The sequence below is a fragment of the Luteibacter mycovicinus genome, assembly GCF_000745235.1.
GTDB lineage: Bacteria > Pseudomonadota > Gammaproteobacteria > Xanthomonadales > Rhodanobacteraceae > Luteibacter > Luteibacter mycovicinus.
The window spans coordinates 1,992,224-2,049,138 of record NZ_JQNL01000001.1 but is presented as its reverse complement, the minus strand read 5'-3'; the positions used below and the strand labels follow the sequence as shown (position 1 = coordinate 2,049,138).

Below are 56,915 nucleotides of genomic sequence, written 5' to 3'. Positions count from 1 at the left end.
CGGCCAGTGTACGCAGCAGCGTGGACTTGCCCGCGCCGTTGGGGCCCAGCACGCACCACACCTGGCCCGGTACCACGCTCATGTCCAGCGCGCGCACCAGTTCTCTTCCGCGCACGGTCAGACTGAGGGATTCGGTGGTCAGGCGGGTCGTCATCGCCGGTGCACCAGCAGGAACATGAAGGTCGGCACGCCGATCACCGCCATCACCGCGCCGACGGGGAGCTGGATCGGGTCCGCGACCACACGGGCCAGCGTATCCGCGACCGTGACGACGATGCCGCCACCCAGCGCGCACGCCGGAATCAGCACGCGCTGATCGTTGCCGACCAGCCGTCGTAGCGCGTGCGGGACCACCAGTCCGACGAAGCCGACCGTGCCGGCCGTGGTCACGGCGATCGCGGTGGCGACCGAGGCGATGACGAAGATCGCGGCCTTCACGACCGGTGGCCGCACACCGAGCGCGCTGGCCGACTCTTCGCCGCGCATCAGCAGATTCAGCTGGCGGCCCAGCGGCGCGACCAGCAGCACGCATGCGAGCAGGGCGAGCACGGGCAGCGACCAGTTCGCCACGCCGCTCAGATCGCCCATCATCCAGAACAGCATGCCGCGCAGGTTCTTGTCCGGCGCCAGCACCAGCATCATGCTGACGATGGCTCCCAGCCCCGCGGCGAGCATGACGCCGATCAGGATGAGGTCGGTGGAATCGTCGCGATGCGCGGCGCGCTGGCGCGACAGCAGATCGCGGTGAGCGAGGACGAACACCGCGACGCAGGCGAACAACGCACCCCCGGCCGCACCGGCGGCGACGGCCAACGCACCCGCGCCGGCAAGCATGGCGCCCAGGGCGCCCACCGCGGCGCCACCGGACAGCCCGAGGGTATAGGGGTCGGCCAGCGGGTTCCGCACCAGGATCTGCATCAGGCAGCCGGACAGCGCGAGCAGCCCGCCGACGCCGTACGCCGCGACGCTGCGCGGCACGCGCAACTCCCAGACGATCGCGTGCATCGGTGTATCGGCGGCGCTGAAGAGTGCCTGCCACGACGCGGCGATGGTCGAGTCGGTCCCGCCCAGGAGGAGTGAGGCGGCCAGCACCAGCACCGAGGCGAGCAGCATGCCCGACCATAGCCTGACGGCCGAGGCGAAAGTAGCCGTGCGCGGCATCCGCGTTGTTTCGCCTGTGCTTGACACCTGGGCCCGGCTCCCGGAACAGCTCAGCAGAATAAAGGATTCGCGACCCCGGGCGAAGAAACCTTGAGCAGGCGCGCGCATGAACCGTCAAGCTGTTCACACAGCCATCGCTTACCATCGGGGCTTTCGAGTACGAACCGGAGCCCCACCGTGTCCTACCAGGCAGCCGCCAACCGCTACGACAACCTCATGCCCTATCGCCGCTGCGGACGCAGCGGTATCGACTTGCCGGCGATCTCGCTTGGCCTCTGGCAGAACTTCGGCGGAGCCGACGTCTTCGAAACCGGCCGGGCCATCCTGCGTCGCGCCTTCGACCGCGGCGTCACGCACTTCGACCTCGCGAACAACTACGGCCCCCCGTATGGCTCGGCGGAGGAGAACTTCGGCCGCGTGATGGCGAGCGACTTCGCGCCGTACCGCGACGAGCTGATCATCTCGTCCAAAGCCGGGTGGGACATGTGGCCGGGCCCGTACGGCGGCATCGGCGGCAGCCGCAAGTACCTCATCGCCAGCTGCGACCAGTCGCTCAAGCGTATGGGTCTGGACTACGTCGACATCTTCTACTCGCACCGTGTCGACCCCACCACGCCGCTGGAAGAGACCATGGGCGCGCTCGCGCATCTGCATCGTCAGGGCAAGGCGTTGTACATCGGTATTTCCAGCTACTCGCCGGAACTCACGCGCAAGGCCGCGGCCATCCTCGCCGAAGAGCGCGTGCCGCTCTTCATCCATCAGCCGAACTATTCGATGTTCAATCGCTGGATCGAAGACGGCCTGCTCGACACGCTGGAAGACCTGGGCACCGGTTGCATCGCCTTCTCGCCGCTGGCGCAGGGCCTGCTGACATCGAAGTACCTCAAGGGCATCCCTGCGGACGCACGCGTTACGCGCGAAGGTTCACTCGGCAAGGAACAGCTCAGCGAGCAAAACCTCGAGCGCATCCGCGCTCTGAACGCCATCGCCGAAAGCCGTGGCCAGACGCTGGCCCAGATGGCCATTGCCTGGACCCTGCGCGACCCGCGCGTCACTTCCTCGCTGATCGGGGCCCGCACGGTCGAACAGCTCGACAACTCGCTGGACGCCGTGAAGCACCTCGATTTCACCGCCGCCGAACTTACGGAAATCGATCGCTACGCCAGCGACGGCGGCACGGACCTCTGGAAAGAATCGGCCGAGCTCTGATCCACCTCGATCTCTCAAAATCGCGGGGCGACGCTGTCGGTAGGAGCCAGCCCTGCTGGCGAAAAGCCAACAAAGCGGAGAAGCCGACCCCCATCCGTCGCAGCGTATAGCGCCCTTAAATTTTAATAAGGCAAACCCTTATTAAACTTTAAGGGCCTAAGCTTTAATAACTACCTACCCTCCGGACAACTTCGCCTCCGCCCATGCCACGATTTGCGCGCTACCCACAGCCCCCGACTGCCGCGCCACCTCGCGCCCGCCGGTAAACAGAATCATCGTCGGGATACTCCGGATGCCATAGCGCGCACTGAGATCGGGGTTTGCATCGGAGTCCACCTTCGCCAGACGAAACCTCGGCTCCAGCGTTTTCGCCGCCGATTCGAAATGCGGCGCCATCGACAGGCAGGGCCCACACCAGGTAGCCCAGAAGTCGACCAGCAAGGGCAGTTCACTGCGCTGCACGTGCTTGTCGAACGTTGACGTGGTCAGAACCGCGGGCTTGCCGGTAAACAACGCCTGGTGACAATGGCCGCAGTTCGGCGCGGCGCCGAGGCGCTCCCGTGCCACGCGGTTCATCGTTCCACAATGCGGGCAGGCGAGAAGGATAGGTGAGTCGGTCATGGCATCGTCCGTATGGCAGGTGGCCCATGCTCAAGCTTAGCCGGTCATGATCTGCGGTCTTGTATCTGCTAGAGCCACGTCCACGCTGCTAGTCCCAGCAACGGCACGGAGACGAGCAGCGCGACTAATCCCAGGCAACCGCCCTGCGATTCGCTACGGCGGCTCGAAAGCGGCCGCCGCTTGCCGATGCCCGGGGGCTGCGTCTTAAGCCATTTGAGATGGCAGGGGCGGCAAAAGAATCGCGATTTCCCATCTCGCAGCGCGCCGATGGTTCTTGCATTGTGCGGGGTGATCGTGCCGCACCGATGGCAGGTAAAGGTTTGCGCGGCGAATGGCTGTCGACGTGCGCGTTTTCGCGTGATCAGGAAAAGGAGCAGCCATCCGACCACAATCGCGCTGATGACTTCGTTCGTCATTTCATTTTCCTCCGCCGCCCCCAGGCCGGGGGCGACTCCGCCCCGGTCTAATTTACAATCTCGCCCCATGACCCATCAAAAGGATTGCCGATATGGATCATCGATATAGAAAGAAGATCGAGAGGTTCTGGCAGCGTCAGGAGAAGCGTGTCAGGCGGCACATGGACTCTATCGACATCCACGGCTGGTTCGACTACTGGCATGCCCACCCGGCAGGTTTGCGATCGCGGCGCCACCATCCGGAGAATCAGGATCTCGCGGCCTCGACTACGGTGAGTTGGCTCCGTGCGTTCGATACGCTCGCGAAGACCCGTACTCAACCGATACAGGTCTTTGCCACCCTCTGTGACGACCCATCGAACAATGCGGTCTGGTTGCATTCGCCGAGTCCGAACAAGGCCAACTACCCGCACACGTTCGATCGGGTTGAATGGGAAAAAAGCGTGCCCGGCTGGGTTGCCGATGCCCTCGAAGGAACAGGCTTCGCCGTCGGAGCAGCAGGCGATGAAGCCGGCACGCTTTATGTCGTTTGCCGAACCGAGATGATCAATCCGGTGTGACAATCCAGGCCGAGTAAGCGGGAAGTGACGCCCCGTCCAGCGTTTCCAGCCCACGCAGGGAAACCTCACTTGCCGCAAGCGTCCTGACCTTGCCCTGCATCAGCCGCTTCGGCACCAATTGCGCCGAACCACTGAAGTTGAGCATCACCAGCACCGGATGTTCTCCCTCGCGTCGATAGATCAGGACGTTCGGATCGCGGGTATCCAGAAATGTCATCGCGCCATCGCGCAATGCCGGGTTGTCCCGTCGAAGCGCGATCAGCTGACGATGCCAGTTGAGCAACGACTCGGGTTGCTTCCGCTCATCCTCGACGTTGACCGTTGCGTGGTTGGGATTCACCGGCAGCCACGTTCTGGGGTTCGTCGAAAAGCCGGCCTGCGGCCCCGGCGTCCACTGCATTGGCGTGCGCTCACCGTCACGCCCCTTGTCCTTCGGCCAGCCGGTGACGCCGACCGGATCGCGCACGTCTTCGACCCGCGTGGGTGTCGCGGTGGTCATGCCGATGGGAGCGCCGTAGTAGGTGAGGGCGACAGCGCGGGACGTCAGCAGCGCCGCCGCGACGACCTTCGCGCGCTCCACGTCATGCGTGCCATCGCCAAACCGATCGATCGAACGTGGATTGTCGTGGTTATCGACAACGAGCAACGGTTGCCCGTGAACCTGTTGCGACTCCTGAAGGCGCGTGCGGAACCATGTGGCGTCGAAGCTTGCCTGCCAGCCGAAGCCCAGCTGCAGGTTCATCGGCAACTGCAGTTGCGGCACTTCCTTCGTGCCATACCACTCGTCCAGCAGCTTGATGTTGGGCTCGTAGGTTTCGCCGATCAGCACGCGTTGGCCCGGATAGCTGTCGACCAGTGCACGCAGGCGTCTCATCACGCCATGGACCTCGGGCAGTTTGTCGCTGTAGAGGTAGTTGAGGTTCGGCTCGCCCTGCGCATTCGTACCAGGACGTTCGGGATCGTTCCGTAGCTTCGTGTCCTCGAACAGCACGGAGATGGCATCGAGCCGGAAGCCGTCCACGCCGCGATCCAGCCAGAAGCGTATCGCGCCGAACATGGCTTTCTCCACGTCGGGATTGCGCCAGTTGAGATCCGGCTGCTGGATGTAGAAGCGGTGGTAATAGAACTGGTGGCGCGCCGGCACCCACTGCCATGCCGAGCCGCCGAACATCGACTCCCAGTTGTTGGGCGGCGCCTTGCCGTCATGGATGTTCCGCCGCTGCACGGCGGAGAGGTGCGCGGTGTCGGCAGGGATGCCGTCGTTCCACACGTACCAGTCCGATTTCGGGTTATTCCGTGAACTGGCGGATTCGACGAACCACGCGTGGTGATCGGACGTATGGTTCATCACCATGTCGAGGATGACATGGATGTGGCGCTGCTTTGCGGCCTGTTGCAGGCGATCGAAGTCCGCCATCGTGCCGTATTGCGGGTCGATGGCCTGGTAGTCGGAGATGTCGTAGCCGAAATCCGCCTGCGGCGACGGGTACATGGGCGCGATCCAGATCGCATCTACTCCGAGCTTCTGCAGGTCATCCAGATGGGCATTGATTCCGTTGAGGTCGCCGACACCGTCGCCGTTGCTGTCACCGAAGCTGCGGGGGTAGATCTCATAGACGAGAGCGTGTTTCCACCACGGTGCCGTCGTATCCGCCGCCGTCGCATCCAGTGCCGCCCAGAAAAGACAAAGCGAGCCAGCGACACCCGCGAGCCGGCGAAAGATACCCATTGGCCACATCCCCTGACTGGAAGACCGCCGATAGTAACGCAGGGCTCCCGTGGCCAGATGCCGACGAACGCGCAAGCCGGGTGGCGGCTTGCTCAGGGCCGGTCTGGCCTGTCGATCGATACGGGGCGTTGCCATTCGCGTGTAAAATGGGCGTTTTTTCGCCAGCAGAACCCGTGCAAGCACACCAGCGGACCAGCGTCCGTGGACCCACGTTCATCCGCCTGTTGTCGCGTCTCACCGACGTTGATACGGGTCGCCCGAACGCCGCGTTGCCGGACCGGTTGAGCCAGTGGCTCGACTGGACCCATGCGCTTGCCTTGTCGGCGGCGCTGGACGGGAAGGTGGAAGCGATCGCCGCGGAGGTGTCGCACCCCGTCGACGACGAAGCGGCCGAGTGCGCCCGGGTCAGGCAAACGCTGGTCCAGGCCATCACCGGAGCCCGTGAGCTCGTCGCCCGGGGTATCGTCGCGGGCACGACGCCCGACTTCGCGCCGCTTCGGCAGCGCTACACCACGCTCCAGAGGTCCATGCAGTCCCACACCGGGCACCTGCGTGGGCGTTTGCGGGACATTCTGGCGGCCTCATCGGATGAGATGGCCCGCCTCGCGGAAGTCGACGCCGTCATGGAGCTCGCGCTGAGCGGTCGCGAGCAGTCGCTGATGGGCAACGTGCCCGCCCTGCTCGCCCATCACTTCGACCGGCTGCGCCAGGCGGCCCGCCCCGACGATGCCGGGGCATGGCTGGATGCCTTCCGCAAGGACATGCAGGCCGTGCTGCTGGCCGAAGTCGATGTTCGTTTCCAACCGGTCGAGGCGCTGCTCGCCGCGCTCCGTACCCGATAACTGAGAAATCATGTTCAGAAACTTTCTTCATCTCGCCGTGTTCCTCGTGGGCCTCGTGGCCGTCATCTGGATCGGTGCGGGCTATGTGGGCTCCAACCCGCTTGGCGCGGCGGTCGCGCTGCTGATCGCCGCGTGTTACCTCGCCGGCGCTCTCGAGCTGTATCGATACCATCAGGCGACCACCACGCTCCGTCAGGCCGTGGGCGAACTCGAGGTGGCTCCGTCCGGTCTGGCCGGCTGGCTGGATCGCCTGCATCCGAGCCTGCGCAACGCCGTGCGCCTGCGTGTCGAAGGCGAGCGCGTGGCGCTGCCGACACCGGCGCTTACGCCGTATCTTGTCGGTCTGCTGGTGCTGCTCGGCATGCTGGGTACGCTGCTCGGCATGATGGCGACGTTGCGCGGTACGGGGCTGGCGCTGGAAAGCGCGACCGACCTGCAGGCCATCCGCAGCTCGCTCGCCGCGCCCGTGAAAGGCCTGGGCTTCGCGTTCGGTACGTCGATCGCCGGTGTCGCGACGTCGGCGATGCTCGGCCTGCTCTCGGCGCTGGTACGCCGCGAGCGCCTGCACGCCGTACAGGCTCTGGATGCGAAAGCCGCCACGACACTGCGCGTCTTTTCGCGGTCGCATCAGCGCGACGAGTCGTTCCGGCTGCTCCAGCAGCAGACGGAAGCCATGCCGGCGTTGATGGATCGCCTGCAGGCGATGATGACCGCCATGGAAACGCACAACGTGGCCGCGAGCGAGCGTCAGCTAGCCAGCCAGGAAGCCTTCCACGCGGCCACCGCGACGATCTACACGCGCCTCGCCGGCTCCGTCGAGCAGTCGCTGAAGGACAGTGTCACCGAGAGCGCACGCGCCGCGAGCGCGGCCTTTCAGCCGGTCATGGAGTCGACGATGGCCGGCCTTGCCCGCGAGACAGCCGCCTTGCACGACACGGTGACCCGTGCGGTGCAGCAGCAGCTGGAAGGCCTGTCGGCGGGCTTCCAGCTGAGTACGTCGAATGTGGCCGCCCTGTGGAACGACGCTCTGGTCCGGCAGCAGGCGTCCAACGACGCGATGGCGGCGGATCTGCGCGCCTCACTGGACGGGTTCGTCGACGGTTTCGGCGAGCGCTCGTCGGATCTGGTCGATGCCGTCGCGACCCGTCTCGACGCATCGGCATCGGCCACATCGGCCGCATGGAAAGACGCCCTGTCGCGACAGGAGGCGGCCAACGAAGCACTGGTCACACGCCATCAGGACGCGCTCGCCTCCGCGGCGACCATCTTTGACGACCAGGCCGGGTCGCTCGTACGCACCGTCGCTCAGTCGCACGCCGATCTGCAGTCGACCCTCGCCGCGCGTGACGAGGAACGTCTCGCCGCCTGGACCGCGTCCCTCGCCGCCATGACCGACTCGCTGAGTGCGCAGTGGGTAAAGACGGCCGAGCAGGCCGCCGCCCGCGAGCAGGCGATCTGCGACACGCTGGAGCGCACGGCGACGGATGTCTCGGCACGCACCCAGGCGCATGCGGGCGAAACCATCGCGGAGATTTCGCGGCTGGTCGACGCCGCATCGGAAGCGCCGCGCGTCGCCGCCGAGGTCGTCGCCGAACTGCGTCAGAAACTTTCCGACAGTATGGTCCGCGACACCTCCATGCTCGAAGAACGCAGCCGTCTGCTGGCGACGCTCGAGACCCTGCTCGACGCCGTCAATCATGCGTCCACCCAGCAGCGCACCGCCGTCGACGCACTGGTCACCACATCGGCCGATCTGCTCGAACGCGTCAGTACGCGCTTCAGCGACCACGTGGAGGCGGAGACCGGCAAACTCGGCAGCGTCGCGGCACAACTCACCGGCAGCGCCATCGAGGTGGCAAGCCTGGGTGAGGCATTCGGTGCCGCCGTGCAGCTGTTCGGTCAGTCCAACGAAGCATTGATGGAGCGTCTGCAACTCATCGCTGGCGCCCTCGATACGTCGCTTGCGCGCAGTGACGAGCAGCTGGCCTATTACGTGGCGCAGGCGCGGGAAGTGGTCGACCTCAGCGTGCTGTCGCAGAAGCAGATCATCGAAGAGATGCAGCATGTCGCGAGCCAGCGTCTGTCCAGCGGAGCGGGCAGCGCATGAGCGACGACTTCGAGCTCGAAGGCGAAGCCGGTACACCGATCTGGGCCGCGTTCGGCGACCTGATGTCGGTCCTGCTCGGTGCCTTCGTGCTGATCCTCGTCGGTGTGATCGGCATGCAGCTGCAGCTCACCAGCAAGCTGGACGAAGCGGTGAAGCAGAAGCAGGCCGAAGAGCAACGCCGTGTCACCCTCGAGCAGGCGCTGGCCGCGCCGCTCGCGGCCGGACGTGTGACGCTGGTGGACGGGCGCATCGGCATCCGCGGCAGCGTGCTCTTCGCTCTCAATTCCGATCAGCTGCAAGCGGAAGGCCTCGAGGTGCTGAAGAGCCTTGCCGGGCCACTCACCGGCTATCTCAAGACCCGCGACGAGGTGCTGATGGTGAGCGGTTTCACCGACGATCAGCCGGTCCGCGACGGTAACCGGCATTTCGCCGATAACTGGGAGCTTTCCGCCCAGCGCTCGCTGACCGTGACGCGCGCCCTGATCGCGGATGGCGTGCCGCCCTCGTCGGTCTTCGCCGCGGCGTTCGGCTCGGAGCAGCCGGTCAGCGCCAACTCCAGCGACGAGGGCAGGGCGAAAAATCGCCGCGTCGAGATCGCACCGATGCCCAGGCCGTCGGCGCCGGCAGCGGCGACCCCGTGAGCGCTTCGTCGACCCACACGCTACGCCGCCACCTCATCGAGGCGATGGAGCGGCGAGCCGCCGGACAGGAAGGCGAGTTGCGCCAGATCCTCGACCGGCGGCTCGCGCTGTTGCGTGCCGCGGACGTCGGGCGCGTCGAGGGCGACCGGCCCGGTGTCGGCCCGACGGCCGTCCGCGGCACGCTTGGCGAGCTGGTCGACGCGCTGGCCGCCGGCGATCGCGAGCCGTCACCTGAGCGCGCGGCTTACCCCGAGCTGCCTTCCCTCGACGCCTTTCGCCGCATATGGTCCCGGGTCCGCACCGAGAGCCAGTTGCGCCAGTCGATGGCTCCGGTCCCCGAAAACGCCGGGCCGCTCAACTCCTCGGCACTGGTCCATCGCGCCATCGCGCTGATGCGCGAGTCGTCGCCCGGTTACCTCCAGCACTTCCTCGCCTATGTCGACGACCTGTCGTGGATGGAGCGCGTCGGAGACGGTGTGGCGGGCCCCGCGGGCTCGCTCCAGCCGGCCACCATCGGCAAGCGCGCCCGGAAGAAACCTCGCAAATAGTTGAGGCGGATTCATTACTTCGTCGCCACGGCGCTCTATAGTTCGCCGATGACTTCCGACACCAAGCACCCTGCCGGCCTGCGCATCATCGCCGTCTACAAGGCGGTCAAGACGGTCGGCCTGATCCTCATCGCCAGCGCCGCGTTCCATCTGGACCGCGAAGACAGTTTCAGGCAGCTGGTGCAGTGGCTCGAGCATCTTCAGCTCACCGATAGCAATGACCTGCGCTGGAGCCTGGTGCATCTGCTCCAGCAGATGGGGCCGGCCAAGGTCGAGGCCGTCGGCATCGTCGCGCTGATCTATGCCGCCATCTTCGCCACCGAAGGCATCGGCCTGTGGATGCGCAAGCACTGGGCCGAGTGGTTCACGGTGATCGCCACCGGTTCGCTCGTACCGGTGGAGATCTACGAGTGCATCGTTCGCTTCGGCTGGCTGAAGGTCGCGATTCTCGTCGCCAATGTCCTGATCGTGGTCTACCTTGTCCGGCTGGCGCTTCGGCCCCGCGGCGGTGTCGCGATTACGCCGGCGGCGCAGGCAGGGTAATCCCGGTGGCCGTGTGGACGCCTTACCGCGACACGGAAGTCAGCTTCGACGCGCCGGAGTCGCTGGACCGCGCCAATCTCATCGAGGCGCGCGCCGTGGCCGGGCGCGCCATCGGGCACTACCGTGCGACGCTGGTGCGGCCATCCATGCAGTATTTCGACTGCGACCTGCACTTCATCGACCCGCTGCGCATCGACAAGGTCCTGCCGGACAGCATCTCCATCGTGCAGGTCATGGCCGGCCGCTGGCGTCACCGCGTCGATCGCGAGATGTTCGACCAGTACACGCCGGAGGCGCTGTCCTTACTCAGCCTCAGCGAGCCGGCGGAGGTCGTGGACACACTGCCTGGCGGCAGCCACGTGCGACTGGGTGGCCTGCGTATCTCGGGCGCCTTCCTGCGCGACCAGATCGAGGAGGGCGACCGCACGCTGGCGCCGCTGCTGGCGTTGCAGAAACATCATCTTCGCTTCGAACGCGTGCGCGACAGCAAGGCCATCGCGTCACTGTTCGAGCGCCTCTACCACTCGCCCTATACCGGCGCGTTGCAGCGGCTGCACAGGGAGAGCCTCAGTCTCGGCATTCTCGTCGAGCTGGCCGTGCAGCTGGGCGCCTCGCGTCAGGGGGCGACGCGCACGCTGAGGGCCCATCGCGACCTCGCCCATGAAGCCCGGCGCTTACTGGACGACAACCTCGCCCGTCCGCCCGCTGTCGACGAACTCGCCCGTGACCTCGGCGTCGGCGAAACGACGCTCAGACGTATCTTCCGGCGGGAGTTCGGTTGCTCGATGCTGCAGCACGTGAGAGATCGACGTCTCGAAGTCGCGCGGCAGATGTTGCGGCAGGGCAAATGGCAGGTGAGCCAGATCGCCTACCGGGTCGGCTATTCCAACCCGGCCAATTTTGCCAACGCCTTCAAGGCGCGGTTCGGGCATCCGCCGGGATCGGAATAGCATCCCGGCGTATCCCTGCGCGCGTCGCGCATCCCTGCGCCTCCTTGCGCGCGTGCCTGCATCCGCTGCATCCCTGGCGCCTCCCTGCGCGTTCCTGCGCATCCCTGTTCCCCCTTCTCGTCCCTTCGCATCCTGGCGTCCGGCGCGCGTACTTTAAGGAAACGCACACCCTGAGGGTGGTGGAAGGTCGCTGGCCACAAGTATGGGGTGCCCATTCACATGCGACGGCAATGTTTCGCCGATCGTTTCGTACGGCGTCGGGCTTACGTGCGTCTCAGCGACGCACGGGACTGACGCGGCCGAGGGCCACGAGCGGCCGTAACGCCGCTGTCACGCGGCTTACGAGTCATGAGGACAGAGTGCGGCGTGGCTCACAAAAGGACGTCTGGATGGCCTTCTTGCCGAATACGAAGAGACACGCCGGCCGACGCGCGTGATACATCGTGATTGCGGGTCATAAAAACGTCAGTCGTCGACTTTTTGACGGTTGGCTTGCCGGGCTTGCACGCCATCCTCCTCCCCTTCCGTCGCCCAGGGTGTTTCACCCCGGCGTTATCCGAGTCGTCACGATGAAACAACCCTGGATCTTCAAGCGTGTCTCCCTGAACCTGCGTCGCGCCGATGGCAGCCTCGACCTGCGGCCCTGGCACAGTGACGTGAGCGCGGCCCGTGCCACCGAGCCCGACAGCGCCCGTCGTCAGTTCCTGCGGAACAGCGCCACGGCCGCCGGCGGCCTGGGTCTGGCCAGCATGACCGGTACGGTCGGCCTGTCGTGGCTGTTCAGCTCACCCGCCAAGGCAGGCACGCTCGTCACGGGCAGCATGTTTCCCGAAGCCAATGCCATCGCCGCGGCGGAAACCATCATCCGTTCGCGGCGCGAGCTGATCATGTTCCACGGCCAGTCGAACGCGGTCGGCACCGGTGGCCGCCCCGCGCTCACGCTGCAGCAGATCTATGCGAACGTGACGTTCAACGGTGGCGTACGTCCCGGTACCGACGCGACCGCCATGACGGGTCTCGTACCTCTCGTGGAATACGACGGCGGTCACGGCACCGGCGGTGAAGTCGGTACCAATGCCTGCGCGGACGGGCTGGTGGAATACACCGCCGCGCTGACCGGCGTACCGGCCGCGTCGCAGTACAGCCGCTACAGCGCGTTTACCAGCGCGGAAGGTGGCCGTCCGATCGGTTACTTCGCCAGCTTCCTCGACGACAGCAATCTCGGTGGCTACCAGGGCTGGGACAACAGTGCGCTGCGTCTGAAAGCGATGCTCGGGCTGATGCGTGCCGAAGGCCAGAAGGACGGCAGCAATATCGGCTGGCTGGCCACCACGTGGCAGCAGGGCGAGGCCGACTCCACAGGCCTTTCGGAAACCCGTGCCAGCTACAAGACCAAACTCACCGCACTCGAACGCGCGCACTGGCTCAAGCTCTGCCAGGTCAACCTGCCCGAGCAGAGCTGGCGTCCGCTATGGCTGATCGGCCAGGTGACCAGCCACAACAGCTACGGCGCCACCAGCCCCGCATTCTGCAATCCGTTCATCGCGCTCGCGCAGCGCGACGCCTGCCTGGCCAGTCCTTACCTGCGCATGGTCAACCCGCAATACATGTTCGACTACGCGGACGAGGCGGCGGCGGATCAGCCGATGTTGCACCTGACCAACGAGAGCCATCGATGGCAGGGGCGCTACTTCGCCCGTGCGCTCTACCAGCTGATCCAGGATCGTTCGGCGGGCGTCGCGTTGCGCAACCCCGCGCTCGATGTCGCGGCGGCGGTCAAGGTCAACGCGCGTACGATCAACCTGGCCTTCAACGTGCCGGCCGGCGTGCTCACCCTGGATACGAGCTGGGTGGCGGCGACGCGCAACTACGGTCTGGACGTCCGCGATGCGAACAACAAGATCGTTCCGGCCAGCCCCACCGACAACAATCTGATCGCCGCGGTGAAGGTCATCTCCCGCGACACCCTGCAGGTGACGCTCAAAGCGGATCTTCCCGATACCGCCGCCAAGATTTCCCTCGGCTGGGGTGACCCGTCCGAGCCCGCATCGATCGCCGGACGTAAAGGCGGCCCGCGTACCAACATCCGTGACAGCGCCGGCGACACCGATCTGTACATCGCCAGCACGGGCAAGACGCGTCCGATGCATAACTACGCACTGGTCGCCGATGTGGCGCTTAGCTGGGTCAATCGTGTGCAGCCGACCGGTGAGTGGCATTTCAACGGCAATGCGCGCAGCGACGTCGTCGATCAGTCGGGTAGCGGTCGCGCCGCGCTCACGCTGATCGGGCGGCCGAGCTTCACCGCGTCGGGTACGCAGTCGGCGAACGGTACGCAGGGTTTCCAGACCGACATCGACGAGACCGCCAGCATCACGTTCGCGGCGATCTTCTGCAGCCCGTATGCCGTGGGCCCGGGTAGCAACGCGGGGCGTGCGATCAGCACCTTCCAGGGCTTCAGTCCGCGTCAGGCGGGTCTGGCGTTGCAGCACTCGTACGACACCGGTGTCGCCAACTCCGAGCTCACCAGCTTCCGTCTTGCCCTCACGGGCAGCCAGAAGGCCGTGACCAGCGGCCCGAGCGAGTCGCTCGACACGCGCTACAAGCCGCGCTTCGCCATCGTCTCGGTCGACGCGGTGAGTGGCAGCGTGCGCTTCCTCTGCCCGGCGTATGAGGACAACCTGCGTGAGCAGCGCTATCCGGGACTGGCGACACGTCCGCTCAACGGCAAGGTGCTGATCAATGCCTGGAAGGACGGCGGCGATGCGACGGGGCAGGGCGCGGTGCTGACCCGCTATGCCGCGGTGTGGAACCGTGCGCTCAGCTTCGAGGAAATGCTGGCCGAGTACGAATACGCGCGCGGCCTGTTCGGCAGCGTGTAACTCGCCACGCAATCGGCGTAACCTCGGTGCATGCGACGGCGATCCGCCGTGGCAATCACCGGGGAAACGTCATGAGCAAGGGATTGGATTCAAAGAAGAGCGACAAGAAGAAGCCCGCCAAGACCATGAAGGAAAAGAAGGCGGCGAAGGACGAGAAGAAGCGCAACCAGCACTGATTGCGCTTCTGACCCTGCTCAGGCGGCGACGGAGTAATCCATACGCCTGAGATCCTCGAGGAGCGTCGGGCCCGCCGGGTTCCATCCCAGGGCTTGACGCGTCCACGCGCTGGACGCCGAAAGATCCATACTCATGAAGGCGCTCATCCAGCCAAAGTAGGCGGCGGATTCGCTCGCGTCGATCGATTTCACCGGGATGCCGAGGCCTTCGCCCAGCGCCTCGGCGATGGCGCGGGCCGTGATACCCTCTTCGGCCACCGCGTTGTAGCGCGTACCCGGCTTGCATTGTTCGATCGCCAGACGGTACAGGCGTGCCACGTCGAGCACATGAGCCGCGGGCCAGCGGTTTTGTCCGTCGCCCACATAAGCGGAGACTCCTTTGGCGCGAATGATGTCCAGCAGCGGCGTGATCAGGCCCTGCTTAACCGGGTCGTGCACCTGAGGCAACCTCACCACCGACACGGCGACACCTTTGTCGAGCAGTTCGTTACCGGTGATCTCCGTGAGCGTGCGCGGGTTCGGGTGCGCCGCATTGAACACGTCCTCGCGGGCCAGCTCGCCATGGCCCGGGCTGCCTATGCCCGTACCCGATGTAATCAGCAGCGGCCGGTCCGAGCCGATCAGGGCGGAGCCGAGGGCGCGGATCGCCCGCTGATCCTTCTCGCAGTTGGCGACGAAGTTCGCGAAGTTGTGGTCGAACGCCGTGTGAATGACCGCATCCGCCTGCGCCGCGCCAGCGCGGAGGCTCTCCAGATCCTCAAGCTCGCCACGGTGTACGTCGGCGCCCGCCGCCTGCAGCGCCCGCGCGCCGGAGTCCGAACGGGTCATGCCGAGGACGTGGTGTCCGGCGGCGATCAGTTCCGGCACGATTCGTGAGCCGATGAAGCCGGTGGCGCCGGTGAGAAAGATACGCATGAGTGCTGCTCCCAATTCGTTGTAGGAGTACGATGGGCGCGTCGCTCATACTGTTAAAGTAGTGACGTTATCGTGGTATAGGAACCAACAGGATCGCTATGTCCGTCCCTGTCGACAATCCACTCGGTACCTTCCTGCGCGACCGGCGCACCCGGCTGGACCCCGCCACATTCGGTTTCGTCGGCGGCCGGCGGCGCACGAAGGGCCTGCGTCGCGAAGAAGTCGCCCAGCGCGCCAACATCAGTCCCACCTGGTACACGTGGCTGGAGCAGGGCCGGGGCGGTGCGCCATCCGCCGACGTACTCAACCGCATCGCCGTCGGCCTGATGCTGACCGAGCCGGAGCGCGAGCACCTTTTCATGCTCGGGCTCGGCCGGCTGCCTGAAGTGCACTACCGTGCGGCCAATGGTGTATCCCCGCGGCTGCAACGCGTGCTCGATGCGTTCGAGGTCAGCCCCGCGATCGTGCGGACGGCTCTGTGGGATGTCGTGGCGTGGAATGAGGCCGCCGCCGCCGTGCTGACCGACTACGCGCTGCTGCCTCCCGACCAGCGCAACATCCTCCATCTGATGTTCTCGAACCAGCGCGTGCGTGCTCACCAGGACGACTGGGAAAGCGTGGCTCGCTTCGTCGTCGGTGCGTTCCGTGCGGACGTGGCGCGCGCCGGAGCGACCGCGGAGATCGGCCAGTTCGTCGAAGACCTTTCGCGCATCAGTCCGGAGTTCGAGGCGATGTGGCTCGATAACGACGTACGCGCGCATGGCGAAGGTCTCAAGCGCATTCATCACCCGGAACTCGGGCTGCTCGAGCTGGAGTATTCGGCGTTTGCCGTGGATGGCCGGCCGGACCTGTGCATGTTCGTCTACAACGCGGTGTCGAGTGCGGACTCGGCACGGATCCGCGAACGCATCGAAGCACGACGGGCTTCAGCGACGTGAGTTGCCGCGCGGTCGAGCGGACAGGCGTCCGGCATGGGTGAAGCGCGCGAGCCGTCCCGTTCGTTGGCGGTGTTCTTCACGGTATTGATCGCGGCGATCACGGTGGCGGTGCTCAACGCTCCGCGCTCCCAGCGCCCGCCGATAGCCCGCAGCGACGTCATGCCGCCGGCCGGTCCGATCCTGCCCATCGTCGATGTCTGGCTGAGTACGGCGGATCATCGAAAGAAACTTACGGCGGAGCCGAGCGTTGCAATGACGGAGGCTACATCGTCACCTGCCGACATCGTGATCGACAGCGACGTCGCCTATCAGTCCATCGTCGGTTTCGGCGCGGCGATGACGGACTCGTCCGCCTGGCTTCTGCACAACACGCTGGGCGAAGTTCAGCGCGATGCGTTGATGAAGGAGCTTTACGGACCGCCGCCCGGTCTCAACTTCAACATGATGCGTCTGACCATCGGTGCGTCCGATTTCTCGCCGCACTTCTACACGCTCGACGATCTGCCGTTCGGTGCGACCGATCCCGACCTGAAACACTTCAATGTCGCGGAGAACATCCCCGACCTGATCCCGGTGGTGCAGGAGTCCCTCGCCATCAACCCTGGCTTGCGGATCGTCGCGTCGCCATGGAGCGCACCGGTATGGATGAAGACGAGCGAGAACCTGATCGGCGGCGAACTGCTCGAGACATATGAGGGCGCTTATGCCGACTATCTCGTGCGCTACGTCGACGCGTATCGGCGCCACGGCATTCCGATTTACGCGCTGACCTTGCAGAACGAGCCGAGGTTTTCTCCGATCAGCTACCTGGCGATGCCCATGTCGCCCCAGACACGCGCGCGCATCATCGGTCGATACCTCGGGCCGAAGCTCGCCGGGCGCTCGCCACGTACGCGGATCCTCGAGTGGGACCATAACTGGAGTCATCCCGAGGAGCCGCTGGCCGTGCTCGGCGATCCCGACGCGGCGCCCTACGTCGACGGCGTCGCCTGGCACTGCTACGAAGGCAGCCAGCACGAACAGGGTACCGTCCATCGAGCGCATCCCGACAAGGATACGTTCATCACCGAATGCTCCGGAGGCGACTGGCCGCTGAGCATGAATGGCGAGCTGCTGTGGTTTACGCGCAATCTTCTGGTCACGGGCACCCGGCAATGGGCACGTGGCGTCATCTACTGGAATCTCGCCCTCGACGAAAATCACGGGCCGCACTTCGGCGGATGTGCGGCGTGCAAGGGCGTGATCACCGTCGATTCGACGACGGGACGCGTGAGCCGGAATGACGAGTACTACGCGCTGGGGCATTTCAGCCGCTTCGTCCTTCCCGGCGCCGTGCGGATCAAGTCCAACGACACCGATGCGGAGATGGGACTGGCCAATGTGGCCTTCCGCAACGAAGCCGACGGATCGATCGTGCTCGTCTTGGTCAACATACGCACAGAGGCGCGTACCGTGTCGGTGGTAGAGGGTGGCCACCGCTTCGAGTACCGGATGCCTGCGGAGAGCGTGGCCACCTTCGTGTGGAATCCGGATCCGTTCGGGCGTTGGTTGCGCCTTATCCAGCAGTGGTCAGGACCGATACGGAATCCGCCACGCGTGGAATGAGCAGAAGCCTTCCGCCGCGGGAGGGGCGGCTGCTTGCGGTGTCGGTGGTCATTCCGGTGACGGTTTAAGGCCGCGAGAGGAGCTGTGAAGCACGCTTTGCCGGGATCAGGCCTTGATCGCAGCCCGCCGGTAACGCATATTCGCTATTCGCGAATAGCGAATATGAGGCGCCGCCGTGGAACTGAAACCGCAGGATCTTCTCGTGCTGCTCAAAGTCGCGGCTAATCCGCGGCAGCGCTGGACGTATGCCGCGCTGGGTCAAGCACTTTCGATGAGCCCCTCGGAGGTGCATGCCAGCGTGAAGCGCGCCGTGGCGTCGGGGCTAGCGGTGAGCTCCGGCCGTGGCGATTGGTCGCCGGTTCGACCTGCGTTGTTGGATTTTGCCCTGCACGGAGTTAGATACGTCTGGCCTGCGGTCCTCGGGCCGGTCAAGCGAGGGGTCCCGACCAGCTTTGGGGCTGAGCCGTTGTCTGATGCGATCACCGCCGTTCCCGGCGAAGCGCCGGTCTGGGCACACATCGGCGGAAGCGCGAAGGGGCCAATCCTGAGTCCTTTATATCGGTCCGTCCCGTTCGCGGCGCTGAGAGATCCGACGTTGCATCGCCTCCTCGCCCTACAGGACGCGCTGCGATCAGGCCGCGCGCGCGAACGCTCTCTGGCGGCAGACTATCTGGCCAACGAACTGAGAACTGCCGATGCGCCAGGATGATCCGAATCTTCCATACCTACGTTTGGTCGCCGAGGCGCTGGGCGATCTTCGCGAGCAAGTCGTCTTTATTGGAGGTGCGGTTGCTGGCTTGCTGATTACCGATCCGCTGGCCGAAAGCGTTCGCGCGACGAGAGATGTCGATGCGGTAGTGCAAGCAGCGCGTGCGCAGTTTCACCGAGTGGAGGAGCGCGTTGCCGAGCGAGGCTTTCGCCGGGATGTGGACAGCGGCGTCATTTGCCGCTGGATCCATCGCGAGTCCGGGGTCATCTTTGATCTGATGCCTGTGGACGCCGGAGTGCTGGGATTTTCGAACCGGTGGTACCCGTTTACAGTGGCGACAGCAGAAGTTCTCAACCTCGGCGACGAGCTTGCGATCCGTGTGGCCAGTGCCGTTGCGTTCGTCGCGACGAAGTTGGAGGCGTTTGCCGATCGCGGCGCTTGTGATATTGCCGCCAGTCACGACCTCGAAGACGTACTGAATATTGTTGATGGCCGAGAGGAACTGGTTCGGGAGCTGACGACGGCTCCTATTGCTGTCCGCCACGCGGTAGGACGCACCTTTGCCAACCTGCTTGTAAATCCGGATTTTATCAATACGTTACCCGGTCTGCTTGCCGAGCCAGAACGAAGTGAAATCGTTGTTGGACGCCTGAGGATCATGTCGGAATGGTTACATGACGAAGAAAACGATTAACGCTATCAAAGTCGCCGGCGATGGCAACGAAAAGCCGTTGTCAAAGGGCCAGAAAGCCTTCAACACGCTCAGCGAGAAGATCGCCAGGCGCCGTGCGACGCTGGCCGAGTGGGAGGTCTTCGGCACCGACTTCCGGCGCCGGTACACCGATGAAGTCGTGCCGCTGCAGAACAGCTTCGAAGCAATACGCATTCAGATGCTGCATAAGCTCGATCAGTCGCACGACGCAAAGGGGCTGACCAAGGGCGAGCGCCAGACGATCGAGGATCTCATCAGTCACATCGCCGGCGACCTCATGGAGTCAAGCGACGATCCCGCCGTCGAGGAACTCTATCGTCGCTACAGCGGGGCGGACGACGCGAAGAGCGCCGAGGCCCTGGCGGATCTGAAGCAAACGTTGGAGACCGAGTTCGGTGTCGATATCGCCGACGACGTCGACCTGAATTCGCCCGAAGCCGTGCTCCGTCATATCCAGAGACAACTCGACGAGCAGGAAGATGCCGAGCGCAGGCATCGCGAAGCGAAGGAGGAGTTTCACGCAGAGCGAAAGAAGGCAAAGAAGCCGAAAGCCGCCGAGGAGCGCGCGCGTACCGAGGAGGCGGAAGTCCACCAGTCCCTGCGCGAGGTCTACCGTAAGCTGGCCAGCATGCTGCATCCCGACCGCGAACCCGACCCCGTGGAACGCGAACGCAAGGCAGTCCTGATGCAGCGGGTCAACGGAGCTTACGCCAGCCGCAGCTTGCTGGACCTGCTCGCGATCCAGCTCGAACTGGAACACATCGACCAGACGGCGCTGGATAGCATCGGCGAGGAACGCCTCAAACGCTGGAATACGATCCTCAAGGAGCAGCTGCGTGGGCTCGACCAGGAGCTTTCCGAGGTGCAGTTCGAATACCTGGCCCGATGCGGGCTGAGCCCGATGGCGACGGTGTCGCCGGCGAGCGTGAAGCGCCATCTCACCGCGAGCCTCACCGACCTGCGCCATTACATCAAGGCGTTCGAACAGGATCTTCGTTCTTTCGATGACGTGAAACGACTGAAACTCTGGTTGAAGCAGATGAAGTGGGAGCTTTCCGCGCGATAACAGGGTCGTGATGTGGGTCACGCGACGCCTTCTCCCCAGTGAGTTGTCCGGAAGGCCGGTTCACGGCGCCGTCGTTCGCTGTATCCGCCCCGAACATATCTGCACATTCAATGCGCAGCTTTGTCAGTGCTCGAAGCAAACGCCTCTTGGTAGCTTAAAAGGCATCGGCGCGACCCGCCGGTGCAAACCAAGGCCATTCTTCGATGAAGTTCGACATATATCCGACCGTAGCGGGCTTCAGCCAACAGCTGATGACGGTAAACGGCATCAGGATCCATGCCGTCACCGGCGGCAAAGGTCCGCCCGTCCTTCTCCTGCACGGCTGGCCTGAAACCTGGTGGGAGTGGCATCACGTGATGCCGTTACTCGCCGGGCATCTCAGTGTCGTCGCTATCGATTTGCGCGGCGCCGGCTTCTCCGATTGCCCGCTCGATGGCTACGACAAGGCGACGATGGCACGCGACGCACACGAGGTCATGCGTTCCCTCGGCCATGAGCGCTACGCGGTATGCGGGCACGATATAGGCGGCATGGTCGCGCTGGCGCAAGCGGCGTTGTTCCGGGATGCGGTCAGTCATCTCGCGGTGCTCGACGTTCCCCTCCCGGGTTGGAGTGAGTGGGAGGAGACCATTGCAAGGCTCTGGCACTTCTCGTTCCATATGAATCGCGATCTGCCGGAACGGATGATCCATGGCCGGGAATACGACTACGTCGCGGCCTTCATGGCGGAGCGTTTTTACGACCACGGCAGCTTCAATCCGATCGATATCGATATCTTCGCGAAAGCCATGGCGCTTCCAGGGCGCACACGCGGCGGTATGGAGTGGTACCGAACGCTCGCTGGCGATCACGCGGCTGCGCTGGAGTACAAGACGCAGCCGCTCGACATGCCGGTTCTTGCCCTGGGCGGCGACCGGCGGTTCGGACCGCGCATGGTGTCGATGCTGAGAGAGTTCGCGACGAACGTGACGGGCGGCTCGATCGAGAGGTGTGGTCACTATGTCGTCGATGAGCAGCCCGGAGAGGTTGCCGCGGCGCTGCTCGGTTTTCTCGAAGCCACGTGATCCCTGGAAAGTGCGCCAGCGAGTCCTTTCCTCACGATTCCAACTCTCATCTCAAACGGAAACCATCATGTCCGCTCCTGAAATTCGCGGCGTCAATCACGTCGGTATCACCGTTCCGGACATCGAGGCAGCGAAAGCCTTCCTCATGGCGGCCTTCGGCGCCGAGCTTCTGTATCAGTCCTTCGGTCCGCAGGATCCGCCGCGACAAGGCCCCGAGTTCGAGCGGGCAGTGGGCGCCTATCCCGGCACCGTCGTCCGGGCTCAGGCGATGATGAAGATCGGGACCGGCCCCGATATCGAACTGTTCGAGATGCACGGACCGGAGCAGGCACAGCCCATCCGCGCGAGCGACTTCGGTATCACGCATTTCGCGCTGTACACCGACGATATCGACGCCTCCGTGGCGCGCTTCGAGAACGCGGGCGGCAAGCCGCTTACCGCACCGCGCCCCATTCCCTATGCGACCGAGAAAGGCCCCGGCAACAAGGTCTGCTATTGCCGGATGCCCTGGGGTACGACGATGGAATTCATCACCACACCGGATCGCATGCCCTACCACGATCAGACCGATCTTCGCCGGTGGCAGGACGAGGGTTGAGCGATGCGAGAAGGTTGGAGAGACATGATCTTCCCGCGACAAAGCGATTGCCCACAGGAGTCCTTGCCATGAACGACTCATCCCTTCCGCTGGCCGGTAAACGTGCCCTCGTTACCGGTGCCGCACGCGGCATCGGCGCGGCTATCGCGAAGAAACTGGCCGCCGACGGCGCAGACGTCGCGATCACCTACGAGAAGTCGATGGAGAAGGCCGAGGCCATCGTCGCCGACATGCGCGCCCTGGGCCGCCGAGCCCTCGCCATCCAGGCCGACGCGGCAAATCCGGAAGCCTCGATCGCGGCGGTCGAACGCACCGTGGCCGATCTGGGTGGTCTCGATATCCTCGTCAATAACGCTGGCGTCCTCGTCGCGGGTCCTTTTCATGACCAGTCCCTCGAGGACATGGACCTGCTGCTCAACGTCAATGTGCGCGGCGTTTTCGTAACCACCCAGGCGGTGCTAAAACACATCCCGGACGGCGGGCGTATCATCACGATCGGAAGCAATGCGGGTTTGACCGTTCCGTTTGCGGGCATCGCGGTCTACGCGGCAACCAAGTCCGCGATGGAAAGCTTCACCCGCGGTCTCGCCCGCGAGCTCGGCGCTCGTGCCATCACCGTCAATCTGGTTCGTCCGGGTCCCATCGACACCGATATGAACCCTGCCGATGGCTCTCTCGCCGCGTCCATTCTCCCGAGCCTTTCCATTCCCCGCTACGGGAAGACCCAGGAGGTCGCCGAAGCCGTTGCCTTCCTCGCGGGTCCTGGGGCTGCCTACGTCACAGGCTCGGGCATTCTCGTCGACGGCGGCATCGCCGCATGAGCTCTCGCCCCTTTTCGAGGGCGGCAAAAACACAGGTGAAAGACGATGACGAAGATGATGGTGATCTGCACGGGTGATGCCGGGACGCGCTTCGACCGGGACTACTACGCCAACGAGCACCTTCCGTTGGCCAGGGCGTGCTGGGGCGAGCATGGGCTTCAATCGGCGGAAGCATTCTTCCCGTACGCCGAGGGCGGAAACTGGATCTCGATCGGCGTCTACACCTTTTCGTCAGAGCAGGGTGTACACGACGCCCTGGCTAACCCGAAAACCCGGCAAGTGATGGATGACGTGAAGAACTTCACCGATTCGACCGTGGTGCTTCGTAGTCTCTTCAGGGAGTTCTGAGCGCGAAGCGTAAGACAGGGCAACCGGAGTGCGTCATGAGGCCTGATCGGGGGTCGAGAGCATGGCGTCCGCGATCTCGATCAACGCGCGAAGCCTGTCCATCCGCTTGAGATCCTGGTGGTATCCCACCCACACGTCCCGGCTGGGTGGCGCCTCACCGGTATCGACGCGCAGCAAGCCTGCCGTAGCGTCGCCCAGCGGGCGTGGGAGGACCGCCAGACCCGCGCCCCGGAGGCACATCTGCGCCTGCACCGACCGACTGGTGCTGGCGAACGCGAGGCGAGCGCCGGGAAATCGGTCGCGCATCCATGCAACATCAGGAAAGTGCGACTGTGCTTCATTCATGACGATCAGGCCGACGGATGCAGCGTCGTCGGCCATTTGCTTCATCGTCGCGGGCGATCCATAAAGTCCGTAGGGCATGCTCATCAGGCGACGCTGAACCACGTCCGGTTCGGTAAACGGCACGATGCGAAAAGCGATGTCCACATCGCGACGAGCGAGATCCGACAAACGGTATCCCGCGATGACCTCCGGAACCACGGCGGGATGCTGGCCGATCAGTGCCATGAACACCGGCGCGAGCACGTGAGCCGCGAACCAGTCGGCACATCCAATGCGCAGAATGCCCTCCAATCGTTCGTGGTTTCCCAGGAGACGGCGCTCCATCGACAGCGCGGACTGCTCCATCGCCTCAGCGGCACTTACGATGCCATCGCCGGCATCGGTCAGGACAAGTCCGTCGGAGGTCCGCCGGAACAAGGCTTGCCCCGCCTCGTCTTCAAGCACCTTGATCCGCCGCCCGATCGTAGGGTGACTTACCCCGAGACGACGTGCCGCCTCACCGTAGGAGCCGCTTCTGAGCACGGCAAGGAATATGCGGACGTCGCTCCATTCCATGCGCGTGCCTCAGTCGGGAAGAGGGCGAAATATGCAGCAGGCCGGGGCTGTCGGCAAGCGGGACATGTCTGGGATTCTTACTGAACGTGGCACGCCCTCGATGGAGGCATTCGGGACTGCCGACGTGAAAAAGGGAGATGGGACTCGAACTTGCCTAATGCCAAGTGGCGCTCAGAGCCGATGGCAGGTGAGGGTGCGGAGGCGTAAGTTAAACGCTCCGTGCAAGAAGCTTGCGGCGATATTCAGAGTTACATCAAGTGCTATCGCCCTTGTCGAGGCGTTTCGATTGCCTTCTGCGACCAGCAAAACTTGAACGCGGTGAATAGACCGACGCTTTCAGGACGAACCAGGTGAGCTTTTGGTTCCTTTGAAAGCCGCGGTGCTCTGTCAGGGTGGCTCAGGCAAGTCTAGACGCGTTGAACCGATAGCGCTGTGATCTTCATTGCATCCCGAGGCGCGCAGATCGCCGCGTCTGCGACTGACGATCGATAGGCAACCGTTCCCTTCGTTCGCATTCCCGCCTGCACCCGGTGCCGTACTCAGCAGAAGAGTCGCGACTTGTAGGTGTCGTCCACCGCGTTGTGTAGGCGAAACCCTACAGCCACTAGGAAAGTACGAAGCAACCCACTGTACTGCAAACGTTTTGCACCGACGCTGATGGCTTTCACTCGCTCTTGACATAGACGAACACGCTTGTACTCGTCCCGAATTGATTTCTAAAGTCGGACGCTCGATAGGGGGCCACTGGCTGGGGAAAGCGATGCAAGGGACGAATCAGGGGTGGACGCGCCATGCGCGTCCGATGATGCGCGGGCTGTGGATAGTCATGCTGTTGTGCGTGGCGGGCGTGCCTACCGTTGCGCTCGGCCAGACCACCGCCAAGCCTGAGGATGAGTACAAAAAGCTCATCAAGGTCAACGAAGACATCCAGCCGCTGGGTGACACGCCGTTCGGCGAACGCATCGGGTTGCAAGATGGCTCGCTCAGCTTCAGCCAGACCGACGTCTCCCTGACAGGCACCGGACCTGCCTTGACCATCGGCCGCACGTTCGCGCTTCACGGCGTGGAAGATCGCCCCGATCTTCAGGCGCGCGCTTTCGGCGACTGGGATATCGAACTACCCCAGATCTTCACGGTCACGGCGGACCAGAACAACGTCACCGGATGGCAGGTCGCGGCGAGCAATCCCAACGCGATCTGCTCGAGCTTCGGGCCACCGCCCAGCGTTGCCGCCCCCACGGGCGATTCGGAGCGCGCCGACTGGGAGCCAAAGACCTGGTGGCAGGGCTACCAACTGCGCATCCCGGGTCAGGGCAACCAGGATCTGCTGACGCGGTCTGCGGCGAACACGGCCACGCCTGGCGTGGCGGGGCTCGCTTACCCCATCGTGACCCGCGCCAACTGGGCGGTGGGCTGTTTGCCGCAGGCGGCTAACGATGCATCCATCGAAGGCTTCCTGGCCGTGTCACCGGATGGCACCAAATATTGGCTGGACCACATCGCCTATCGATACATGCCGTCGTTGACGCGTCCGCTCGGTTCCGGCCCGGAGACGTTTGCCGGGATCCACATCTTTGCGTCCGCCGAGGACTTCATCACCCGCCGCGAAGGCCGGATGCTTGTGACCCGCATCGAAGACCGCTTCGGTAATTCGGTTTCTTACACCTACAGCGGGGATGATGTCACCGACATCGCTGCGTCGGACGGTCGCCATGTCACCCTCACGTACGAGACCGATCCGGACACCGGGGCCAGCAGCCATCGTGTCAGCACGATCACCGTCCAGGGCGGCGATGCGGGCACGCGGACGTGGACCTACAGTTATGTGAAGTCGACCGCGAATCTGGTCTACACGCTGACCTCGGTGCAGCAACCGGACGGGAGTAGCTGGGGGTATAACCTCGACCCGCTCAATGGCGCATGGATCGATTCTCGTACGTCCGGAGGTACCTGCGGCGCGATTGGCGTGCCGGGCAACATGGACAGCCCGCCGATCACCGCCACGGTGACGCACCCCTCGGGCCTGGCAGCGAGCTACACCGTCGCGCCGCTCAAACGAGGGCGCTCGTATGTGCCGCAAGAGTGCATGTCCGGGCCGAACGTGCCTGCCACGCCCAATTATCCGGGCACCTGGGCGGCTATCCCCAACGCGTCCTACAGCATGGCCATCACGCAGCGGGTGCTGACCGGCACGGGCCTGCCGCCGAATGGGTTGGGGTGGAGCTACAGCTACTCGGCGGCCAACGAGAGTTGGGCACAAGACTGCACGACGGTGGCCTGCGCCACGACCGTGTCTACCGATGTGGCGTATCCCGATGGTCATGTGGAGCGCAGCACCTTCTCCAACCGGTACGACTGGACGGAGAGCCAGCTGCTCAAGGAAGAGGTCTTCGACGGCGACACGACCACCGCTTTGCGTCGCACGACCTCGTACAGCTATGTGAACCCCGATGCGACACTGGACGCGCGGGCAGCAGCCTACGTTCACCCCTGGGGTTATGCGCCCCAGCAGCGCATCAACACGGCTCAGTTGCAAGAGCAACTGCCGATGACGACGCGACAGACGACGGTCGACCCCGCAGCCAACGCGACGCCCGACATTTACCTGTGGAATGTCACCGCTTTTGATGTCTTTGCGCGACCGCAGGATGTGACCCGATCCAACAACTTCGGCTACAGCGTCAGTGAGCGGTCGACCGCCACGGATAACACCGCCTTGTGGGTGCTCGGACTTCCCTCGCAGACAGACAACCTGACGAGCGGCGAGACAGTCAGCAAGACTGTCTATGACCCAGGCACCGCGACACCGGTCGAACGCGACAGCTTTGGCGTGAAGGTCATGGACTACACGTTCGACGCGCAAGGCCAGCTCGCCAGCTTCACCGATGGCAATGGAAAGACCACCACGCTGGGCAGCTACGTCCGCGGCATTCCCACCACCATTGGCTACCCCGACAGCACCAGCCAGACGGTGGCTGTCGATGGATTGGGGCAGATCGCTGCAATCACCGATCAGGCCGGTTCCACGACAAGTTATGGTTACGACGCCATCGGGCGCATTGCACGTGTGGATTACCCGGCGGGCGACAGCACCGCATGGGCGCCTAAGACCTACGCGTATGTGTTTTCCGCCGATGCTCGTGGGCTGGGCGGCAGCCATTGGGTCCGCACGATCACGCAGGGCAACCTGAGTCAGCGGACCGACTTCGACGTTCTCCTGCGTCCCGTCCTGGCGACAAGGTCCGATGCCACCACCGGTGCCCTGGCGGTCTCGTCGAGCACCGAATACGACTGGGCTGGACGCAAGACGTTCGAGTCATATCCCCAGTCGGGCACGCTCGACCTTGGTGCGCTGGTACAGGGCACCCGAACCGCCTACGACGTGTTGGGGCGTCCGGTGACCACCACCCAGTTTTCCGAACTGAACAATCTGGTGTCTACGACGGCCTACCCGGCCGGTGGGGCGCGCACCGTAACCGACCCGAAGGGGCAATGTGACGACCAGTCACTTCCAGGTGTTTGACCAACCGGGCTTCGACAACGTGGTGAAGGTGGAAGCGCCGGAAAGCGTCACTCAAACGATCACTCGCGACATCTACGGCAACGTGCTGGCAGTCGTGCAAGGCGATCTCACCCGGACCATGACCTACGACGGACAGCATCGGGTGTGCCGGTCCTGGGAGCCAGAGACCGGCAGCACGATGACCGCCTACGATGCGGCGGATAACGTGGTGTGGACCGCGGCGGGTCAGCCCTTCAACGGGGATGGTTGTGGCTACGATCAGGTCGCGGACTCGGCAAAGACGGTCAGTGCCTACGACGCGATGAATCGCGTCACCTCGGTCACCTATCCGAACGGTTCGCTGGCGACCACCTTCACCTACGACGCGCTCGGTAAGCTTGCATCGGCCGTCTCGGCCAGCTCCGGAAGCAACGCCAATGCCACCGGTTCGGCATCGTGGGCATACGGTCGCAACAAGCTTGGGCTACTGACGGCCGAGGTGCTCTCGGTGGACGGTTGGTCGTGGACCCTGGGCTATGGCTACGACGGCAACGGAAGCCTGGCGAGCACGCAATATCCCGATGGCACCACCGTTGCGGCCACGCCGAACGCGCTGGGTCAGCCGACGACGGCAGGTGCGTATGCGACGGGCGCGACCTATTTTGCCAACGGAGAGCTGCAAGCGGCGACGCTGGGCAACGGCGCGGTCTATTCCGCCGAACAAAACGATCGCAAGCTCCTGCTGAATTTCAGTTTTGGCTCTGCCGCTCAGCCGGCGGTGAGCGAAGACATGACGTACGACGCCGTGGGGAACATCGTCGGCATCACCGACCAGTCGGGGTCGGATCAACGCACGCGCACCATGACCTACGATGGTCTGAGTCGCTTGATGTCGGTCACCGCCCACAATCTTTGGGGTACGGAAAGCTACACCTACGATACCCTCAACAACATCCGCAGCCTGACCGACAGCAACGGGACGAACACCTACACCTACGACGCGAACAATCGCCTGGCCTCGATCAGCAACAATGGGGCGACGGTGCACAGTTTCACCTACGACGCCCAGGGCAATACGACCAAGAAAGACACGCAGGCGATGACCTTCGACCTGGCCAATCGACTGCTGTCCGTCGACGGAAAGGGCGACTATCTCTACGACGCGTCGGGCCACCGGGTGAAGGCGGTAACGCCTCAAGGCACGACCTACTACGCCTACAACAGCGCAGGGCAGCTGATGTGGCAATACGACAACGCGACCACGGCGGGCACCAGTTTTGTCTATCTGGGCAAGAAGCTGGTGGCCAGCCGCAAAGCTGCCACCTCGGTCATCCTCGGGACCATCGAAGGCGTAAGCACCGGCACCGACGCAGTCATCACGGGATGGGCATGCGCCAGCGGACTGGCCGCGTCGGTGGATGTGCACCTTTACGTCGGCGGTCCGGCCGGTTCCGGCACGGGTATCGGTGCGTTCACCGCCAACCTGGATAGTGAGGAGACGATCCAGGCCGATTGCCACTCGACCGGCACCAAGCATCGCTTCAGCATCCCGCTCACAGAAGAGCAGCGCGGCGAGTACGCGGGCGAGGCCATCTACGTCCACGGCATCTCGCCCGTCGGCGGTGAGAACACGCTGCTCTCAGGGTCGGGTTCCTTCGTGGTGCCGCCGTCGACGCTGGCCCCCGGCGCGCCCGCTACCGTCACGGCGGCCGCGGCTCAGGACCTGTCGAGCATTGCCGTGAGCTGGTCGGCCGCGAGCCATGCGACCAGCTACACGGTCGAGCAGTCGGTCAACAGTGGCGCCTGGGCCACGCTTTACACCGGCGCGTCCACCAGCACGACCGTCAGCGGCCCGGCGGACGGCAGTTATCAATTCCGTGTGGCAGCGTGTAATGCGAACGGTTGCAGCACGCCCACCGCTTCCTCGACGGTGACGGTCGCGCATGTGCCGCCAGCGCCAGCGAACATCACGGCGCCGGGCAGTTCGACAGGCGCCGTGGCGCTGAGCTGGGCCGCCTCCAGCTATGCCACCTCGTATCAGGTCGAGCACAGCCAGGATGGCAACTGGGTCCAGGTCTTCGCCGGTGCCGCGACCAGCGCGACGATCAATGAACCGGCGTCGGGCAACTGGTACTACCGCGTCCGCGCATGCAACGGTAACGGATGCAGCGGGTATGCCACCAGCGGTGTGGTGATCGTCACCGTACCTCCGTCGTCGGCCCCTTCGATCGCCGGCGGTGGAACCACCAATAGCGGTGCCTACACCATCTCGTGGACTGGCGTGGGTGGAGCGACGTCCTACAACCTCATCGAGTCCGTGAACGGAGGCGGCTGGACCGGCGTGCAGAACAATGGCGCCACCAATTGGTCCACCAGCGGCCGGGGGGATGGCACCTATGTCTACCAGGTGCAGGCGTGCAACGGCGGCGGATGCGGCCCCTACAGCGGGCAGGCCGTCGTCACCGTCTCCAATATCCCGCCGGCTCCTCCCGGACCCACGTTCACGAACACCTACCATGGCACCAAGGTGACGGTGCTGGTCAAGTGGGTCGCCCAACCCTATGCCACACGCTACGAGCTGCTTGAGAACAATCAGCTGGTCTACAACGGACCCGACCTGTCGTTCAGCTCGCTGCACGACAAGACCGTCAGCATCACCTACATGGTTCGTGCCTGCAACGCCGTGGGCTGCTCGGCTTACAGCCCCGCGCGGAGTGTGACGCCATGACGATCAGGAGTGCCTCCATGGAAACCGTCTCTCCGACCACTGTCCGTTCATCACGCCGGCGAGGTCCGAACTGGATCACAGCGGCGCTGCTGCTTCTGGCACTTCTGTTCGCCGCCTCGGGATCGGCGCGCGCTGCGGAGACCGTGACCTACTACTACACCAGTCCTCAGGGTACGGTGCTGGCCAAGGCCGATGCGTCGGGAAATATCCTTAGCAGTGCGGATTACCGGCCTTACGGTACGCAGGCGCTGGGTACGCCGGAGCAGGGGCCGGGATATACGGGGCATGTAAACGATGTCGATTCGGGCTTGGTTTACATGCAAGCCCGATACTACGACCCGAGCGTGGGTCGCTTTCTTTCAGCGGACCCGGTCGGCACCACAGCGGGCAACGCACTGCGATTTGGGCGCTTTACCTACGCCATCACCAATCCTGTTCGTATGGTTGATCCGAACGGTCAGCAGGAAGTTGACGCAGATGAGTTGGACATTGAGACTCGGGCGGCCTTGTCCAGGCTTAATCCGCCAATTGGTCCAAACATGGCGGCTCCGGGCTTCACGCCTCCCGCAACCCTTGCGCCTGGTCTGCTGCCGGAAACATTTCCAGAACACCAAGTTGCTCAGGAACTAGGCCTGGAGCAGCGCACAGACGTTGGTGAAAATTTACCTAAGACAGAATCGAAAGCTGAAAAAACCTATCAGATTTATATCAAGACAAACTCTGCCACGCGCGAGATATACACGGGTCGAACGAGCGGGACGCGGTCGCCGACCGAGAATGTCGCTCGGCGTGATGCCAATCACCACATGACGGGAAAGGGGTTCGGTCCGGCCATCCTCATGTATTCTTCGTCGAATCCCAACGCCATTCGTGGCCAAGAGCAAATTATGATCGACAATTACGGCGGTTCCCAGCGATCCGGAGGGACCTCCGGAAACGCAATTAATGGCATAAGTCCCACAAATGATTCGATTGACGAATACATCAAAGCCGCACGAACGGAGTTCGGTGAATGAATGAATCGAAGAAGCGTGGTGGGCGCCCCCGGGTCGGTGATGTAGTGTCGATAGCACTCGATGAAGCCGGGACTACAGCTTATGCTGTCGTCCTTGAGAAATCTCAATTTGCCTTCTTCGACGGTCGAAACGCTTCGGAAATTGATGAGGTCATTCGGCAGGCCCCGATGTTTTATGTTTCGGTCATGAACAGCGCAGTTACAACCGGCCGGTGGCCCTTTGTTACTGCTCGTCCCGAGCGCGTTGCAGCGTTGAAGGCGCCGCCAACCTTCATTCAAGACCCGATCAATCCTGAGAAATTTCAGATTTATGATGCCGGTATTATGCGGCCGGCCACGCGCGCCGAGTGTTCGGCCTTGGAGCGAACAGCGGTGTGGGACGCTGAACATGTTGAAGACCGCATTCGAGATCAATATGCTGGTCGCGAGAACAAATGGCTTCTCTCCCTGCAGATAGATGCTATTTGACCGGTAGATGGGTCGCTTAGGGGTGTGCGATGAGCATCGTGAAAGACTTGGCATCCAACGCCCAAGCGGATATCGATTTGCTGCGGCTTCGTGACCGACAGGGCGACGTGTTTGCTCGCCATCGATCAGTCGATTTCGTCTTCGTCTCGGAAGACGAAGCCCAAGCGTCGGCCGTAGCCGGATTCTTGAGTGACTATCAATATGCCACGACGATGCTGACATCGAGCGGCGGCGACTACCGCGTTGTCGCGACGATTTCTATGTCGGTCGAGCAGCAAGTCATTCTTTCGGTGTCGGGATTCATGACGTGCATTGCCGCGCTCTTCCAGGTGAGTTACGACGGCTGGGGCGCCCCAATCATCGGTTGAAAATTGATGGTCAAGGTAGGAACCGTTCACCGTTGCGTAGGTAGGGCGATTCCAGCGAGCATTTTCGAATATGCGGTAACTCTCTTCGAGATCCCTGGTCAACCAGTGTGAGCGAGTACAAGGCCGGGCTCGATGCTGCTGAAGTCATCGGGTAGTCCAGGTTGGGGATTGCGCTCGTTGAACCGCCTGGGCGGGGCGACACGGCGACACGGCGCCGCGGGCTGGGGTTGCACAGGCCACGAGCAAGGTGGCCAACACGCTGCCTAGGGCGACACCTTGTCGACGATCCCCGCCATAAGGGCACCACGCCGGGCGGTCGTGACTCGGCGAAGTATCGGCAACTCGTTGCCGGTGCAAAGAACCCGACGGCATCACCGGGGCCATGGCTTGTGATGGCGTGACCGACGACAGGCGAGGCGCTCGGCTGAACACTTCGTAGTACACGTCGCTGTCAAATAGTCTGATAGCGTTCCTGACCGTTCAGTGTCGTTGCCACATTCAGCAGTTCCAGTGTGCCCAGGACGCGCGAAAGAGCCACTCTTAATACGCCCACGCCGGGAGCAGCGAGGGGAAGCACGCGCATGTCATGGCCTGGCCGCTTCCTTTTCGAGGCATACGGACCGCAGTTGGCGCGAGCGGTGACGGGGCGATGCCGTTGCGTTCCCGCATGCTTGCGCCATCCTTGGTTTCGTCAGCAACTGCAACCGCCAGTCTTCTTAAGTAGATTTGGCATAAGCGGAGTCGACGCAGAGTAGGACGATTTACGTGGTGCAGTGCGCGTCTACTTGTTCTCCGAACAACGCGCCCTTTGGGGACAACCCCTACGGGTTGTACGTTCTTGCGACACCCGCAGGCCCGCTCACGCGTCTGTCGGCCTGCACCAACGCCTCCGGGCGGACACCGTTTGGACATCGATTCGCGCAATGGTTTGGCCTCACAAATTCCGTGATTCGCCGGATTTGTGCAATTGACGTTTTCGGCCCCGATGCTTGAATGGACATGCGAGGCGGCGTGCTCTTTCCGTCGCAGCGCGCCAGCGCCCTTCAGATTGTTCGACCGTCTGCGCTGAAGAAATATTCCCATCATCATAAGCACAAGGAAGCCGCATGCATCACGCTCGCCCCCATCTTTCCGTCCATTCGCGCTCTCGGCGCCACTCCGCTGTGTCGGGTGCGGCCTACCGCATGCGCTTGCGACTCTTCGACGACCGCGCCAAACGCTGGCGCGATTACCGGCCGCGCCGACATGTCGACAGGGTCATCTTTGCCAACACCATCGCGCCAGCGGGATCCCCAGCGTGGGCGACGGACCCGGCCTTGCTGTGGAACATCGTCGAAGCCGCGGAACAGCGCAAAGACTCGCAAATCGCTCGGGACTACCGCATCCCCGTTCCGCGCGGCGTTCCGGAGGGGGCTGCCGACCTCCTTCCTATTTCACGTCGAGTATCTCCTTCGGGCTCAACTCGCCACACGCTCGCCACACGCCTCGTGGCGAGTTACGCGGTGCCAGTCGTGCTCTTAATGCCGGCGAGCGCATGGCTCAGATCGCCTCTAAGGGCCGCAGGGGTGAAGAGGCGGTGCGCAAAATGGTGGACATCGGCGATAAGGTCGCCGTCAATGTCAATGGGCGGATGCGGATTCCGGATGGCTTCATTTCGGGCCGATCGCTAAGCGAGGTGAAGAATGTTGCAACTCAGGGATTGACCGAGCAGCTGCGTGACTATATTCAGATAGCCGCAAGTCGTGAAGTTCCGTTCAATCTTTATACCAACGAGAGCACTAAGATCACACAGCCTCTCCAGGAACTGATCGATGCGGGGACAGTCAATCACTTCCGGTTGCCAATGAACTGATACTCGGATCACCTATGTTGACTGAAGATGGAAAGAGAAAGAAAGCTGATCTCGAAGCAAAAGTGCAAGAGCGGATGACTCGCGGAAAAAATGAGCAACGCGCTCTCCTATCGGAGCTTTTGGCGGTTGGCGTCAAAGTGGATATGGTCAACCTTCTGCCCATGATTCCAACGAAAGAATATACCGCGGCAATTCCCATTCTGGCTCGGCACTTGCACAATCAATATTCGGAAGCGACTCTTGAATCGATCGCACGCGCGCTGGCAACTCAAGAAGCGAAAGATTATTGGGACGACCTCCGTGCGTTGTATGTGCATGAACGAAACCGAATGGCGCAAGACGGGGGTGACTTCGAAATGGGCCTAGCTGCCGCAGTCGCCGCAAGTTGTCCTCCCAACCGACTGGGAGAACTGATTGAGTTGATCCGAAATCAAGAGCTGCCCCATCGCGTGTTACTTTTGAACCCACTTCGTCGGCGGCGAGGGAAGGACGCAAAGATTGCCGAGCTGTTAGACGAGCTTCGCAGGGATCCAGCTTTGGCGCGCGAGATCAACAGTTGGAAGATCCTGCCAGCGCAGAGCGTCGCGCGGACACACTAGAAAAACCTTACTGCTGGGACGCTCCTGGGACAGTATCGATTGATCAACAACTCCAGGCGTTGGATGCGGGTGCTGGATAACCAGCCGCGCGACCCGCCCGGCGTCCGCTGCTGTCGATCTGCTCAATCATCCGTCGGTTTTCATCCGGCTTTCGCGTATCGATCGACTTTGGTTCCAGGTTCCCGTTTACCGCCTCGGCTTGGTGCTTCCGCTTTCATCGGCACTCGCCGGCCGCAGCGCTCTGTGCTCGGCACTGCAATCGGCGTGGAGTTGACGCTGCAGGTTGCTGTCGATGCTGGCGTGGGTCCAGAGGCCATCACCGCTGCGGTGGCAGAGGTGATGGAACGTCTGGGCTATGGGGTCAGCCGAACGCGCGCCGGGTCGCCCGAAGATCCCGTCTGATCGTTGCCATGCTGACGCCCCATTGGCTCGCCAGTTGTGCGGCCGTAACCCCGGCCGGGTGCCGTGCGGTGACGGCACGGCGCCGCTCAACCACGCGTGCCATGGGGGTGCCTCCCGCTGCCGCATCGTGCGCCACGATGTAGCCGACCCGTTGCCGACTCACCCCAAGTTGCCGGGCTATAGCCGAGCAGCGCAGGCCTTGGCTGTAGAGCGATAGGGCCTTTTCCCGGGTGGTCATTCGAGCCCATGGAGAGGCGGGGTTTTTGGCCCAGCCCAGGGTGCCGCGCGACGATGACATGGCGCAGCCGTTCGATTTTGGCACGCACCGCCTGATCGAGTTCGCCAAGGCCCCCGGAAGCGCTCCAGCGCGGTGGGCTTGGCGTTGAAACGGCCTTCCTCCAGCGCATTGGCCTTGAGCCGGTCCAGGCCCAGCCGTTCGCGGATCTGCTCTAGGTCGCCTTCGGTGGCATACATGCGAAAACGGTCCCGCTGGCGGGTGAAGGCCACCATCGATAGGTGGGTATCTTTCATGTATGCGGACGGCTCTGACGCCCCGCGCGCGGTGACCAACGCGACGGGTCAGTTGGTGTGGTCGTGGCCGTTGCAGTCGAACGCGTTTGACGAGGCATCGCCGATCGGTACGCTGACGCTCAACCTTCGATTCGCGGGGCAGTATGCCGATGCCGAAAGCGGGCTGGTCTACAACGGGCATCGCTATTACGAGCCCTCGACGGGCGCTATGTCCAAAGCGACCCCATGGGTCTGGCCGCGGGCAGTTCGACACGTGTGGTACCAAGGATTCTGGGACCACATCTGGAAATGCGGTCGTTGACCATCAACCGCCGCAATCGTTGGGAAAGGCCACTGAGTTTTATCCACACTGCATGAGCTGCATGCGCCGTCAGGGTGGAGAAGTTAGACAGCAGAAATTAAGGAATCAGGAATGAAGAGCGTTGTGATCAGTGCGGAACATGGCATTATTTTCATCGTAGATCCAAGGAACAAAGATGCGATCGTTCCGGAATATGAAGACGACGAAATAGTCTCGGCAACAGAATCATGCATTTCGGTTGCGGTAAGGCCCTACATGGATGGTGATGTTGAAGTGTCTTTGTCAGAAGTGGCGCCAACCAAAGGTCTCGAATTGGTGGCCAGTCATTCGTTGCTTGTGCCCAATGGCATCATCGCAATAGCTACTGCCGAAATCGATCGAGTGCTTGATCAGGAAGTATCGCCTGGAAGCGTTAGGGTATCGGTTTGGGTGGACTCTAAAAGTAGCGTCACCAGGGTTTCCGTTGTTGTGGACTCATCGTCAGTTGCTTCTCGACTTGTGAACTGAGCATCGTGCGGGGGAAAGAGGTCTCAAAACGGCGCCGTCCCCCTCGATCGAGTGAGTGGCATGGGCGAACGTGCATGGGCACGTCTTCCGATGCTTCGGCACGCGCACGAATCGCGAAACCTCGGGTGCGAACAACGCGCGATGCAGGCAAATTGAGATCGATTTCCACGGCGAGTGCTTCGCGGTTGAAGTCATCAATGACATTGAACGTGCGGAACCGGTGACCGTCCCAGAGCGCGTCAGACATGAAGTCGACCGACCAGCTGCCATTGATCGCTTCGCCAGCGACCAACGGTAGCGGGTGGCGCGTCGGAACACGCCTCTTGCCGCGTCGGCGGTGATTCAACTGCATCTGGCAATACACGCGCCAGACCCTCTTGTGGTTCCACGGCAGACCACGCCGACGGATGATCTGGAACAGCTTGTCGAAGCCGCGCTCGGGGAATCGCTCAGCCAGCTCAGCCAAGAGAGCGATGACGGGCTCATCCCGATCGGGGCGAGCCTTGTAGCGCAGCGTGGATCGCGAGAAGCCCAGTGCCTCACATGCCCGGCGCTCGTTCCATCCATGGTGTTCGACAGACCAGGAGATGAGCGGGCGCTTATGCGCCGGGTCTACAGCTTTTTTGCAATGAGATCCTTAAGCCCGTGGTTCTCTATCGCCAAATCTGCGTACATGCGTTTGAGCTTGTTGTCCTCTGCTTCCAGGTCGCGCAGGCGATGAACGTCCGACGCTTTCATGCCGCCCTACTTCGATTTCCAGGTGTAATAGGTCGCCTCGGAAATGCCCAGCTCCCGGCACATGTCCTTGACCTGCCTGCCGCCTTCGACCTGCTTTAGCGTCGCAACGATCTGGCTCTCGGTGAATTTGCTTTTGCGCTTCGTAGGTCTCCTTGGGGATATTTCGCCCGGAGACCTCGGTTTATGTCTGGCGTAAGTTTACGGTGGGTCGACAGGGGCAGGTTTACGGAAAAAGCGTTCCGAGGATGCATGCTGAAGTCAATGGCGTGAACGCGGCAAGGGAAATGGGACTGACTCCAACGGGTACCGCTGCCAGCCGCCCTATTTGCCCATCATGCGTGCAAACTCTAGATCGTGAGGGCATCGATACGCTGTCACCCCTTAAATAATGAAACCCGCCTTGGAAGTGTGATGGACTACGATATTGCGCAGTTTGAAGAGAAATTGATCGAGCTTAGCGATCTGGAGCGACTTGGCTTCGGGATCTGTCTGCTGGAGCGTGCGTTACCCATGTTCTACGCGTTCCAGGCGGAGACGAATCATGCTGGCATGGGCGAAGTGATGGCTTCATTGGCGGCATGCTGGAAGACCATGGAGGATGGCCGGTGGGGTGAGCCGGCCTTCCTGACCAGTAATGAGTGTGAGAAGGTCATGCCGGATTCGGAGGATTATGATTCGTTCTATACCTCGGCGGCGCTCGATGCTGTGGACATTTGCTGTAGCTTGCTCGACTTCATTCACGCGAAAGACATTAGGTCGATCGTGGCGGCGACGCAGGTCCAGCTTGATACGCTCGACTTGGCAACCCAGAGGTTGTTGGATGAGGATGGCGTGGGTGACGATCATCGTTTAGTTCAGGGGCCCACTTCGCTGCTATCGCTCGAGTTGAATCGCATGCAAGACGATCTTTTCTTCCTTGCGGCGTCGAGCGCGCAGTCGGAGCCTCTTGCCTCTCAGCTTCGGCGGCGCGTCCTTGAGCTGAATTACCGGCAGATTGAGTTGATCCGCCGAGCTGAGTGAAATGCCACAGTCAGGATTCGCAACTCTTAGGCTTGTTGTTATACGTGACCTTAGCGGTTGGAAGGCCGATTTGCCAAACCGGTGACGCCATCGCGCGCAGGTGACCGCAGTCCGGGTCGCTCGGAAGCCTTCGGAGCAGAGGTGAACAACTACGCTCGCCGCCAAAGGATCTAAGGGATCTTCCTGGATGTCATCGAGCCCGGTAGACCGATGCAGAACGGCTTCATCGAGCGTTTCAACGGCAGCCTTCGGCGGGGCGCAACGGATATGCGCGTCTTTCGGAACCTGACGGAAGTGCGAGAGCAGGGACAGCTATGGCTAGCTGACTACAAACGCGAGATCCCACACGACAGTCGTGGCGGGCTGACGTCCGCCGAATTCAGGCAACAAAACGATCCGGCTGCCCCTGGTTATGGTTGGTGCTAATTAACGGGGGGACGACATACTTAAGCCTGACATGTGGCCACGAGCGCAGTCGATTAGAATCTTCACTTATCGAAAAAGATCGCGCGCCTGCTTGAACATGCTGACGATCTCGTCGGCGATGACTCGAATCGACGCGTCCTTGCGGTCGCGGCTTCGGGTCAGAAGATACACGTCCCTGGCAGCCGGTACCGATCCGAGATCGCAGATACGGAGCAGGGGTGTACTGCGGCCGATGTAGTGCGGGATGAGCGCCAGGCCCACGCCCGCCTGTGCAGCGATCGATTGCAGGAACTGGTCTTTCGCGCGGAACGCCACCCGCGCCCGGGGGAAGCGCTGCGACATCCATACGGCCTGAGTGATATACCCGTCCGCTTCGTTGAAGCCAATCAACACCGGCTCGCCGCCGGCTTCGACCGAGCGACATGTCTCTTCGGTCCCATAGAACGCGTAACCCATGGTGGTTAGCGGGCGCGCAACGATGTCACCGTCCTTGGGTTTGTCGACCCGGATGGCGATATCCGCCTCGTGCCGTTCAAGGCTGACTGACCGCAGGGTATGGGCAAGATCGATATCGAGCTGTGGATATCGCAACGCCAAAGGGGCAAGGCGCGAGGCGAGAAAGCCGGCTGACAAGCCTGGTGACGAGCTGATCCGGACCAGCCCGCTCGGCGACCCGTCGGCCACGCCTCGCCTGAGGGTTTGCGCTGCCTGCTCCATGTCGCTGGCCGCCATAAGCGCCTGCGTCCCAGCCGTCGTAAGCACGTAGCCTTCCGGTCGCCGCTCGACGAGCTTTTCGCCCAACGCCTGTTCCAGCGACTGCACCCTGCGCGCAACGGTCGCGTGATTGACCGAAAGCATCCGAGCCGTTGCGGAGAGACTGCCCTGCCGCGCCAGGGCCACGAAGACCCGGACATCCTGCCAATCCAGGTCTGTGCGTTTTTGCTCAGTCATTGATCGAAGATAGCTAATTTTCGAAGGAGCGACAGTGCCTTAAGTTCTGCCCATCCCGCAAGCAGAACGGACCACAGCCATGTCAAACACCAAGAAAGTAGCCATCGTCACCGGCGCGTCGCAGGGTATCGGCGAAGGCATCGTCAGAGGATTTCGAGCACGCGGTTACGCCGTGGTGGCCACGTCCCGCTCCATCAAGCCCTCGACCGATCCGGACCTTCTCACCGTGGCGGGTGACATCGGCGATCCGGAGACCGCAAGGCGCCTCGTTGCCGCTGCGGTGGACACGTTCGGTCGCATCGACACCCTCGTGAACAACGCCGGGATCTTCATCGGTAAGCCGTTCGTCGATTACACCGAAGAAGATTATCGGCTGAAGCTGAAGACCAATCTCGACGGGTTTTTCTTCACTACCCAGCAGGTCGTCCCCGTGATGCTGAAACAGGGCAGCGGCCATCTGGTACAGATCACGGCGTCAACGGCCGAATTCGCCAGCTCCCGGGGGCCCGCCTTCATCGCCATGCTTACCAAAGGCGGAATGAACTCCGCCACGAAGAGCCTCGCTATCGAGTACGCGACGCGCGGCATTCGGGTGAACGCCGTGGCGCCCGGAGTCATCCGTACACCCATGCACGATCCGAAGCTTGTCGATGAGCTGGCCGCATTCCACCCGATGAACAAGCTGGGCGAAGTCGAAGACATCGTCCGCGCGGTGCTTTACCTCGAAGACGCCGCCTTCTCGACAGGCGAAATCCTTCATGTCGACGGCGGCCTGATCGCCGGTCGCTGAGCAAACCATGGGGGCGTTTGGCGTCCCCTTTATTCGGGAGAGTCGTTATGCCGATCGTGAACATTCTCGTGACCCGTGAGGGCACACGTCCTGGCGCAGAAAAAACCACTCAGGAGCAGAAGTCGGCCGTTTACAAAGGCATTGCCGACCTGCTGTTCGGCGTCATGGGCAAGCCCCATGACGACACGATCGTTCTCTTTCAGGAACACGAAATCGAAGATATCGGACAGAGCGGCTTGCCTTTGGCGGATTTCCGCGCAAGGAGGGATCGCGACCGACAGGTCAACTCCTGACAGCAGTCCGTCGCCTTCGTACGCATGGCGATCTCCATACGTCGCCGGTCCAGCATCCGATCCGCCAAGGGACTCTTATCTACCAGACCGAAGTAGCGTGGCGGCCATTGCCTTCGGCGGTACTCGTCCGTGAACCGTTCGCCGGCAAGCGGGGCTTCGAGCGATGCGCCTGGTGCGAAGGTAGCGGACGGCGTCAGTCCGAGGCGATGGCACCGCGAGAGGCGCCTCGACCGGGCGAATCAGCCATGTGCAGCTGAATCAAATGGTGGGCCCACCAGGACTCGAACCTGGAACCAAGGGATTATGAGTCCCCTGCTCTAACCATTGAGCTATAGGCCCGCACGGCTGCGAAGTGTAACGGTTGGCGCAGGGCACCGAAATGCCCATTCGCCTACAGCCCTTGTCAGTTCGACATCAGGACCGCTTCGATCTCGGGGTTTTGCTGGGCGAACGACTGTCCCGCCACGGCGTCGCTCACGTGGGCCGCGATATAGGCGCAGGCCTCGGCCACCGTGGTCTTGTGTAGCGCGCCGGCGAGGTCCTGCATCGACTGGCGAACCTTCTCCTCGAGCCGGCCACGGTTGGCATCGGTCGCGGCTGCCATCTCGGCTGTGGAGAAGCCCGATGCCACCATGATCTTGTCGGCCCGCTCGTACTCGGCGTCGTGCTTGCGCTGGAACGCCTGCACGTAGGCGGAGAGGTCGACGCCCTCCGCACGGCATACGTCGCCCGTGGTGCGCCCGTTGAGCGTGTAGAAGCCAAGGAAGCGACCGGCGGCGAACCGCTTCTGGTCCGCGAGGGGCAGGCTCTTCAGGTCCTTGGCGATGGGGCTCTGGGACGAGGGGGTAGCGGCCGCTGGTGCAGTTTGCGGAGGCGCTGAATAAGCCTCTGCCGAGAGCGTCGCCATCAGGGCGCAAGCGATCATCGAAGCGGGGCGGTAATACGACATATGCAATTTCCTTAAGCCCAGTTGGGTATGTCGCCATTAGACAGCAAAGTCCGACGCTGGATACGGTGGCGAAGTTGCTTCGGCCGATGGGGTTGCGCGCGGGGGTGGTGACTCGGGAGCGGGCGGAGGGGAGGGGTGAAGGGTGAGGGGTTTCCCAATCGCCAGCGGGGCTGGCTCCTACCAGAGCAGGTTCCTGGCAAGACATAAGAAAACGCCCGCGTAAGCGGGCGTTTTCGCATCGACCGGTGACCCGATATCAGTCGATATCGAGGAACGAGCGCAGGGTTTCCGAGCGGCTCGGGTGACGCAGCTTGCGCAGGGCCTTGGCTTCTATCTGGCGGATGCGCTCGCGGGTGACGTCGAACTGCTTGCCGACTTCTTCCAGCGTGTGATCCGTGTTCATATCGATGCCGAAGCGCATGCGCAGGACCTTGGCTTCACGCGGGGTGAGGCCGGCCAGCACGTCGCGCACGGTTTCCATGAGACCCGTTTCCGTGGCCGACTCGATGGGCGAGCTGGCGTTGGTGTCTTCGATGAAGTCGCCCAGATGCGAATCTTCGTCGTCACCGATCGGGGTTTCCATGGAGATCGGTTCCTTCGCGATCTTCAGGACCTTGCGGATCTTGTCTTCCGGCATCTCCATTTCCTTGGCCAGTTCTTCCGGCGTCGGCTCGCGGCCGAACTGCTGGAGCATCTGGCGGGAGATGCGGTTGAGCTTGTTGATCGTTTCGATCATGTGCACCGGAATACGGATGGTGCGGGCCTGATCGGCGATCGAGCGGGTGATGGCCTGACGGATCCACCAGGTGGCGTACGTCGAGAACTTGTAGCCGCGACGGTATTCGAACTTGTCCACGGCCTTCATCAGGCCGATGTTGCCTTCCTGGATGAGGTCGAGGAACTGCAGGCCGCGGTTGGTGTACTTCTTCGCGATGGAGATGACGAGACGCAGGTTGGCCTCGACCATTTCCTTCTTGGCGCGGCGGGCCTTGGCCTCACCGACGGACATCGCGCGATTGATTTCCTTGATGTCGGTCAGCGGCAGGTACAGCGTGCGCTCGATGGCGGCCAGCTTCTCCTGTTCGCCGTCGATGACTTCGCGGTAGTTCTTGATATTCGGCGACCACTTCTGACGCTTGCGCGACAGCTCCGCGGCCCACTCGAGGTTGCCTTCGTTCGACGGGAAGCTCTTGAGGAACTCGGCGCGCGGCATCTTCACCTGCTTGACGAAGATGTCCATGAGGATCCGCTCGTGGTGACGGATGTCGTTGACCACTTCGCGCAGCTTGCGCACGAAGCTGTCGATCAGCGCCGACGGGAGCTTGAGATTGAGGAAGGCTTCCGACATCTGCTCGCGGATCTTCGCGACCTTCTTGTCGGCGATCTCGGCCTTGGGCGCCGTCTTCTGGAACTTGGCGTGCAGCGAACGCAGTTCTTCCATGCGGCGCTTCACTTCCTCGGGATCCGGGCCGGTCGGGCCCGCTTCCTCTTCCTCGGCACCCTCGACGCCGTCTTCCTCGTCGTCGTCGCCTTCGGTGTCGCCGGCGGCTTCAGCGGCCTCGGCGGCTTCGGCCTTGGCCTGGTCGGCGGCTTCCTCGAGGTCGGCGAAGCCGGCCAGGATCTCGCTCAGGCGACGCTTGCCCTCGACGTGCTGATCGTATTCCTCGAGCAGCAGCTGGATGGTCAGCGGAAAGCTGGCCAGCGCGGTCTGGACCTGGCTGAGGCCTTCTTCGATGCGCTTGGCGATGGCGATCTCGCCTTCGCGGGTGAGCAGCTCGACCGTGCCCATCTCGCGCATGTACATGCGGACGGGGTCGGTGGTGCGGCCCACCTCGGCGTCGACGGCGGACAGCAGCGCCACGGCTTCTTCAGCGGCCGATTCGTCGTCGGTGCTGGTGCCGGGGGCGGCGCCATCGGAGATGGTGTCGGTGTCGGGCGCGGAATCATGGACCTCGATGCCGACGCCCTTGAGCACCGCCATGATGTCTTCGATCTGCTCCGGATCGACGATGTCGTCGGGCAGGTGGTCGTTGATTTCCGCGTAGGTCAGGTAGCCCTGCTCCAAGCCCTTGGAGATGAGCTGTTTGATTTCAGACTGCTGCTCGTGAGCTTTGTTAGTCATGCCGACCGCCGCGGGTTACAGGAACCGATCAGTATAGTCATTTGATGATTTTTTGACCAGTTTTCAAGTGGATCGGACTCATCGGGATCACGCAAGAATCGCGCCAGATGGCCGCTGGAGGCCGGGCGATCGCGCCACGATAAGGAGGGAGACGGGGACGAAGCCCCGCGCACTGACGCCTCAGCGCACCTCCAGACGGAAGGTGACCGGGCCATCGTTGATCAGGTGAACCTTCATATGGGCACCGAAGCGTCCGGTTTCCACCCCCGGGTGGGCCACCCGGGCCAGATCGACCAGCCGGTCGAACCAGCGCCGGCCTTCTTCCGGCGGCGCCGCGGTGGTGAAGCTGGGGCGCATGCCCTTCCGGGTATCGGCCGCCAGGGTGAACTGGCTGACGAGCAGCAGTCCGCCGCCGGTGTCCGACAGCGCCAGGTTCATCTTGCCCTCGGCATCGGAGAACACACGGTAGCCAAGCAGCCGCTCGAGCATCCGGGTGCACTGGGCCTCGCCGTCGCCCGGCTCCACCGCGACGAGAACAAGCAGGCCGGCGCCGATGGCGCCCACCGTCTGCCCGTCGACGTCGACGCGCGCGGATTCGACACGCTGAATCAATGCAATCATGTAGGGATTTAACGGCCAGGGGGCGCCAAGCTTAAAGCGTGCGCGCGAGGCTTTACAGCGGCGGAGTCGGCCCGGGCCGCCTTGCCTTACACTTCTCCGGATGCGTCCGGATATCTATCTCCTCTACCTCCTGCTCCGTCTGGTCAGCCTGCTGTCCCTGCGGATCGTTCACCGTGCAGGCGCGTGGATCGGGCGCCGTTCGCTGCGCTCGAAGTCGCGCAGCGCCCGCTACAGCGCGGTCAACCTGCGACTGACCCGGCCGGAGCTGTCGGCAGGGGATCGCGAACGGCTTCTCGTCCAGACCATGGAAGAGTCCGGCAAGTCGGTCACGGAGGTAGCGGCGATCTGGGGCGCCGGCGCCGACCAGTCGCTCGGCCTGGTCCGCGAAGTGGTCGGCGGCGAGCTGTTCGAGGCGGCGCTCGCGTCCGGCAAGGGCACCATCATCGCCGCGCCACACCTCGGCTGCTGGGAGCTGCTCAATTACTGGCTGTGCAGCAAGACGCCCATGGCCATTCTGTATCGCCCGCCACGTATTCAGGCCATCGAGGCCTTGTTGCGCAAGGTGCGGGGCAAGCTGGCGCCGGAGCAGGTGCGGGCCGAGGGCGCCGGTGTGCGCACGCTGTTCAAGCGTCTCGGTGCCGGTGGCACGGTCGGCATCCTGCCCGACCAGAAACCGCGCGAAGGCGAGGGCGAGTTCGCGCCCTTCTTCGGCGTGGATGCGCTGACGATGGTGCTGCTGCCGCGTCTTGCGGCTCGCACCGGCGCGACGGTGCTCTTCAGCTTCGCCGAGCGCCTGGCCGATGGCGAAGGCTTTCGAATCCACATCCTGCCGGCGCCCGGAGGCATCGACAGCACGGACCTGAAAGTCGCCTGTGCGGCACTGAATCGTGGCGTCGAGCAATGCGTGGAACGTGCCTTTCCGCAGTACCAGTGGCACTACAAGCGGTTCACGGCGCACGACCGCCCCGATCCCTACAAGGTCAGCTCTTCCGCGACAGCCGGTTGAGGAAAACGGTCATCTCCTTGCCGGCCTGAATGTCGCCGCGACGCGTGGCCGCGTCGACCCCCTCGCGCCATGCGTCGGCCGCGCCCGTCTCGTCGTCTTTCGCGAGCAGCGCCTTGCCGAGCAGTTTCCACGCCGCGGAGTAGTCCCGGTCGAACGCCAGCGCCTCGCGGAACGACGTGGCGGCCTCGTCGTACATCCCGTCGCCCAGAAGCGCGTTACCGATGGAGAAGCGCAGCAGCGCCCCGTCCCTCGGGCCGCCCACCTGAGCTCGCAGACGCTCGACGAGGGGATCGGTCACCGGACTGCCGTCCGCGTGCGCCAATACTCCTGCGGGTAGAGCAGGGTCGGCTGTTTCGGCTCGGGCGGAGCCCGTCCGGATTGCAGCGCGGCCAGCGTGCCGGCATCCCAGATCATGAGCCATCCGGTGCGCGACGGCTGGATCAGCCGGGCGTAGCGGAAGGCTTCCGCGGGCGGATGCTTGGCGTAGGAGATGATGACGCCGTCGGCGTGATGGCGCGCGAAGTCGTCGAGGCTGTCACCGTCGTGCACGGCGTCGTCTTCGTCGTCTTCCATGGGCGCCGCCATACCGGGCACGACGTTGATGCGTGCGATCGGGTGCATGAGGCGGCCGGCGAAGTGGTACTGGCCGTTATACGAGACGCCCAGATTGCCGATGGGGCGCCCGGCCGCGTCGGCCTGCGCCAGGAACTGGGAGGCGGGCGCCAGGTCGTAGCGGTACCAGAGGCCCAGCGTGAACAGGGCATTGAGCGACACGGTGCCGATCAGGCCGGCGAAGGCCAGCCGGCGCATTTCGCCGCGGCCGCGCAGCAGCAACAGCGCACCGAGCACGATGAAGATCACACCGAAGAAGCGCGCATACGGCGCCATGCCGGTCAGCCACATGTTGTCCGGGAAGCGCGAAGGCACCACGGACGGCATGGCGAACAAGGCGATGGCGAGCAGGAAGGCGCCGACCGAGAGCGGCCAGGTGCCCAGGGCATAGCTCGTGGCCAGCGCCTTGTGGCGCTCGCGCAGGTCGGCCACCGACGCGGCCACCAGCATCGTGACACCGGCCAGTTCGGGCAGCAGGTAGTACAGCTGCTTGCCGGTGACCAGTGAAAAGACCAGCAGCGCCGGCAGCAGCCAGACCAGCAGGAAACGCAGTCCCGTCTCCAGCGGCTGTCGCATCAGCGCGACAAACAGCGGCGCGATCACGAGGATCAGCAGCAGCTTCTCGGCCAGCGGCGGGAAATGCGCGAACGCGGCGGAAATCAGCAGGAGCACCAGGGCGACGACCGCACAGGCGATCGCCCCACCGGTGCCGGCGCGCCATGGTTTGCGGAACAGTGCCGTCGGCAGCGCGACGATCCCGCGCAGCCAGCCGCTGAGCGGGAACACGATGACCGGCAGGAAAACCAGGTAGTACCAGGCGGGACGGGCGTGGTTCTGCAGGTCGGCGTTATGCGTTTCGACCACCCGGCCAGCGGTCTGGGTGAAGAACAGACGCTGGCGGTAAGCCTCGCCACCGGCCTGCCCGGCCGGCAGTGCCCAGGCCAGCAGGATCGCGAAGCCGAGCAGCAGGCCGAGCACGCCGAAGCCGTACCAGCGTGCCTTGTTCTGCCGCGCCCAGTCGTTCCACAGCGGGCCGAAGAGCAGGGGAAACAGCACGTGCAGGGCCATCACCGGCCCCTTGGTCAGCAGGCCCGCGCCGACGAACAGGCCGAACAGCCACCAGCGGGGCTCCGCACGCGTGGCGGTCGGGGTCAGGGTGAGCAGCGCGGCCAGTACCCAGACGACGAGGAGCACCTCGTACATGATCTGCAGGCCGAACAGAAACGCGTAGGCGAAGCCCATCAGCAGCCACGGCGTGGCCTTGGCCACCCACGGGCGCGCCGGAAAGAGGCGCCCGGCCAGAACGGAGGCCAGTACGAGCTGCGTGCCGCCGAAGAGGACCTCGAGGAGGCGCGGCCACACATCGTTGACCCCGAACACGGCCCACCCGGCGTGGATCATCCAGAACAGCAGCGGCACCTTTTCACTGTACGGCTCGCCGTTGATGTACGGCACCAGCCAGTGACCGTGCGCCCACATTTCCCAGGCGACCGCGAGGGTCCGCGTGGAAAACATCGGCATCGGACCGTGGGAAAAGATCGCGAGCAACGCCATCGCGGCCCACAGGGGCAGCCATGGCCAGAGGGCGCGGACATGTTCCGATCGGGTATAGGCGCTGTTGGACAAGGGCGTCGTCACCGTTAAGGGATCAGGAATTCTAAACGCTTCACCGGAGCAACGTGTCCAGGGCGTGCCCCAGACGCGCGGGGAACCCGGCCTGATTGGCGTCGTACCAGTCGCGTGCGGCCTGGCCAAGGGCTTCGACCTCGGCATCGGACATACCGACGATACGCTCGACGCATGCTTCGAGCCCCTCTTCGTCGAACTTCCACAACGTGGCGGCGTTGAGCGTGCCGTTTTCGTGCGCGGGGACGCGCATCCCTCGCGTGTCGTCGACCAGTTCGTTCATCGGCGCACCGTCGGTGACCAGTACCACGGCACCGCAGCTCATGGCTTCGACGATGTAGTGGCCCCAGCCCTCGGCCTCGGACAGGCAGAGGTGGAAACGGTGTGCGTTCTGCAGGCGGTAGATCGATTCCACGTCGGGCAGGAAGGTCACCTGGTGATCGAGGTTCGGTGCGGCCGGCGGTCGGTCCGGTGCGGCCACCGACGGTGACTGGAGCACATGCAGGGTCGGCCACTCCGGGTGCCGGCGCCAGACGTCGAGCAGGCGCTCGGTACCCTTCATACGGCTGCCGCCGGCAAGATGCAGGAAGGCCCGGTCGCGTGCGACACCTTCACGACGGCAGTCCGTGCTGATGAATCCGATGTGGGCGGTGCGCAGCCCCATCCCGCCGAACGTTTTCATGGCACTGTCGGTCTTGCACAGGATGGTGTCGAAACGATGCAGGTGGCGGCGGTCGCGTTTGCTCATCCATTCCGGATGGGGAATGAGCGCATTGCGCCGGGACATCGGCAGGTAGCCCGGGTGCACGTGCTCGATCGTCAGGCCGAGGTCGTAGCGCCGCGGACCGCGGCCGGTCAGCCAGCGCCCGAACATGGCGGCACGCTGCGCCCAGGCCCGCCACGGCCATCCATGATTCCGCTGCGGCGTCCGCGTCACCGTCACCTGGTGACCGAGTTCGCGCAATGCGTTCTCGAAGAGGCGGATATCGTGCGTGAGCCCGCGACCGTTGTCCCAGGCGATGAGGTTGATGTGGGCCATCTCAGGAGGCTCCTGCGCCGGTGCGGTGCCGATCGAGCGCGCGTCCGACGTAAACGGCGAGTCCCAGCGTGAGAAAGAAATACAACGAGTGCGGCATCGCCCGATAGAAGACATTGTCGGTGAGGGCGCATAGCGCGTACATGGCCGTCGTCGAGAATCCGGCGCATGCCGGCATGGCGATGGCGTTATCGCGGTTCAGCGCATGCCGCCCGAAATAGATCAGCGAACCACCGAAGAGCAGCACGAGGACCAGCAGGCCCGGGATGCCGCCCGTCGCCGCCCATTCGAGGTACTCGCTGTGCGGATGGTCATAGCGGACGACCGACGGATTGACCTCGCCATCGGCGATCCGCGCCCGGGCGAAGGGGCCGAACTGGTTCATGCCGACGCCGGTGACGGGGTGCGCGATCACGGCCATTCGTGCGGTGCGCCACATTTCGAGGCGCTCACGCACGGCGCCGGTGGCGTCCTGTTCGCTGTAGGTGGCTACTTCGTCTTTCACGGCGGCCAGGCGCTCCACCATCTCGCCGTGCAGCGTCGTCGCCGCCAGGCCGGCGGCGGCCACACCGATGACCAGGGCCAACACGCTCTGGCGCCAGCGTCCTGTCCGGCGACCCTGGATCAGCATCAGTGCCGCAAAGACGGGGACGAACGCAAGCAGGGGGCCGCGGCTCTGCGTCAGCAGCGCGCCATAGAAGCCCATGACGGCGAAGACCGCATGCATCGCGCGCTCGCGCGATCGGAGCTCACCCCGCAGGGCCTGCACGATGGCGATGAGTGACAGCACCAGCATGAACATGCCGAATTCGATGGCACCCCATTCGCCGTTGTTGATGCCGTAGGCGCGGTCGATATGCTCGATGTAATGCTGTTCGACGCAGATCAGGCCCAGAACGCCCGCCGATCCGCTGAAGCCGAAGCGAAGGGCGGCGGTCCGCAGCGGCAGGGCGAACGTCGCCGCGATGACCAGAAACGCAAGGATGTGCGACGTGACGTCGAACTCGCGCCAGTTCACCCCGTGGGCGCCGACGTTGACGGCCCAGAAGACGAAGGCGATGGCGGCGGGTGCCAGGACGGGCGCCGCGCGGCGATAGGCCTGACGGACGTCGGCACGCGTCGCGAGCACCCAGAGCCCCGTCAGAAACAGGATCAGCGCAGGGACCGCCTTGGCCTTGACCGGCAAGGCGAAGGACAGCGGCATGATCGCGATGAGCAGCGAGAGGATCCACACGCGCCACGGATTCGTTTTGTCGAGCACTCGGCACCTGCTGGGATCGGAACGGCGCGGCGGCCTCGCCGTCACCGGCTCGTGCCGCCGGGGCGGCGCGAGGGCATGGTACTTTAACGGATCGCGGATGCCTCTCCGTGCGGTTCCGGGTGAGCGGCGCCAATTCAGCTTCCGTAAGGACCCGCCCGGGCGATGAAGCTCCTGTTTACCAATTTCCACGCCGGCGACGGTGGCGGCCATACGACTTACCTGATCAGCCTCGCGCGCGGACTGTCGGGCCGGCATGAGGTGCACGTCGCCGCGCCGCCGGGTAGCCGTCTGAATCGCGAGGCCCGCGCGCTTGCCGGCGTGCATGTGCTCGACCAGCCCTATCCGAATGGCCTGGGCAAGCTGCCGGCACGGCGCCGCGCGCGTCAGCAGTTGTCGGCCTATCTGGCTGAGCATCGGTTCGACGTCATCCACGTCAATGGCTCCGCCGACCATCGTCTGGTCATTGCCGCCGTGCGTGGACTGCGCCGTCGCCCGGCCATCGTGCTCACCAAGCACAACTCCAAGCCGATGTCCGGCATCGGAAACGCCTGGCGGGCCCGCGTCGGCACCGATGGCGTCATTGCCGTCTGCGACTACGTGCACCGGCAGGTGATGGCTTCGCCTTATGCGCGCTGCCGTGTGGTCACCGTTTTCAATGGGGTCGACATCGATCGCTTCGCGCCGCGACCTGCCGATACGACGCTTCGTGCCGGATGGCTGGCGCCTGCCACCGCGGAAGCACCGCTGCTGATTGGCAGCAATGCGGGTACGGCCAGCTACAAGGGGTGGATGGATCTCGTCGAAGCGCTGGCGTCGCTGGAACCGGCCTGGCGCGATCGCCTTCGTGTCGTCCTTGCCGGCGGTCTTCCCGACGCGGAAGACCGCCGCCGTATCGAAGCCCTGGGCGTGGCATCGCAGGTGCACTTTGCCGGCCGGCTCGACGACGTCCGGCCGCTGGTGGCGACGCTCGATGCCGGATTCGTCCTTTCCTGGGACGTCGAAACGATTTCCTTCGCCTGCCGCGAAATGATGGCGATGGAGAAGCCCGTGCTCGTCAGCGACTACGCCGGGTTGCCCGAAAACATTCGTCAGGGCGAAGACGGCTGGATCGTGCCGGCCCGCGACCGGCATGCGATCGCCGCCGCCCTGCGCCGGCTGGTCGAGGAGCGCGACCAACTGCCCGCGATGGGCTTCGCGGCGCGAGCACATGCGGAGGCCGAGTTCGGACTGGAGCGTTTCATCGACGCCACCGAAGCGTTCTACCGCGAACTCAGGCTCGCCACGCTGCCGGGTTAGCCCTGTTTGCGCAGCAGGGCGTAGTACATGCCGTCGAGGTCGCCGTCGCCGGGCAGGATCTGCCAGCCGATGGCGGCCGCCTGGCCCACGGGCAGAGTCAATGGCAGCACGGAGGCATCGGCGCGACCGTCGACGAAGGCACCGACCACACCCTCGTTCTCGGCACGCAGCAGTGAGCAGGTGACGTAAAGCAACGTGCCGCCGGGTGCCAGGGTTTCCCAGCAGGCGGAGAGGATGCGGCTCTGTAGTGCCACGAGCGCATCGATGTCGGCGGCGCGGCGATGCAGGCGTACGTCCGGTCGCCGGCGAATGACGCCGGTAGCCGAGCAGGGGGCGTCGATCATGACGCGATCGAAGGGTTTGCCATCCCACCAGGCCCGCACGTCGCCCGCGTCGCCGACGATGACGTCGGCAGCGAGGCCGAGGCGTTCCAGATTCTGGGTGATGCGCAGTGCGCGTCGCGCCTCGGATTCCACGGCGACGAGGGCGATGTCCGAGCGTTCCAGCGCGTGGCAGGCCTTTCCGCCGGGGGCGGCGCAGGCATCGAGCACGCGCTGGCCGCTGGCCAGATCGAGCAGGTCGGCCGGCACCTGGGCGGCGCCGTCCTGGACGGCGAAATGGCCTTCGGCGAATCCGGGCAGGCGTGTCACATCGGTGCTGTGGGGGAGTACCAGACCGTCCGCCAGCCACGTGTGCGCGGCGATCTCCTGACCGGCCTCACGCAGGCGGTCGGCGACCTCGTCGCGCCCCGCGCGTCGACGATTCACGCGCAGCATCAGCGGCGGCTCGTGATTGGCCGCGGCCATGACCGCCTCCGCGTGGCCGGGCCAGTCGCGCGCGATAGCCTTGGCCAGCCACGCCGGATGAGCATGCCGCGTGGCCGGCGTCGCATCGAGGTCGGCCAGCAGGGCCTCGCGCTCGCGCTGCCAGCGGCGCAGTACGGCGTTGGCCATGCCGGCAAGTCGCGGGCGGCGTAGTTCGCGCACGGCTTCCACCGTGGCGGCCACGGCGGCATAACCCGGCATCTCGAGGATCTCGAGCTGGACCAGCGCGGTCACCAGCAGGGCGTGGATGACCGGCTCGCTCCGCCGAATGGGTTTGGCCAGGAGGCGGTCGAGCGCGGCGTCGAACCGGGGCCACCAGCGCGCACCTTCATTGAGGAGGGCGGTGAGAAGCGCCCGGTCACGGGCATCGGGGAGACGGGGGAGAGCCCGGTCGGCCACTTCGCGCAGCGAGTGCCCTGACAGGGCGATATCGGCCAGCGCTTCGGCGGCCAGGGCACGGACCGAGATCGTCCGACTCACGAGACCGCCTGCTTCAGCTCCGGACGCGCATTGAGGTAGTCGACGATGCCGATCCGGCGGCCACCGGGCCGCTGTACGGCAAGCAGGCGCAGGGCACCGTCGGCGCAGGCGATGTCGATGCCCTCGCGCGAGACGCGCAGTACCTGTCCCGGCGTGGTGCCGGCCGTCTCCGCGTCGATCGCGCGCGCCGACCAGATACGCAGGCGTTCGCCCGCGATATCGGCTTCCGCGACGGGCCATGGATCGAACGCCCGCACCTTGCGTTCCAGCGCGATCGCCGTCAGCGAGAAGTCGAGGCGAGCCTCGGCCTTGTCGAGCTTGTGCGCGTACTCCACGCCGTCTTCCGCCTGCGTACGGGCGACAAGGGTTTCGCCGTTCATGACACGACGAAGGCCTTCGGCCAGCGCGTCCGCGCCGAGCGCGGACAGCCGGTCGTGCAGACTGCCGCCCGTGTCGTCGCCGGTGATCGGGGTGCGCCGCTCGATCAGTACGGGACCCGTATCCAGGCCCGCTTCCATCTGCATCAGGTCGACGCCGGACTCCTCGTCGCCGGCCAGGATCGCCCGCTGGATGGGCGCCGCGCCGCGCCAGCGCGGCAGCAGGGACGCGTGGACGTTCCAGCAGCCCAGCCGTGGAATCGCCAGTACCTTGCGGGGAAGAATCAGCCCGTAAGCGACCACGACCATGAGGTCGGGTGCGTGGGCAGCCAGGCGATCGCGGTCGGCCTGGGCCTTGAACGATTCCGGTTGTTCGACCGGGACCCCGGCGGCGAGCGCCGCTTCCTTGACCGGACTGGCGGCGAGTTTGCGCCCGCGGCCGGCGGGCCGGTCGGGCTGCGTGTATACGGCCACGACGTCGGCGCCGGAAGTGCGGCAGGCCTCAAAACACGGGACGGCAAAGTCGGGTGTTCCGGCGAACACCACACGCAGAGGACGACCGGCCACGCTCAGGCGCTTGCCTTGCGCTGCTTTTCCATGCGTTTCAGCAGCATGCCGCGCTTGAGGGGCGACAGGTAGTCGACAAAGACCTTGCCGGCGAGATGGTCCATCTCATGCTGGATGCACACCGCGAGCGGGCCTTCGACGTCCACGAGGATTTCCTTGCCGTCGGCATCCTGCGCGCGAACCTTGACGTGCAGCGCACGGGTCACGTCGGCATAGATGCCGGGAAACGACAGGCAACCTTCCTGATAGACCTGCTGGCCGTCCTTCTCGAGGATCTCCGGATTGATCAGCACCATCGGCTCGTCACGGTTGTCGCTCATGTCGGCGACGAGGACGCGCTGGTGCACGTTGACCTGGGTGGCGGCCAGCCCGACGCCGTTCGCGGCGTACATCGTCTCGTACATATCCGCGACGAACTGCTTGAGTTCGGCGTCGAAGACGGTGACCGGCGCCGCGACGGTACGCAGGCGGGGATCGGGGAATTCGAGGATGGTGAGGGTGGACACGGTGTCACCTTGAACGTATGCGCGGGCCACTGCGGCGCCTGCCTGACCGCAAATTTGCGGGCAAATCGGCGAAATCCAACCAGCGGCAACCTGTAGGATGAGCCTGTATTCTACGCGCGCGCCGGGGGCCGGGCGAGCGACGCCACGTATTGTGCCCGTTAACGATTCAGTTACACTCGCGACAGCACCGGGGAAGGGGGAAATCCCGCATGATCAAGAAGTTCGCCATGCTGCTCGGCGGCATGTTCTTCACTGTGGCCGTTTATGCCGCAGCGGCCCAGCTACGTCCCGACCATCCGGATACCTATACGGTCCGCAAGGGTGACACGCTGTGGGATATTTCCGCCCGCTTTCTGAGCAAGCCATGGCTGTGGCCGGAAATCTGGCAGGCCAATCCCCAGGTCCGCAATCCGCACCTGATCTACCCGGGTGACGTTCTGAATCTTTCGATGGCCGGAGGCGGTCCGCGTGTCGGCCTGCAGCCGGGCATCCGCCGTGACGACGAAGCGGTCGCGGCCATCCCGCTCGGCGACCTGCGCATGTTCCTGAAGGAAATGCGTGTCATGGACGCCGACGCGGTCGAACAGCTGCCGTACCTCGTCGGGTTCGAGGAATCGCATCTGCGCGCCTCGCCGGGCAACAAGATCTACGCCCGTGATCTGGACTCGGCGCAGCTGGGTCAGCGCTGGGCCATCGTCCGCCCGACCAATCGCTTCCGCGACCATGGCGGAAACCCCGGTGGTCTGGACATGCTGAACAACCCGGGCCACGGTTCGTTCGTCGCGGACGAACTGGACAGCGATGCCTCGATGGCCAACAGCCCCTGGCAGGAAGATTCGCGTCACGACACGCACACCGGCAAGGGTGACGATCGCGGTGTCGAGGTATCGGTCATCGGCACGGCGGAAGTCATCGCGACCAAGGGCGACGTGACGAGCCTGGTCCTGGTCGATTCGACCCTGGAAATCCGCAAGGGTGATCGCCTTACGCAGATCGACGACACACCCTACGACCCGTACTTCTATCCGCACGCCGCAAAGGGCGTGCCGGCGGACGGCCGCGTCATCGGCATCGCGGACGGCAACTACGCCGGCAGCCGCCAGGTCGTATCGATTTCCGCCGGCTCGGCCGACGGCGTCGACAACGGTGCCACCTTCACGGTGATGGACCAGGGCGAAGTCATTCCCGACGAAGTCAGGGGCAACTACAAGCGCCGCGACACGTCGCCGAAGGTCAAGCTGCCGGACGAGTTCGCGGGCCACATCATGGTTTTCCGCACGTTCGACCACGTGAGCTACGCGCTCGTGATGGATGCGCTCCGGCCGATCAAGAAAGGCGAGAAGCTCGTTCTGCCGGAATAATCGGCGGTGGCGTCAAGCCGCCCGCTGACAGTAAGTCGCCGCGCAGTGTCTACACTGCGCGGATGACCGACACCGAAGACCTTCGCGCCTGGCTGATCCTTCTGCGGACCCCGGGCCTCACGCCGCGAAACCTGCGGGAGGGGCTCGTCGCACGTGGCAGCGCATCGGCGTTGCTGGGCTGGCTGACCCGGCACGAGAGCTCCCTGAAACCCGAGGGCCGCGACTGGCTGGCTCAGCCGGACGAGGCTGCGTTGGCCGCCGATCTGGCCTGGGTGAAGTGCGCCGACGACCAGCGCCTGCTGCTGTGCACGGAAGAAGACTTCCCCCCGCAGCTGGAGGCCATCCCGGATCCGCCCGCGGCGCTCTTCGTGAAGGGTGACGCTTCGCTGCTCCTGCGACCCCAGGTCGCCATCGTCGGCGCACGAAAGGCTCAGGTCCCGGGACTCGCCAATGCACGGCGGTTCGCGGCCGGGCTGGCCGAGGGTGGCCTCGTGGTGACCAGCGGAATGGCGGACGGCATCGACGGCGCGGCGCACGAGGCGGCTCTGGACGCCGGACAGCCGACCATCGCCGTGATCGGCACCGGCCCCGACCGGGTCTACCCGCGCAAACACCACGCCCTGGCCCGCCGTATCGCGGCCCACGGGGCCATCGTCAGTGAATATTCGCCCGGTACCGCCGTGCTGCCCCGCCATTTCCCCGAGCGCAACCGCATCATCGCCGGCCTGAGCCTGGGCGTCGTCGTGATCGAGGCCGGCCTGCGCTCGGGCTCGCTGATCACCGCGCGCGTCGCCGGGGAGCAGGGCAGGGACGTCTTCGCGTTGCCTGGCTCCATCCACAATCCCCTGGCCGAGGGCTGTCACTCGCTGATCGCCGAAGGCGCCCGTCTGGTCCAGCGTCCCGACGAGGTCCTCGCGGCGCTGGCGCCCGCGGCCATGGAACTGGGGGCTCAGCTGCGTGAGCGGCTGGCCGCCGGCGAGGCGAAGCCGGCCACCGGGCGGGCGAAGCGCGGCCCCTTCGACTGGCGCGAGGATGAGGAATATCGCCGCCTGCTCGACGTCATGGGGTACGATCCCGCTTCTCTGGACGCCCTGGTGGGCACGACGGGTCTCGCTGCGGGGCCATTGTCTTCCATGTTGTTGATGCTGGAGCTGGAAGGTGAGGTCGCAAGCCTCCCCGGAAACCGTTATCAGCGCGTGATGTAAGCATCCGGCGCTTGACAGGCATCACGGTGGTATGCCCCCACTAAATATATACATGCCCTGGGGTCCACTCGCCCCGGCGGCCTTTGGAATCGGTTAACGCATGGCAAAGAACCTCCTCATCGTCGAGTCGCCGGCCAAGGCCAAGACGATCAACAAGTACCTGGGGGCCGACTTCCAGGTGCTGGCGTCGTACGGTCACGTGCGCGATCTGCGACCCAAAGAGGGCGCGGTCGACCCGGAACACGGCTTCGCCATGGCTTACGAGGTCATCGAACGCAACGAGAAACACGTCGATGCGATCGCCAAGGCGGCCAAGGCGGCAAGCAGCATCTATCTCGCGACCGACTTGGATCGCGAGGGTGAGGCCATTTCCTGGCACATCAGCGAGATCCTCCGCGAACGCGGCCTGCTGGCGGGCAAGGACGTCCAGCGGGTGGTCTTCAGTGAAATCACGCCCAAGGCCATCAAGGAAGCCGTCGCCAATCCGCGACAGCTCTCGCACGACATGGTCGAC

The 56,915-nt window shown here is 64.0% G+C and carries 53 protein-coding genes, 1 tRNA gene and 3 pseudogenes (2 of these 57 running past the window's edge); 37 read left to right on the top strand and 20 right to left on the bottom strand.

Features of this window, described 5'->3' with window-relative positions; all coding sequences use genetic code 11:
• A protein-coding gene (locus FA85_RS09270; RefSeq protein ID WP_051943195.1) for an ABC transporter ATP-binding protein crosses the window boundary here: on the bottom strand, positions 1-154 show its 5' portion. Its footprint begins 635 nt before the window's first position; 154 of the gene's 789 nt are visible here — the first part of the coding sequence; its start codon is at positions 152-154; its stop codon lies off the left edge, out of view.
• Positions 151-1,161, bottom strand: coding sequence for a FecCD family ABC transporter permease (locus FA85_RS09265; RefSeq protein WP_036109382.1), 1,011 nt, complete (start codon positions 1,159-1,161; stop codon positions 151-153). The genes FA85_RS09270 and FA85_RS09265 overlap by 4 nt, the downstream gene beginning before the upstream one ends.
• A gap of 177 nt (positions 1,162-1,338) precedes the next feature.
• On the opposite strand from FA85_RS09265, the gene mgrA reads away from it, so the two are divergent.
• Positions 1,339-2,370 (top strand): L-glyceraldehyde 3-phosphate reductase, encoded by a 1,032-nt coding sequence (gene mgrA / locus FA85_RS09260; RefSeq protein WP_036109385.1) that lies wholly within the window; start codon positions 1,339-1,341, stop codon positions 2,368-2,370.
• A 174-nt stretch (positions 2,371-2,544) separates the two neighbouring features.
• On the opposite strand, the gene trxC is transcribed toward mgrA, so the two are convergent.
• Both trxC and FA85_RS21875 read right to left on the bottom strand, forming a co-directional pair.
• A complete protein-coding gene (gene trxC / locus FA85_RS09255; protein WP_036109388.1) occupies positions 2,545-2,991 on the bottom strand; it encodes a thioredoxin TrxC in 447 nt (148 codons plus the stop codon).
• Between the two features lie 68 nt (positions 2,992-3,059).
• Positions 3,060-3,407: a hypothetical protein gene (locus FA85_RS21875; protein WP_156108667.1), complete on the bottom strand. Its 348-nt coding sequence runs from the start codon at positions 3,405-3,407 to the stop codon at positions 3,060-3,062.
• 92 nt (positions 3,408-3,499) lie between these two features.
• On the opposite strand from FA85_RS21875, the gene FA85_RS09250 reads away from it, so the two are divergent.
• Entirely contained in the window at positions 3,500-3,967 is a 468-nt protein-coding gene (locus tag FA85_RS09250; protein WP_036109391.1) for a hypothetical protein, read from the top strand.
• Here the strand turns inward: FA85_RS09250 and FA85_RS09245 are convergent.
• Positions 3,954-5,696 carry an alpha-glucosidase gene (locus FA85_RS09245; RefSeq protein ID WP_036109394.1) on the bottom strand — a complete coding sequence of 581 codons (1,743 nt, stop codon included), beginning with the start codon at positions 5,694-5,696 and terminating at the stop codon, positions 3,954-3,956. The two genes, FA85_RS09250 and FA85_RS09245, sit on opposite strands and share 14 nt — an antisense overlap.
• 146 nt (positions 5,697-5,842) lie before the next feature.
• Here FA85_RS09245 and FA85_RS09240 point away from each other — a divergent pair, with 146 nt between their 5' ends.
• The 7 genes from FA85_RS09240 (at position 5,843) to FA85_RS09210 (ending at position 14,209) form a co-directional block, all read left to right on the top strand.
• Complete coding sequence (locus FA85_RS09240; RefSeq protein ID WP_051943197.1) at positions 5,843-6,538, top strand: DUF3348 domain-containing protein; 696 nt, start codon at positions 5,843-5,845, stop codon at positions 6,536-6,538.
• A gap of 10 nt (positions 6,539-6,548) precedes the next feature.
• Positions 6,549-8,645 carry a DUF802 domain-containing protein gene (locus FA85_RS09235; protein WP_036109397.1) on the top strand — a complete coding sequence of 699 codons (2,097 nt, stop codon included), beginning with the start codon at positions 6,549-6,551 and terminating at the stop codon, positions 8,643-8,645.
• Positions 8,642-9,286, top strand: a complete 645-nt coding sequence (locus FA85_RS09230) for an OmpA family protein (RefSeq protein WP_036109399.1) — start codon at positions 8,642-8,644, stop codon at positions 9,284-9,286. The genes FA85_RS09235 and FA85_RS09230 overlap by 4 nt, the downstream gene beginning before the upstream one ends.
• Complete coding sequence (locus FA85_RS09225; protein ID WP_036109405.1) at positions 9,283-9,834, top strand: DUF2894 domain-containing protein; 552 nt, start codon at positions 9,283-9,285, stop codon at positions 9,832-9,834. Before FA85_RS09230 ends, FA85_RS09225 begins: the two co-directional genes overlap by 4 nt.
• Before the next feature lie 48 nt (positions 9,835-9,882).
• Positions 9,883-10,377 (top strand): DUF2127 domain-containing protein, encoded by a 495-nt coding sequence (locus FA85_RS09220; protein WP_051944154.1) that lies wholly within the window; start codon positions 9,883-9,885, stop codon positions 10,375-10,377.
• 5 nt (positions 10,378-10,382) lie between these two features.
• Positions 10,383-11,327 (top strand): helix-turn-helix transcriptional regulator, encoded by a 945-nt coding sequence (locus FA85_RS09215; RefSeq protein ID WP_036109407.1) that lies wholly within the window; start codon positions 10,383-10,385, stop codon positions 11,325-11,327.
• 569 nt (positions 11,328-11,896) lie between these two features.
• Positions 11,897-14,209 carry a hypothetical protein gene (locus FA85_RS09210; RefSeq protein ID WP_036109410.1) on the top strand — a complete coding sequence of 771 codons (2,313 nt, stop codon included), beginning with the start codon at positions 11,897-11,899 and terminating at the stop codon, positions 14,207-14,209.
• Positions 14,210-14,403: 194 nt separating this feature from the next.
• Here the strand turns inward: FA85_RS09210 and FA85_RS09205 are convergent, their stop codons facing one another.
• On the bottom strand, positions 14,404-15,300 hold the full coding sequence (locus tag FA85_RS09205; RefSeq protein WP_036109414.1) for an SDR family oxidoreductase: 897 nt from the start codon (positions 15,298-15,300) through the stop codon (positions 14,404-14,406).
• A gap of 98 nt (positions 15,301-15,398) precedes the next feature.
• Between FA85_RS09205 and FA85_RS09200 the strand changes: the two genes are divergently transcribed.
• The 9 genes from FA85_RS09200 to FA85_RS09165 all read left to right on the top strand — a co-directional run bounded on the left by FA85_RS09200 (position 15,399) and on the right by FA85_RS09165 (position 23,161).
• On the top strand, positions 15,399-16,238 hold the full coding sequence (locus tag FA85_RS09200; RefSeq protein ID WP_036109415.1) for a helix-turn-helix transcriptional regulator: 840 nt from the start codon (positions 15,399-15,401) through the stop codon (positions 16,236-16,238).
• A gap of 33 nt (positions 16,239-16,271) precedes the next feature.
• Positions 16,272-17,843, top strand: a complete 1,572-nt coding sequence (locus FA85_RS09195) for a glycoside hydrolase family 30 protein (RefSeq protein WP_051943200.1) — start codon at positions 16,272-16,274, stop codon at positions 17,841-17,843.
• 175 nt (positions 17,844-18,018) lie between these two features.
• Positions 18,019-18,552, top strand: coding sequence for a hypothetical protein (locus tag FA85_RS21455; protein WP_036109418.1), 534 nt, complete (start codon positions 18,019-18,021; stop codon positions 18,550-18,552).
• Positions 18,539-19,246 carry a nucleotidyl transferase AbiEii/AbiGii toxin family protein gene (locus FA85_RS21450; RefSeq protein WP_081907312.1) on the top strand — a complete coding sequence of 236 codons (708 nt, stop codon included), beginning with the start codon at positions 18,539-18,541 and terminating at the stop codon, positions 19,244-19,246. The genes FA85_RS21455 and FA85_RS21450 overlap by 14 nt, the downstream gene beginning before the upstream one ends.
• Complete coding sequence (locus FA85_RS09185; RefSeq protein ID WP_036109424.1) at positions 19,227-20,330, top strand: J domain-containing protein; 1,104 nt, start codon at positions 19,227-19,229, stop codon at positions 20,328-20,330. Before FA85_RS21450 ends, FA85_RS09185 begins: the two co-directional genes overlap by 20 nt.
• 203 nt (positions 20,331-20,533) lie before the next feature.
• The gene (locus FA85_RS09180; protein ID WP_036109427.1) at positions 20,534-21,394 is read left to right on the top strand and encodes an alpha/beta fold hydrolase; all 861 of its coding nucleotides are present in this window, start codon (positions 20,534-20,536) and stop codon (positions 21,392-21,394) included.
• Positions 21,395-21,461: 67 nt separating this feature from the next.
• A complete protein-coding gene (locus tag FA85_RS09175) occupies positions 21,462-21,992 on the top strand; it encodes a VOC family protein (RefSeq protein ID WP_036109433.1) in 531 nt (176 codons plus the stop codon).
• 68 nt (positions 21,993-22,060) lie between these two features.
• Entirely contained in the window at positions 22,061-22,813 is a 753-nt protein-coding gene (locus FA85_RS09170) for an SDR family oxidoreductase (RefSeq protein ID WP_036109436.1), read from the top strand.
• Between the two features lie 45 nt (positions 22,814-22,858).
• Positions 22,859-23,161, top strand: coding sequence for an EthD family reductase (locus FA85_RS09165; protein WP_036109439.1), 303 nt, complete (start codon positions 22,859-22,861; stop codon positions 23,159-23,161).
• Positions 23,162-23,194: 33 nt separating this feature from the next.
• On the opposite strand, the gene FA85_RS09160 is transcribed toward FA85_RS09165, so the two are convergent.
• Positions 23,195-24,061 (bottom strand): LysR family transcriptional regulator, encoded by an 867-nt coding sequence (locus tag FA85_RS09160; RefSeq protein ID WP_036109441.1) that lies wholly within the window; start codon positions 24,059-24,061, stop codon positions 23,195-23,197.
• A gap of 826 nt (positions 24,062-24,887) precedes the next feature.
• On the opposite strand from FA85_RS09160, the gene FA85_RS09155 reads away from it, so the two are divergent.
• The 10 genes and pseudogenes from FA85_RS09155 to FA85_RS21860 all read left to right on the top strand — a co-directional run bounded on the left by FA85_RS09155 (position 24,888) and on the right by FA85_RS21860 (position 36,334).
• Positions 24,888-27,584 (top strand): RHS repeat domain-containing protein, encoded by a 2,697-nt coding sequence (locus FA85_RS09155; protein WP_197056509.1) that lies wholly within the window; start codon positions 24,888-24,890, stop codon positions 27,582-27,584.
• On the top strand, positions 27,556-30,291 hold the full coding sequence (locus FA85_RS09150; RefSeq protein WP_036109446.1) for a chitinase N-terminal domain-containing protein: 2,736 nt from the start codon (positions 27,556-27,558) through the stop codon (positions 30,289-30,291). The genes FA85_RS09155 and FA85_RS09150 overlap by 29 nt, the downstream gene beginning before the upstream one ends.
• A 17-nt stretch (positions 30,292-30,308) precedes the next feature.
• A complete protein-coding gene (locus FA85_RS20870; RefSeq protein WP_051943202.1) occupies positions 30,309-31,307 on the top strand; it encodes an RHS repeat-associated core domain-containing protein in 999 nt (332 codons plus the stop codon).
• Entirely contained in the window at positions 31,304-31,774 is a 471-nt protein-coding gene (locus FA85_RS09135; RefSeq protein WP_051943204.1) for an Imm26 family immunity protein, read from the top strand. Before FA85_RS20870 ends, FA85_RS09135 begins: the two co-directional genes overlap by 4 nt.
• Positions 31,775-31,803: 29 nt before the next feature.
• Entirely contained in the window at positions 31,804-32,142 is a 339-nt protein-coding gene (locus FA85_RS09130; protein ID WP_036109448.1) for a ribonuclease E inhibitor RraB, read from the top strand.
• A gap of 1,106 nt (positions 32,143-33,248) precedes the next feature.
• A pseudogene (locus FA85_RS22715) lies at positions 33,249-33,533 on the top strand (MobA/MobL family protein); the annotation flags it as partial.
• A 143-nt stretch (positions 33,534-33,676) separates the two neighbouring features.
• Positions 33,677-33,994: a putative toxin gene (locus FA85_RS09125; protein WP_036109449.1), complete on the top strand. Its 318-nt coding sequence runs from the start codon at positions 33,677-33,679 to the stop codon at positions 33,992-33,994.
• Between the two features lie 14 nt (positions 33,995-34,008).
• Positions 34,009-34,593 (top strand): hypothetical protein, encoded by a 585-nt coding sequence (locus tag FA85_RS09120; protein ID WP_036109451.1) that lies wholly within the window; start codon positions 34,009-34,011, stop codon positions 34,591-34,593.
• Positions 34,594-35,491: 898 nt separating this feature from the next.
• Positions 35,492-35,827, top strand: a complete 336-nt coding sequence (locus FA85_RS22635) for an RHS repeat-associated core domain-containing protein (RefSeq protein ID WP_275451497.1) — start codon at positions 35,492-35,494, stop codon at positions 35,825-35,827.
• 111 nt (positions 35,828-35,938) lie between these two features.
• Entirely contained in the window at positions 35,939-36,334 is a 396-nt protein-coding gene (locus FA85_RS21860; RefSeq protein ID WP_156108669.1) for a hypothetical protein, read from the top strand.
• 124 nt (positions 36,335-36,458) lie between these two features.
• On the opposite strand, the pseudogene FA85_RS21440 reads toward FA85_RS21860, so the two are convergent.
• Positions 36,459-37,234: pseudogene (locus FA85_RS21440) on the bottom strand (transposase); the annotation flags it as partial.
• 249 nt (positions 37,235-37,483) lie between these two features.
• Here FA85_RS21440 and FA85_RS09100 point away from each other — a divergent pair.
• The gene (locus FA85_RS09100; protein ID WP_036109455.1) at positions 37,484-38,092 is read left to right on the top strand and encodes a DUF416 family protein; all 609 of its coding nucleotides are present in this window, start codon (positions 37,484-37,486) and stop codon (positions 38,090-38,092) included.
• A gap of 174 nt (positions 38,093-38,266) precedes the next feature.
• A pseudogene (locus FA85_RS21435) lies at positions 38,267-38,518 on the top strand (integrase core domain-containing protein); the annotation flags it as partial.
• 66 nt (positions 38,519-38,584) lie between these two features.
• Here FA85_RS21435 and FA85_RS09095 read toward each other — a convergent pair.
• Positions 38,585-39,469: a LysR family transcriptional regulator gene (locus FA85_RS09095; RefSeq protein WP_036109457.1), complete on the bottom strand. Its 885-nt coding sequence runs from the start codon at positions 39,467-39,469 to the stop codon at positions 38,585-38,587.
• A 79-nt stretch (positions 39,470-39,548) separates the two neighbouring features.
• Here FA85_RS09095 and FA85_RS09090 point away from each other — a divergent pair, with 79 nt between their 5' ends.
• Together FA85_RS09090 and FA85_RS09085 are read left to right on the top strand one after the other, a co-directional pair.
• Positions 39,549-40,259, top strand: a complete 711-nt coding sequence (locus FA85_RS09090; protein WP_036109460.1) for an SDR family NAD(P)-dependent oxidoreductase — start codon at positions 39,549-39,551, stop codon at positions 40,257-40,259.
• Between the two features lie 47 nt (positions 40,260-40,306).
• Positions 40,307-40,552, top strand: coding sequence for a tautomerase family protein (locus FA85_RS09085; protein ID WP_036109464.1), 246 nt, complete (start codon positions 40,307-40,309; stop codon positions 40,550-40,552).
• Positions 40,553-40,815: 263 nt separating this feature from the next.
• On the opposite strand, the gene FA85_RS09080 is transcribed toward FA85_RS09085, so the two are convergent.
• From FA85_RS09080 to dtd, 4 genes are all read right to left on the bottom strand, one after another.
• Positions 40,816-40,891: transfer RNA gene (locus tag FA85_RS09080), tRNA-Ile, on the bottom strand.
• Positions 40,892-40,955: 64 nt separating this feature from the next.
• The gene (locus FA85_RS09075; protein ID WP_036109468.1) at positions 40,956-41,501 is read right to left on the bottom strand and encodes a hypothetical protein; all 546 of its coding nucleotides are present in this window, start codon (positions 41,499-41,501) and stop codon (positions 40,956-40,958) included.
• Positions 41,502-41,757: 256 nt separating this feature from the next.
• Positions 41,758-43,623 carry an RNA polymerase sigma factor RpoD gene (rpoD, locus tag FA85_RS09070; RefSeq protein WP_036109469.1) on the bottom strand — a complete coding sequence of 622 codons (1,866 nt, stop codon included), beginning with the start codon at positions 43,621-43,623 and terminating at the stop codon, positions 41,758-41,760.
• Between the two features lie 180 nt (positions 43,624-43,803).
• Positions 43,804-44,244: a D-aminoacyl-tRNA deacylase gene (gene dtd, locus FA85_RS09065; protein WP_036109472.1), complete on the bottom strand. Its 441-nt coding sequence runs from the start codon at positions 44,242-44,244 to the stop codon at positions 43,804-43,806.
• A 100-nt stretch (positions 44,245-44,344) separates the two neighbouring features.
• Here dtd and FA85_RS09060 point away from each other — a divergent pair, with 100 nt between their 5' ends.
• Entirely contained in the window at positions 44,345-45,250 is a 906-nt protein-coding gene (locus tag FA85_RS09060; protein WP_036109475.1) for an LpxL/LpxP family acyltransferase, read from the top strand.
• On the opposite strand, the gene FA85_RS09055 is transcribed toward FA85_RS09060, so the two are convergent.
• The 4 genes from FA85_RS09055 to FA85_RS21855 are packed head-to-tail and all read right to left on the bottom strand — an operon-like array spanning position 45,225 to position 49,785.
• Complete coding sequence (locus FA85_RS09055; protein ID WP_036116966.1) at positions 45,225-45,548, bottom strand: tetratricopeptide repeat protein; 324 nt, start codon at positions 45,546-45,548, stop codon at positions 45,225-45,227. The genes FA85_RS09060 and FA85_RS09055 overlap by 26 nt on opposite strands.
• The gene (locus tag FA85_RS09050) at positions 45,545-47,488 is read right to left on the bottom strand and encodes an ArnT family glycosyltransferase (RefSeq protein ID WP_036109477.1); all 1,944 of its coding nucleotides are present in this window, start codon (positions 47,486-47,488) and stop codon (positions 45,545-45,547) included. Before FA85_RS09050 ends, FA85_RS09055 begins: the two co-directional genes overlap by 4 nt.
• A gap of 40 nt (positions 47,489-47,528) precedes the next feature.
• A complete protein-coding gene (locus FA85_RS09045; protein ID WP_036109480.1) occupies positions 47,529-48,527 on the bottom strand; it encodes a glycosyltransferase in 999 nt (332 codons plus the stop codon).
• Between the two features lies 1 nt (position 48,528).
• Positions 48,529-49,785: an O-antigen ligase family protein gene (locus FA85_RS21855; RefSeq protein ID WP_051943210.1), complete on the bottom strand. Its 1,257-nt coding sequence runs from the start codon at positions 49,783-49,785 to the stop codon at positions 48,529-48,531.
• Positions 49,786-49,947: 162 nt separating this feature from the next.
• Here FA85_RS21855 and FA85_RS21850 point away from each other — a divergent pair, with 162 nt between their 5' ends.
• Entirely contained in the window at positions 49,948-51,081 is a 1,134-nt protein-coding gene (locus tag FA85_RS21850) for a glycosyltransferase family 4 protein (protein WP_036109483.1), read from the top strand.
• Here the strand turns inward: FA85_RS21850 and rsmB are convergent.
• The 3 genes from rsmB to def are packed head-to-tail and all read right to left on the bottom strand — an operon-like array spanning position 51,078 to position 53,835.
• On the bottom strand, positions 51,078-52,385 hold the full coding sequence (gene rsmB / locus FA85_RS09030) for a 16S rRNA (cytosine(967)-C(5))-methyltransferase RsmB (RefSeq protein ID WP_239739741.1): 1,308 nt from the start codon (positions 52,383-52,385) through the stop codon (positions 51,078-51,080). The two genes, FA85_RS21850 and rsmB, sit on opposite strands and share 4 nt — an antisense overlap.
• Positions 52,382-53,329: a methionyl-tRNA formyltransferase gene (fmt, locus tag FA85_RS09025; RefSeq protein ID WP_197056506.1), complete on the bottom strand. Its 948-nt coding sequence runs from the start codon at positions 53,327-53,329 to the stop codon at positions 52,382-52,384. Before fmt ends, rsmB begins: the two co-directional genes overlap by 4 nt.
• Positions 53,330-53,331: 2 nt before the next feature.
• A complete protein-coding gene (gene def, locus FA85_RS09020; RefSeq protein WP_036109486.1) occupies positions 53,332-53,835 on the bottom strand; it encodes a peptide deformylase in 504 nt (167 codons plus the stop codon).
• A gap of 209 nt (positions 53,836-54,044) precedes the next feature.
• On the opposite strand from def, the gene FA85_RS09015 reads away from it, so the two are divergent.
• The 3 genes from FA85_RS09015 to FA85_RS09005 all read left to right on the top strand — a co-directional run.
• Positions 54,045-55,196, top strand: a complete 1,152-nt coding sequence (locus FA85_RS09015) for a LysM peptidoglycan-binding domain-containing protein (RefSeq protein ID WP_036109489.1) — start codon at positions 54,045-54,047, stop codon at positions 55,194-55,196.
• Positions 55,197-55,258: 62 nt separating this feature from the next.
• A complete protein-coding gene (gene dprA / locus FA85_RS09010) occupies positions 55,259-56,401 on the top strand; it encodes a DNA-processing protein DprA (protein ID WP_036109492.1) in 1,143 nt (380 codons plus the stop codon).
• 100 nt (positions 56,402-56,501) lie between these two features.
• Positions 56,502-56,915: the 5' end (the start) of a DNA topoisomerase I gene (locus FA85_RS09005; RefSeq protein ID WP_036109494.1), read on the top strand. It continues 2,124 nt past the right edge of the window; 414 of the gene's 2,538 nt are visible here — the first part of the coding sequence; it begins with the start codon at positions 56,502-56,504; its stop codon lies beyond the right edge, outside the window.

Bases quoted from the DNA above. Each gene is read 5' to 3' on its own strand.
- FA85_RS09265 (WP_036109382.1), bottom strand. From the start codon at position 1,161: ATGCCGCGCACGGCTACTTTCGCCTCGGCCGTCAGGCTATGGTCGGGC.
- trxC (WP_036109388.1), bottom strand. From the start codon at position 2,991: ATGACCGACTCACCTATCCTTCTCGCCTGCCCGCATTGTGGAACGATG.
- FA85_RS21875 (WP_156108667.1), bottom strand. From the start codon at position 3,407: ATGACGAACGAAGTCATCAGCGCGATTGTGGTCGGATGGCTGCTCCTT.
- FA85_RS09250 (WP_036109391.1), top strand. From the start codon at position 3,500: ATGGATCATCGATATAGAAAGAAGATCGAGAGGTTCTGGCAGCGTCAG.
- FA85_RS09245 (WP_036109394.1), bottom strand. From the start codon at position 5,696: ATGGGTATCTTTCGCCGGCTCGCGGGTGTCGCTGGCTCGCTTTGTCTT.
- FA85_RS09240 (WP_051943197.1), top strand. From the start codon at position 5,843: ATGGGCGTTTTTTCGCCAGCAGAACCCGTGCAAGCACACCAGCGGACC.
- FA85_RS09235 (WP_036109397.1), top strand. From the start codon at position 6,549: ATGTTCAGAAACTTTCTTCATCTCGCCGTGTTCCTCGTGGGCCTCGTG.
- FA85_RS09230 (WP_036109399.1), top strand. From the start codon at position 8,642: ATGAGCGACGACTTCGAGCTCGAAGGCGAAGCCGGTACACCGATCTGG.
- FA85_RS09220 (WP_051944154.1), top strand. From the start codon at position 9,883: ATGACTTCCGACACCAAGCACCCTGCCGGCCTGCGCATCATCGCCGTC.
- FA85_RS09210 (WP_036109410.1), top strand. From the start codon at position 11,897: ATGAAACAACCCTGGATCTTCAAGCGTGTCTCCCTGAACCTGCGTCGC.
- FA85_RS09205 (WP_036109414.1), bottom strand. From the start codon at position 15,300: ATGCGTATCTTTCTCACCGGCGCCACCGGCTTCATCGGCTCACGAATC.
- FA85_RS09200 (WP_036109415.1), top strand. From the start codon at position 15,399: ATGTCCGTCCCTGTCGACAATCCACTCGGTACCTTCCTGCGCGACCGG.
- FA85_RS09195 (WP_051943200.1), top strand. From the start codon at position 16,272: ATGGGTGAAGCGCGCGAGCCGTCCCGTTCGTTGGCGGTGTTCTTCACG.
- FA85_RS21450 (WP_081907312.1), top strand. From the start codon at position 18,539: ATGCGCCAGGATGATCCGAATCTTCCATACCTACGTTTGGTCGCCGAG.
- FA85_RS09185 (WP_036109424.1), top strand. From the start codon at position 19,227: ATGACGAAGAAAACGATTAACGCTATCAAAGTCGCCGGCGATGGCAAC.
- FA85_RS09180 (WP_036109427.1), top strand. From the start codon at position 20,534: ATGAAGTTCGACATATATCCGACCGTAGCGGGCTTCAGCCAACAGCTG.
- FA85_RS09175 (WP_036109433.1), top strand. From the start codon at position 21,462: ATGTCCGCTCCTGAAATTCGCGGCGTCAATCACGTCGGTATCACCGTT.
- FA85_RS09170 (WP_036109436.1), top strand. From the start codon at position 22,061: ATGAACGACTCATCCCTTCCGCTGGCCGGTAAACGTGCCCTCGTTACC.
- FA85_RS09165 (WP_036109439.1), top strand. From the start codon at position 22,859: ATGACGAAGATGATGGTGATCTGCACGGGTGATGCCGGGACGCGCTTC.
- FA85_RS09160 (WP_036109441.1), bottom strand. From the start codon at position 24,061: ATGGAATGGAGCGACGTCCGCATATTCCTTGCCGTGCTCAGAAGCGGC.
- FA85_RS09155 (WP_197056509.1), top strand. From the start codon at position 24,888: ATGCTGTTGTGCGTGGCGGGCGTGCCTACCGTTGCGCTCGGCCAGACC.
- FA85_RS20870 (WP_051943202.1), top strand. From the start codon at position 30,309: ATGGAAACCGTCTCTCCGACCACTGTCCGTTCATCACGCCGGCGAGGT.
- FA85_RS09135 (WP_051943204.1), top strand. From the start codon at position 31,304: ATGAATGAATCGAAGAAGCGTGGTGGGCGCCCCCGGGTCGGTGATGTA.
- FA85_RS09130 (WP_036109448.1), top strand. From the start codon at position 31,804: ATGAGCATCGTGAAAGACTTGGCATCCAACGCCCAAGCGGATATCGAT.
- FA85_RS09125 (WP_036109449.1), top strand. From the start codon at position 33,677: ATGGCTCAGATCGCCTCTAAGGGCCGCAGGGGTGAAGAGGCGGTGCGC.
- FA85_RS09120 (WP_036109451.1), top strand. From the start codon at position 34,009: ATGTTGACTGAAGATGGAAAGAGAAAGAAAGCTGATCTCGAAGCAAAA.
- FA85_RS21860 (WP_156108669.1), top strand. From the start codon at position 35,939: ATGAAGAGCGTTGTGATCAGTGCGGAACATGGCATTATTTTCATCGTA.
- FA85_RS09100 (WP_036109455.1), top strand. From the start codon at position 37,484: ATGGACTACGATATTGCGCAGTTTGAAGAGAAATTGATCGAGCTTAGC.
- FA85_RS09095 (WP_036109457.1), bottom strand. From the start codon at position 39,469: ATGACTGAGCAAAAACGCACAGACCTGGATTGGCAGGATGTCCGGGTC.
- FA85_RS09090 (WP_036109460.1), top strand. From the start codon at position 39,549: ATGTCAAACACCAAGAAAGTAGCCATCGTCACCGGCGCGTCGCAGGGT.
- FA85_RS09085 (WP_036109464.1), top strand. From the start codon at position 40,307: ATGCCGATCGTGAACATTCTCGTGACCCGTGAGGGCACACGTCCTGGC.
- FA85_RS09075 (WP_036109468.1), bottom strand. From the start codon at position 41,501: ATGTCGTATTACCGCCCCGCTTCGATGATCGCTTGCGCCCTGATGGCG.
- rpoD (WP_036109469.1), bottom strand. From the start codon at position 43,623: ATGACTAACAAAGCTCACGAGCAGCAGTCTGAAATCAAACAGCTCATC.
- dtd (WP_036109472.1), bottom strand. From the start codon at position 44,244: ATGATTGCATTGATTCAGCGTGTCGAATCCGCGCGCGTCGACGTCGAC.
- FA85_RS09060 (WP_036109475.1), top strand. From the start codon at position 44,345: ATGCGTCCGGATATCTATCTCCTCTACCTCCTGCTCCGTCTGGTCAGC.
- FA85_RS09045 (WP_036109480.1), bottom strand. From the start codon at position 48,527: ATGGCCCACATCAACCTCATCGCCTGGGACAACGGTCGCGGGCTCACG.
- FA85_RS21850 (WP_036109483.1), top strand. From the start codon at position 49,948: ATGAAGCTCCTGTTTACCAATTTCCACGCCGGCGACGGTGGCGGCCAT.
- FA85_RS09015 (WP_036109489.1), top strand. From the start codon at position 54,045: ATGATCAAGAAGTTCGCCATGCTGCTCGGCGGCATGTTCTTCACTGTG.
- dprA (WP_036109492.1), top strand. From the start codon at position 55,259: ATGACCGACACCGAAGACCTTCGCGCCTGGCTGATCCTTCTGCGGACC.